The following is a 46,116-nucleotide window of genomic DNA, read 5'->3' as shown; positions in this document are numbered from 1 at the left end:
GCTCTAGGGCACCGCCGGCTTGCAGTCTGCCATCCACCGCTCTCACCCCTTCAGTCTAAGAGCCTTTCAAGACACAAGCCGGCTTGCCGGCGATGCGATCGCACAGGTAAAAACAAAGCGACAAACAAAAAGCCCCCGAACCTTTCGATTCGGGGGCTTCTCGTAGAATGTGGCGGTGAAGAAGGGATTTGAACCCTTGATACGATTTCTCGTATACACACTTTCCAGGCGTGCTCCTTCGACCACTCGGACACTTCACCGTTTTCTCTTCAAGCTATTCAGCCTGTCGAGGCGCGCTAATTTAGTAGAAGAGCTTTTACTTGGCAAGCATTTTTTTCAGAATTTTCATGCGCTTAAGGCAATCGGCCGAAAACTCTGGCCAATCAGGGCAATGCTGCCATTGTACCCAGCGCTTTTCCCCACCCGCTCAGCGCTGCCCAGATGGCGCAAGGCACGGCGGCGCGGCGCTGACCGACCAGTCAGCCTTGGTGCTTTACCTGGCCGGCGCCGCTGGGTAACGTCGTCGCCACGCCATCCAAAGGACTCTGCCATGAGCGAGCTGATTACCTACCACGCCGAAGACGGCATCGCCACCCTGACCCTGAACAACGGCAAGGTCAATGCCATCTCCCCGGATGTGATCAAAGCCTTCAACGCCGCGCTCGATCGCGCCGTCGAGGAACGCGCGGTGGTGATCATCACCGGCCAGCCGGGCATTCTCTCCGGCGGCTACGACCTCAAGGTGATGACCGCCGGCCCCAAGGAGGCCGTGGGCCTGGTCACCGCCGGCTCCACCCTGGCCCGGCGCCTGCTGTCGCACCCTTTCCCGGTGATCGTCGCCTGCCCCGGCAATGCCGTGGCCAAGGGCGCCTTCCTGCTGCTGTCGGGCGACTACCGCATCGGTGTCGAAGGCCCCTACAAGATCTGCCTGAACGAAGTGCAGATCGGCATGACCATGCACCACGCCGGTATCGAGCTTGCCCGTGACCGCCTCGGCCGTGCGGCATTCCAGCGCTCGGTGAACAATGCCGAAGTGTTCGACCCGCAGGGTGCCCGGGAAGCCGGCTTCCTCGACAAGGTGGTGCCAGCTGAAAAGCTGCACGAAACCGCCCTGGCCGCCGCCCGCGAAATGAAGAAGCTGAACATGCTGGCGCACAAGAACACCAAGCTGAAGGTGCGCAAGGGCCTGCTGGAGGCGCTGGACGAGGCGATCCTGGCGGACCAGAACCACCTGGGCTGAGTCCATCCAGGGATTTTCCTCACAGGACTTTGCGGGAGCGGGCTTGCCCGGCGATGCGATCACCCAAGGTGACGCCATCGCGGGGCAAGCCCGCTCCCACTTGACCTCCCACGCTACAGCAACGTTTGCCCCCACCAGTGCACACCCGTACACTGCGCCGCGACTGTCCGGTGTGAGTCGTACCATGCTTTATATGCTCCGCATGCTCCTGTTGGCGCTGCACTTTCTGCTCGTGGGTGTCGTCGGCCTGGTGATTGGCCTGCTGCGCCCGTTCAATCCCGACAACAGCCGCCTGTTCGCCCGCCTGTACAGCGTACCGACCGCCTGGTTGCTGCGCATCAAGGTCAAGGCCGAGGTCGGCCCGCTGTGGGACCAGCCCCCCGGCTGCGTGATCATCGCCAACCACCAGTCCAACTATGACCTGTTCATCCTCGGCCAGGTCGTGCCGCGCCGCACCGTGGCCATCGGCAAGAAGAGCCTGGGCTGGATCCCGCTATTCGGCCAGCTGTTCTGGCTGGGCGGCAATGTGCTGGTCGACCGCAAGAACGCCTATCAGGCTCGCAAGGCCATGCAGACCACCACCCGGACCCTGCGCGACGATACTTCGATCTGGATCTTCCCCGAGGGCACGCGCAACCCCGGCGAACAGTTGCTGGCGTTCAAGAAAGGCGCTTTCCACATGGCGATCGAGGCCGGCGTGCCGATCGTGCCGGTATGCGTCAGCCGCTACACCAGGCGCCTGAGCCTGAACAGCTGGCGCCAGCGCACGGTGGTCATCCGCTCGCTGGCCCCCATCGCCACCGCGGGCCTGACCCAACAGGACCTGCCCGCGCTGATCGAACAGTGCCGCAGCCAGATGCAGCATTGCATCGACCATATGGAAAGCGAGCTCACCGCGCCCTGATCGGCGTGCGGACTTGCCCCGTGCCGCTACACAGCCCAAGCTGTGTAGCGTGTTCAATCGGATAAGCGGACAACCATGGGTCGAGTCGTCGCATCGGCGGTGTACAGCGCCGGCAGGAAGGTCACCAACATCAGCCTCGACGAGGGCGCGCAATGGGCGCGCAAGCCCGGGCACTTCGTCTGGATCGGCCTGGAAGAGCCCAACGCCGAGGAACTGGCCAACCTGCAGCGCCAGTTCGGCCTGCACGAGCTGGCCATCGAGGACGCCCTGGAGAAACACAGCCGGCCAAAGCTGGAGACCTTCGGCGATGCCCTGTTCATCGTCACCTACTCGCCGGTGCGCCACGAGGGAAAGCTCGAGTTTATCGAGACGCATATTTTCGCCGGCAACGGCTACATCATCACCTGCCGCAACGGCCACTCGAAGTCCTACGCCCTGGTGCGCCAGCGCTGCGAGGCGCGCCCCTTGCTGCTTGAGCACGGCGAGGACTTCGTGCTCTACGCCCTGCTGGATTTCGTCACCGAAAACTACCAGCCGGTGAGCGAGGCCATCCACGGCGAGATCGAGGAGCTGGAGCAGAGCGTGCTCAGCAACTCGCTCAAGGAAGAAGACATCCAGCGCCTGCACAGCCTGCGCCGCGACATCCTGCGCCTGCGCCGCTACGTGGCGCCGATGGTGGAGGTCAGCGAAGAGCTGCAGCGCCTGAGCTTCCCGTTCATCGACAAGAACATGCGCCCCTATTTTCGCGACGTGCAGATCCATGTCACGCGGCAGATGGAAGACCTGGCCGGGATCCGCGACATTGCCAGCCAGACCATCGAGATCGGCATGCTGCTGGAGTCCTCACGCCAGAGCATCACTCAGCGCAAGTTCGCCGCCTGGGCGGCGATCCTGGCGTTTCCCACAGCGGTCGCCGGGATCTACGGGATGAACTTCGAGAACATGCCGGAGCTGGCATGGCGCTACGGCTACTTCGGCGTGCTGGGGGTGATCGCCCTGGGCTGTTCGGGGCTGTATTACAGCTTCAAGCGTTCGGGCTGGTTGTAACGCCAATCAGCGTGGGAGCGGCGGTTCGCCGCTGCGACTTGTCCCGCGATCACCGGCGAAGCCGGTGCCATACATCGCATCGCGGGGCAAGCCCGCTCCCACGCGACCTCAGTCAACGAGGATCTCAGATCGCGCGACTACCGGGCTGCTGGACGAAGCGCAGCATCCACTCGCCCACCAGATCCCCCTGGTGCTCGGTGGCAAGGCTGGCCACCGCCTTGGCATAGACTTCGTCGCCCAGCGAGGCCTGACGTGCGTCGAGCAAGGCTCGGGAATAGTCGTGGACGAACTCCGGGTGGCCCTGGAAGCACAACACCTGGTCACGGATATGGTAGGCGGCGTTGGGGCAGAAATCGCTCGAGGCGATCACCGTGGCCCCTTCGGGCAGCTCGGTGACCTGGTCCTGGTGGCTGATCAGCAGGGTCAGCTCGGACACCTGCGGGTCCATCCACGGCGCATGGGCCGCCAGGCTGTAGCGGTGGATGCCCACGCCCCAGCCCTTGTCGGCGCGCTCGGCCTTGCCGCCGAGGGTCAACGCCAACAATTGGTGACCGAAACACACCCCCAGCAACTTCTCGCCCCGCTCATACAGCTTGAGCAGGTAGGCCTTGAGCGTCTGGATCCACGGATCATCGCCGAACGAGTCGGCCTTGCTGCCGGTCACCAGGTAGGCATCGAAAGTCCGCTCAGCCGGCGGATAGTCGCCGTTCATCACGTTGTACACATCAAACTCGGCGGCGATCGGCTGGCGTGAAAACAGCTGCTCGAACATCCTTCCGTAGCCCTGGTACTGCGCGATCAACTCCGGCCGCAGGACATCGGTTTCAAGGATGCAGATGCGTAACGACATAGCGGTAGTCCTGAACGACATGTGGGTGGGATTTGCTGTAGAGACTGACGCGAAAGGGCTACACAAGCAAGTAGGATGTCCAGACGAACGGTAGGCCCTGTAACCCTTGGTAACCCTTGCCGCGCACTCGTCTAGCGTCAGCGTGTCAGCGGGGTGGCCAGTGGCCTTAAAGCCATGAGGAATCGACATGATATTTTTTAGAGCGAAGGGTTCTGAAACAGGGATGACGCGGGCCCTAGTGTTGGTTGTATATCCACAAACACGCGGCAAGCAGTGAAGGCGTTCGATCACGCCACTGCGATCGACCCGAAGCCAGACAAGGAAGCCAAGGGTTATTCAGGAATAACAACAAGAAGGCGGTCCGCCATGTTCAGACAATCCAAAGTACGCCAAGCCGGGCTCATACTCTTCGCCACGACCCTGCTGCTGATCCTGCCCAACCTCACCCGGTTGTTCGGTTGATCGCGGCAGTGGCCTTTTCCGACCGTGCATGGGTAACCTGCCGACCTTGATGGTTGGAGATAACCCATGCGCCTGTGCCTTACCCTGCTCTGCTTGCTGATTCCGCTGCCAGCGGCGGCCGCGCAACTGACCCTCGAACTGGGTAACGGCAGCCGGCACTGGCAGAGCGAGCAACTGCTCACCCATCCCCAGGCGCGGGACGTCACTATTGAACAGGACGTTGCCTACAAGCGCACCATGCATTACCGCGCCGTACCGCTGGCAGCATTGCTCGAGGGCGTGAAACCGAGTGACCACTTGCAGGCGGTGGCCCTCGACGGCTTCGCTGCAGAAATGCCCGCCGGCCCGCTGTTGCAGCCAGGCCCGGCACAAGCCTGGCTGGCCATCGAGGACAACGCCCAGCCTTGGCCGCCACTGGGCCAGGGCAAGCCGGGAGCCGGGCCGTTCTATCTGGTGTGGACCCAACCCGAGCAGAGCGGCATCCGCCCGGAGCAATGGCCGTTTCAGATCGCCAGCATTCGCAGCCTGGCACCGGTCGAGGCGCGCTTCCCCGCCCTGTTGCCCGCCCCAGCGCTACCCGATGCGGATCCGGTGCGCCAGGGTTTTGCCCTGTTCCAGCAGAATTGCCTGGCCTGCCACCGCCTCAATGGCGCTGGCGATGCGCACCTGGGCCCTGACCTGAACCTGCCGCACAACCCTACCGAATACTTTCAGCCGGCATTCCTGCGCCAATATCTTCGTGATCCGCAGAGCCTGCGGCACTGGCCGCAGGCCAAGATGCCCGGATTCTCCACCCAGGTGCTGAGCGATCAGGAACTCGATGCATTGCTGGCATACCTGAAACATATGGCCGGGCGCAAACAACGGTAGGGCGCGCGGGGCCGCATTGCCTAGGCAATCGGCCGTTCCTGCTTGACGCCCCACCCCTCGACCTCGCCGCCATGGGGTGACACGAGCCGTTCGAAGGCCTGCTCGAAAGCGCCGATGCCGCCATGGGTGGCGTACATCACCTTGCTCAGCTCAAGGTGCCAGGCACCATCATCGCGCTCGCTCACCTGGGCGCTGAGCGACTCGCCACGGAACTGCACCGCCGCCCGGCGCGCGGCGGCCTCGTCGGGAAACACGGCATAGAACTCGATGGGATGGATGCGGGTGAAATCGAAACCGCCAGCTTTCATCTGGCGCAGGACATTGCTGCTGACGTCGTCGTATTGGCTGCTCATGAAACGTCCTCCTGCAAAGCAATGGATAGACTTTCAGTGCACAAGGCACCTGCCTGGCAAGCGTGCCATGCCTGGCAATTCGAGCTGATGCAAGACGCGAGTGGAATCGACGCGGACCCGCAGATTTGGCCGGCGCCTGTCTCCAGCGTAGTGCCTGTGCAGGCACTGCGCCAGAGCGAGGCGGCTCAGGGTAGCTGGCGAATGGTGGTGATGGTCACGCCGCTCTGCTCCTTGAGCCAGCGTGCCGTGGGGGAAAAGCTGCGGTCCTGGAAGTCATTGAGGTCAAGCTCATCCATGAGCGGGAACAAACTCGAACGGATGGCGCGTGCGGCGTCTTCCTCGCTGGGGCATTGCTCGGCGTTGAGCAGCAGCGTCTTAAGCTCGCCCTTCTGGTCGGCAAAGCTGACTTCCCATGCTTTCATCGATCAGCCCTCGCTGGCACAACGGTGGATTGAACTGCGTACTAGCTTGACCATGGCACAGCGGCAAATGTTCAGCCGCATGCATGAAACCGCATGAAAAAAGCCCGCCGGTCAACGGCGGGCTTCCTGAGACCACTGGGCGCTGCTACTTCGGCGTGCCGTGAACGACACCGGCGGTATTGTCCAGCAGGCTCTTGGTTGCCGTCTGGATGTAGGCCTCGAGTTTCTTGAGCATTTCCGGCTGGTCGGGGCTGTCGATCAGCTCGGCCTTGAACTCGCGGCCCAGCTGGTAGCGGTACATCCGCGGGGTCATGTCCTTGGACTCGATGAGAATGCGGTCGCCCTGCACCAGGCCGACGATCTGCTCGCTGCCCGACGGCTTGATCATGCCCACGCCCTGGTCGCCCTCAGGCAGGTTGAGCAGGTCGCGCCCCCAGCACTGATGGCGGGCCTGGCCACCGAGACGGCCCATGATGGTCGGCACGATGTCGACCTGGGTGCCCACGGTATGGTTGACCGCGCCGAACTTCTCCTGGATGCCTGGGGCGATCAGCAGCAGCGGCACGTTGAAGCGGCCCAGGTCCAGCTCGGTGACCTGCTGGTGGTTGCCGAAGCCGTGGTCGCCGACGATGACGAACAGGGTGTCCTTGAAGTACGGCTCCTTGCGCGCCTTCTCGAAGAACTGGCCCAGCGCCCAGTCGGAGTAGCGCATGGCGGTCAGGTGCTCGTCCAGGCGGCCCTGCCCGGTGACCTTCTCCACCGGCAGGTCCTTGGGCAAGGCGTACGGGGTGTGGTTGGAGAGGGTCTGCAGCAGCGCGTAGATCGGCTTCTTGCCGTCATGCTTGGCCAGCTCTTCGTTGCCGCGGTCGAACATGTCCTGGTCGGACACGCCCCAGGTCGGGTCGGAGAACACCGGGTCGACGAAGTCGTTGCGGCCGATGAAGGTGGTCATGCCCTGGTTGCCGAAGAATCCGGACTGGTTGTCCCAGGCGAAGTCGCCGTTGTAGACGTAGACGTCGTCATAGTCGCGGGCACTGAGCAGCGCCGGCAGGCCGGACAGCTTGTGGCCGCCTTCCGGGGTCTGCATCAGGTATTCGAAGCCCGGCAGGTTGGGGAAGCAGGCCATGGTGGCGAACATGCCCTGGTGGGTATGGGTGCCGTTGGAGAAGAAGCGGTCGAACAGCAGGCCCTCCTTGGCCAGCTTGTCGAAGTACGGGGTGATGTTGTTCGGGCTGCCCAGGGCACCGACCGAGTGGCCGGCGAAGCTTTCCATGAGGATCACCACGACGTTCTTGACCCCCAGCGTGTTCGCCGCGGGCGGCACGAAGTCACGGCGGATCGCGGCCTCGTCGGCATCGACCAGGGTGTCGTTGGCGGTCAGCAGCTGCTCGCGCACGGTCTGGGTGGCCAGCGGTTGGTCAAGTACGGGCTTCCAGATATTGGAGCGGTCCTCGCCAAAGCGGCTCTTGGCGGCATCGATCAGGGTCAGGGTGCCGTTCAGGCCCAGTTGGTTGACGAAGTTGGAGTCGGTGGTGAAGGCATCACCCCAGCGCATTGGCGGCCCCTGGCGCAGGGTACCGCGGGCGGCGACCACGGCCACCAGCAGGACCACCATGAACACCGCCAGGCGACCGTACCAGGGCGCCAGCTTGCGGCTGCCCGACAGCTGGGCGCTGCTGTTGCCGCGGGTCAACCGGTCGATGCCCTTGAACAGCAGGCTCAGCAGCCAGGTGCCGACCAGCCAGGCCAGCAGGTAGCGGACCACCGGGAAACCGTACCAGAGCATGCTCATGACGGTCTTGGGGTCTTCCTTGATGTACTGGAACACCAGGCCGTTCAGGCGCTGGTGGAACTCGCGGTAGAAGTCCATCTCCATCAGGCCGAGGAACATCACCACGCTCGAGGCGATGGTCAGCCAGAAGCGGAACAGGCCACGCCGGGCCATCAGCCAGGGGCTGAGCAGCGCCAGCAGCAACGGAATGCTGATGTACACCACCACGCGCAGGTCGAAGCGCAAGCCGTTGAAGAAGCCTTCGGCGACGGTGGAGTACGGCGTGTCGCCGATCATGTCGCTGTTGTAGGCCAACAGCGCCAGGCGCACCAGGCTGAGCATCAGCATGATCACCAGGCCACTGAGCAACGTGTAGGCCAGGTGGGATTTCAGGGTCGGCGAGAACGAGCCTCGCACGCCCTGTTGCTTCAAGGCGTCCGTGTTAGCCATGAATGGAGAGGTCCTAGGATTGCGGTTTGCGGGAAGGCGAAAGCGCCAATAGCCTGGTGGTCTGGACCTCGTGGGCAAGGTGAGACCAAGGCCGCATTGTGCGGCGCGGATTTTCAGAAATCGAGTGTGAAAATTTTGTCGAGAGTAGACTGCCCTTACAAAGTTACACAGTTGGGACGTGAGGTTTCAGATCCGCACATTGCCCCGCGGCCCGGCGATCGCCCAGATGATCAGCCCCAGCACTGGCAATAGCAGGATCAGCAGGATCCAGAGCACCTTGATCCCTACCTCGGCGCCGCTCTTGAGCACATTGAGAATGGCCCAGATGTCCAGGGCCAGGATGATCAGGCCGACCAGGCTGTTGAAGGTAGACCCCATGGTGCCGCTCCTGCACGGTGTGTGTGCTGCAGAGCATAGCTGGCTATGGCCCCTATAGAAGGGAATCCTTGGTCGGGAATGCCGGTCAGTGGATAGACTGCTGTTATCCACTGCCCTCGAGGTTCGCATGCCCCCCGCCCACACTCAAAGCGCCGCCCCTGACTCCCTGCTCAGCGCCTGGCGGCAACAGGCCCTGCAGACACCCTGGCTCAGCGCCGGCCTGGTGCTGAGCCTGCTGGCCATCAGCGCATTGCTGCTGGCCAGCATCTGGAACGCGGTCAACGGCGACCATGCCGACCACCTGCACCTGGCAGTGCTCGGCGGCCTGTCCGGTTTCGGCGCCACCGCCCTGGGCGCGGTGCTGGCGGTGATCCTGCGTGACGTCAGCGCGCGCACCCAGGACGTAATGCTCGGCTTCGCCGCCGGCATGATGCTCGCCGCCAGTTCGTTTTCGCTGATCCTCCCCGGCCTGGACGCCGCCCGCGAGATCACCGGTAACGGCCCCGCGGCGGCCTTCACCGTGGTGCTGGGCATGGGCCTTGGGGTGCTGCTGATGCTGGGCCTGGACCGGTTCACTCCGCACGAGCATGAAAGCACCGGCCCCTGTGGCCCGCAGGCCGAGCGGGTGAGCCGGGTGTGGCTGTTCGTGCTGGCGATCACCCTGCACAACCTGCCCGAGGGCATGGCCATCGGCGTGAGTTTCGCCAATGGCGACATGGCCATCGGCCTGCCGCTGACCAGCGCCATCGCCATCCAGGACATCCCCGAAGGCCTGGCCGTGGCCCTGGCCCTGCGCGCCACGGGGCTGTCGAACTTCAAGGCGATGATGGTGGCGATCGGCTCGGGATTGATGGAGCCGCTGGGCGCGGTGATCGGCCTGGGCATTTCCACCGGCTTCGCCCTGGCCTACCCGATCAGCATGGGCCTGGCGGCGGGGGCGATGATCTTCGTGGTGTCCCACGAGGTGATCCCGGAAACCCACCGCAACGGGCATCAGACCGCAGCAACGCTGGGACTGATGGGCGGCTTCGCGGTGATGATGTTCCTCGATACCGCGCTGGGTTGACGGGCCGGTCGCGGAGCCCTTTCCTACGGGCTCCGCGACGGCAGCGGCTCAGATGTGCACTGCCACCTTCAGCGCTTCCAGCGCCGGCTCCACCTTGATACCAACGGCCTCGCCCAGCTCCAGCACACGGGCCAGGTCGTGCTGCCCGACCATGATCATCTGCAGCTCATCGTCGAGCAATTGGCTGAAGTTCAGCAGCACGTAGCCACCGGCTTCCTTGTTCAGCGCGCCCATCTGCACCTGGATGCGGTTGAGCGCAGTCAGCGCCTCGGTGCGCGCCAGCTGCTTCGGTTTGAGGGTGAACGGCACGCTCTTGTCGAACGAGTCGCTGATCTGCTGGAACAGGTCCTGGTAGCTGTCGGCCTGGAACAGCACGGTATCGGGCAGACTGCCGACCACCACCCATTCACCCAGCGGGAACGGGAAGCTGTCGTCGTAGTTGATGTCCGGATTGGCGGCGAGGAAGGCGGCGGGGTCGGCGTAGGCCTCGGCGGCCTCGGCGGCGATGCGCTCGATGTCCTCATCGCGCATGCAACCGGCGCCGATGAGGCTGATGAATTCGAGCAACTGGTCTTTCATGGGGGGGCCTGCGGGTTGGCGTGAAAAGCGCCAAGGATAGCCGCAAAAGCCCCCGGGCAGTTAGCCGGCCAATGCTTCGAGACGTGCCGCGCTATCCACCGCACCCATGGTGCGGGCTGCCATCAGCGCAGTGGCACCGGCGGCATCGCGGTGCGCGGGGTCGGCACCCTGGGCCAATAGATAGTCGATGATCTCCAGGCGGTTGAACATCGCCGCCAGCATCAATGCGCTACGGCCGTCCGCGGCAGCGGCATCCACCGGTACGCCGTGTTCCAGCAACAGGCGGATCATCGTCAGGTCGCCCTTGAAGGCGGCGCCGGCGATGGGCAACTGGCCGTTGTCATTGGCGATCAGCGGGTCGGCACCATGGGCCAGCAGCACCTGCACGGCGTCATGGTGACCGTGGTAGCTGGCCAGCATCAGCAAGGTGTCGCCCTTGTGGTTGCGCAGGTTGGCGGGCAGGCCGTTATCGAGCAGGCGGCCGAGCATTGTCGCGTCGCCGCGGCGGGCGCGCTCGAAGACCTCTTCGGCGAAGGCCGCGGTTTCTTCAGTGGTCATGGTGGCGGGCTGGTGATCGGACATCGGGAACCTCCTGGCATCTGGCAATGGGCCAAGTTTCCATCAGGCAGCAGCGACAGGTCCAAGGTTCAGATTCTATCGGCGGCAGAGAGCCAGGCTATGACCGTGCAAAATGCACTGTGCAAAATGCACGGGCGTGCAGAATGCAATACAGGCACCTGCAAAAACAAATATAACTTATTGATTTAGAAGGATTTTATTTTAATCCCAGGCTGGCACGGTCACTGCAACCATCAACTCAAGTCTGCCAGTACAACAGTCAGGAGTTGATATGGACCTCATCCAGCAAAAATTCGCCTCGCTCTTCGCCGCCTACCAGGTTGCCACCCAGCCGCGCCCCGACGGCGGCGTGCTGCTCACCCTGCGCGCCAGCGACGGCGTGGTGACCCGCCGGGTGCTGTCCTATGCGCAACTGCACAGTGCCGAACAGCTGTCGTGGGCCATCAGCGCCATCCGCCGCGACCTTGCCGAACAAGCCAGCGAACTGCCGGTGATTTCCATGCTGCAGAGCCAGCAACGCTTCGCCCTGCCGACCTACCGCTAAGCGCGTAACCTGTTCGCGGGGCAGCTTCTGCTCACCCTTGGAGGGTGTGAGCAGAAGCTGCCCCGCGAGTTCATTCAGAGTTCATCGAAACCAGCAAATTGCCGCGCCATGGCATCCCCGGTGAAGCGTGGCTGCACACCCTGCTCACTGCCGAACAGACGCAGGGCCAGGCAGAATGGGCTAGGCCCCAGGTCCAGCCAGCGGCGCGTGCCGGCCGGCACCAGCAGCACATCGTCCTTCTCGCACAGCACGGCATACACCGCGCCGCCCAGACGCAGGCTGACCTGTGCACGCCCGCTGATCATTGCGAACACTTCATCGCTGCCATGCACATGTTCATCACGCAGGTCGGCCTGGCTCAGGTCGGCGCCATCGCGGCTGAGCACGCCAAATACCACGCTGCCATGTGTGGTCATCAGTTGGTCGAGCGGCCCACGGCACGCCGCGACCACTTCATCCTGGCTGCTGCCCGGGCGCAGGCGCGCGCCGGACTGCCAGCGGCCGAAGCGCACGCCCTGCTCGGCCAGGGTCGCGGCGATGTCGTCGTGGTGGGTCAGCACCTTGTGCGGCAGGTCCGGACTGGACAGGTCGAATACGCTGAGGATGCTCATCAGGGGTGGTTCCTGCTTTCTTTGAGTCGGAAGGCAATGATAACGGCTGCCGCGAGCGCCGCGACGCTGGCCATACCAAAGGTGAAGTGTGGGCCCAGCAGTTTCCAGCTGTAGCCCGAGTACAGGGCACCCAAGGCACCGCCGGTACCTGACAGCGCCGCATACAATGCCTGGCCCTGACCCTGCTGGCGAGCGCCGAAGCTGGCCTGAACAAAAGCGATGGCCGCTGCATGGAAACAGCCGAAGGTGGCCGCATGCAATACCTGGGCGAACACCAGAACCGCCGGGATTTCGGCCAGGTTGCCCAGCAACAGCCAGCGCAGCGCGGCCAGCAGGAAGCTGGCCAGTAGTACCTTGCGCACCGAACAGCGGGCAAAGATCCGGCTCATGACCAAGAACACCAACACTTCAGCCACCACGCCAAGCGCCCACAACAAGCCGATGGCGCCGCGGCTGTAGCCCAGGTGCTCCAGGTGCAGGGTAAGGAAGGTGTAGTACGGGCCGTGGCTGAGCTGCATGAGGGCCACGCACACATAGAAGGCCAGGACCCCAGGCGCCCGCACTTGCCTGAGAAAGCCCCCTGCCCCGCGCTGCTCGGCCTGCTCGACGGGTTGCGCATTGGGCACCCAGAGGCTGGCAACGACGATACCGGCCATGATCGCCACCAGCGCCAGCGGGTAGATGTCCAGGCTCAGCCATTCGAACAGGCGCCCTAGCCCCACAACCGCGAGGATGAAGCCGATCGAGCCCCATAGCCGTACCTGGCTGTAACGTGAAGTCTGGCCGTGCAGGTGGGCCAGGGTGATCACTTCGAACTGGGGCAGTACCGCGTGCCAGAAGAAGGCGTGCAACGCCATGACCAGCGCCAGCCAGGCGTAGCTCTTGCCGAAGAAGATCAGCGAGAAGGTCGCCAGGGTCGACAGCGCGCCCAGGCGCACGATCAGCAGGCGCTGGCTGCTGCGGTCACCGAGCCAGCCCCACAGGTTGGGGGCCACGCAGCGCATGAGCATGGGGATGGCCACCAGTTCGCCGATGCGCGCCGGGGAGAAGCCCAGGTGGTCGAAGTACAGGGCCAGGAACGGCGCGGTGGAGCCGAGCAGGGCGAAGTAGAAGAGGTAGAAGCTGGAGAGGCGCCAGTAGGGGATCGGAGGCATTGGGAAGTCCGTTCAGAGGCTTCCGGCCCTATCGCGGGGCAAGCCCGCTCCCACGCTGGAATTCGTGGGAGCGGGCTTGCCCCGCGATAGGGCCGGGACTGTCAGAGCTGGCCCAGCACCGGGGTGTTGACCCTTACCTCGGCATTCTGCGCCCGGTGGCGCAGCAGGTGATCCATCAAGGCGATGGCCATCATCGCCTCGGCGATCGGCGTGGCGCGGATGCCGACGCAAGGATCGTGACGGCCCTTGGTGATCACCTCCACTGGGTTGCCATCGACGTCGATGGAACGGCCCGGGGTGGTGATGCTCGAGGTCGGCTTGAGCGCCAGGTGGGCGACGATCGGCTGGCCCGAGGAAATGCCGCCGAGGATGCCGCCGGCGTTGTTGCTGAGGAAGCCCTCGGGCGTCATCTCGTCACGGTGTTCGGTGCCGCGCTGGGCGACACTGGCGAAACCGGCGCCGATCTCCACACCCTTGACCGCGTTGATGCTCATCAAGGCATGGGCCAGCTCGGCATCGAGGCGGTCGAAGATCGGCTCGCCCAGGCCCGGCATCACGCCTTCGGCGACCACGGTGATCTTCGCCCCCACCGAATCCTGGTCGCGGCGCAGCTGGTCCATGTAGGCCTCAAGCTCCGGCACCTTGTCCGGATCGGGGCTGAAGAAGGCGTTCTGCTCCACCGAGTCCCAGGTCTTGAACGGGATCTCGATCGGCCCGAGCTGGCTCATGTAGCCGCGCACGCGGATGCCCTGGGTGGCCAGGTACTTCTTGGCGATGGCGCCGGCCGCCACGCGCATGGCGGTTTCGCGCGCCGAGCTGCGGCCACCGCCACGGTAGTCGCGGATGCCGTACTTGTGGTGGTAGGTGTAGTCGGCGTGGGCCGGGCGGAACAGGTCCTTGATCGACGAGTAGTCCTTGGACTTCTGGTCGGTGTTGCGAATCAGCAGGCCGATCGAGCAGCCGGTGGTACGGCCTTCGAACACGCCGGAGAGGATCTCCACTTCGTCCGGTTCCTGGCGCTGGGTGGTGTGCCGGCTGGTGCCGGGCTTGCGCCGGTCGAGGTCGTGCTGCAGGTCCGCAAGGGAGATTTCCAGGCCTGGCGGGCAGCCGTCGACAATGGCGACCAACGCCGGGCCATGGCTTTCGCCTGCGGTGGTGACAGTGAACAGCTTGCCGTAGGTATTGCCGGACATGGACGCTCCGCGAATCAGCCTGAAGTGAACGAAAGCGGCAGTATACGGAAAACCGCGTGAGTGTGGCTCGCGAACCTTCAGGATCAGCCAAGGTCGAATGATCACCTTCCCACCTAGTACCCCGCCCATGAAGTCGCGCCTCGCCGCCCTGCTCCTGCTGCTTTGTACCAGCCTCGCCCAGGCCGCCCCCACCGTGCTGCAACGCCCCATCGACCTGGACACCGGCCAGGGCGTGCTGCACGGCAGCCTGCTGCTGCCCCAGCAGGCCACGCCACCCCCGGTGGTGCTGATCATCGCCGGCTCCGGCCCTACCGACCGCGATGGCAACAACCCAGCCTCAGGACGCCTCGACAACCTCAAGCGCCTGGCCTTGCTGCTGGCAGGCGAACACATTGCCAGCGTGCGCTTCGACAAGCGCGGCGTGGCCGCCAGCCAGCCGGCCACCCCCGATGAACGTGACCTCAGCGTCGAGCGCTATGTCGCCGACGTGGTGGCCTGGGGCCGCGCACTCAAACAGGACCCACGCTTCGGCCCGCTGATCCTGGTCGGCCACAGCGAAGGCGCACTGATCGCCAGCCTCGCCGCGGAGCAGGCCGGCGCCAGCGCGGTGATCACCCTGGCCGGCAGCGGTAGGCCGGTGGCCGACGTGCTGCGCGAGCAACTGGCCCAGCGCCTGCCGCCGGCGCAATTGCCCGCTGGCGTGGCGCTGATCGACCGGTTGCAGGCCGGACAGACCAGCCTCGACGTTCCCGCGCCGCTGCGCCAGGTGTTCCGCCCCAGCGTGCAGCCGTACCTGATCACCTTGCTGCACCAAGACCCGGCGGCGGCCTTCGCCCGGCTCAAGGTGCCGGCGCTGATCGTCCAGGGGCGCAACGACATCCAGGTAGAGGTGGCCGATGCCGAGCGCCTCAAGGCAGCCAAACCCGACGCGCAACTGGCGTTGATCGACGGCATGAACCACGTGCTGCGCATCAGCCCCCGGGACATGAGCCAGCAGCGTGACAGCTACCGCAACCCCGAGCTGCCGCTGGCGCGTGAGCTGGGCGAGCGCATCGTCCTGTTCATCCAAGGGTTGCCGCAGGCCTGAGACCTGCCCTCAGGTATTGCCCAGGCCTGCCGATAACGCGGCTGAGAAGGCAGTGATCCGCGGCCCACGCGCCCGGCCGCCGTGCACCTGAGGAAAACCCCTGATGACCGATGCCCCCGCCGCCGAGGCGACCGAAGAACAAGCGCCGGAAAGCGCCCCGCAGCCCTGGGCGGACCTTGCCGCCGAGCACTTCCAGCTGCTGCGCCTGGCGCCGATGCCGACCGACCGCAACAGCGGCGCCCGCCCGCTGCGCTTCGTCCAGTTCGGCTACGCCGAGCGCCACGACAAGGCCCACAGCCTGCTGCGCATGGAAATCCGTCTGCCTGGGCAGAAGGTGCGCAAAGAACAGAACCAGCTGGACATCCGTGTCGACCACGAAACGCGCACGGTGCGCATCGGCGACCCGGCCGGCCTGCAGCTCGAGCCCCTCAACCGTGGTGTTGGCCGCTACCTGCTGGCGCAGGCGGTGCAATGGCTGCAGCACCGCTGCTCGCACTACCAGATCGAAGGCATGAGCCTGCCGAACAAGGACGCCCTGAACGAAGACACCCGTCTGCGCCGCGACCATGTGCTGCGCAGCGTCGGCCTGGAGGTGGAATACACCGATGGGCAGTTGCTCAAGGGGCGCCTGGTGGAAACGCCGGTGGGCCAGCTCAAGGGCGGCTGGAACACCGAGAAGGTGCAGCGCGTGGACAACCTCGAGGCGGCCGGCATGCTGCAACAGGCCGAGCAGAACCTGATGGAGAAGGAAGCGCAACTGCGCGAGCGTGACGAACGCGTGGCCAAGTACCGCCGCGAAGACAGCGGGCTGCGCTTTACCATCACCTGCCTGGTGGCGTTCGCTGTGTTCCAGGCCGGTTTGCTGATCTGGATCGCCACCCGCTGATAAGGCCATCGCGGGGCAAGTCCGCTCCCACAGAGATTGCATTCATCCTGTGGGAACGGGCGCGCAGTCAGACCCGCGCCTTGAACAGCTCCTGATGCTGCCGGCACTGCTCGGCCGTCAGCATGAACACCCCGTGCCCACCGCGCTCGAACTCCAGCCAGGCGAAGTCCACCTCGGGATAGAGCGACTCGACGTGCACCTGGCTGTTGCCCACCTCGACAATCATCAGGCCCTTGTCGGTCAGGTGGTCGGCAGCCTCGGCCAGCATCCGCCGCACCAGGTCCAGGCCATCGTTGCCGCAGGCCAGGCCCAGTTCGGGCTCGTGGTGATACTCGGCCGGCATGTCGCCGAAGTCCTCGGCATCGACATACGGCGGGTTGGACAGGATCAGGTCGAAGCGCTGCCCCGGCAGCCCGGCGAAGCCATCGCCCTGCACGGTGTACACACGCTCCTCCAGGCCATGGCGTTCGATGTTCTGGTTGGCCACCGCCAGCGCGTCGAACGACAGGTCGGCCAGTACCACCTCGGCGCCCTGGAACACATCGGCGGCCACGATGCCGATGCAGCCGGAGCCGGTGCACAGGTCGAGGATGCGCGCAGGCTCGGCGGCCAGCCAAGGCTCGAAGCGCTTCTCGATCAGCTCGCCGATGGGCGAGCGCGGTACCAGCACGCGTTCGTCGACGATGAACGACATGCCGCAGAACCAAGCCTCACCCAGCAGGTAGGCGGTCGGCACGCGTTCTTCGATGCGACGCTTGAGCAAGTGCTGCAGGCGTACCCGCTCATCATCCTCGAGTGCGCAGTCCAGATAGCTGTCGGCCACCTCCCAGGGCAGGTGCACCGCGCCGAGCACCAGCAGGCGGGCCTCGTCCCAGGCATTGTCGGCGCCGTGGCCAAAGAACAGTTCATGCTCATGGAAGCGGCTGACCGCCCAGCGGATATGGTCGCGCAGGGTGCGCAGGCGGGATGTGATCACGGGGTACTCCTTTTCAGACAGGACAAAAGTCTAACAGCCCACACCGCACAAATGTTCCCTCCGATGGCCGAATGGATAGCCACAAGCCAGTAACCATGCCGCCTGCACTGTCAACCATTCACATTGGCGCCAAGGCAAGGGAGAATAGGTACACAAAAGCCCTACCCAAGGAGCCCTTGATGTCCGTTCCAACCACGATGTTCCGCCTCACTGGCCGCGACTACCCGCCGGCCAAGCTGAGCCAAGCCAGCCTGATCGTCATCGATGCGCAGAAGGAGTACCTGAGCGGTCCGCTGGCGCTGTCGGGCATGGACGAGGCCGTGGCGAACATTGCCAGGTTGCTCGACGCCGCCCGCAAGGCTGGCCGCCCGATCATCCATGTCCGCCACCTCGGCACCGTTGGCGGTCGCTTCGACCCGCAGGGCCCGGCCGGCGAGTTCATTCCCGGGCTGGAGCCGCGCGAAGGCGAGGTGGTGATCGAGAAGCGCATGCCCAACGCCTTCAAGAACACCAAGCTGCACGAGACCCTGCAGGCCTTCGGCCCGCTGGACCTGATCGTCTGCGGTTTCATGAGCCATTCCAGCGTCAGCACCACCGTGCGCCGTGCCAAGGACTATGGTTATCGCTGCACCCTGGTCGAAGATGCGTCGGCGACCCGTGACCTGGCCCTGAAGGACACCGTGATCCCCGCCGCGCAGATCCACCAGTGCGAGATGGCCGTGATGGCCGACAACTTCGCCTGTGTCGCCCCCACCACCAGCCTGGTCTGAACCACGACCGCCCGGCGGACGGGCGGAACCCCAAGGTGACCCGCAGGTCGAAATCCGGATCAGCACCACCCGATCCTGAGGAATTCGAATGAAGCTCAAAGGCAGTTTCGATGCGAAGCGCCTGCGCCAGCGCGAGCCGAGCAACTGGGGCGCGCGTATCGCCGCGGCACTCTCGGTGCTGCTGGCCACCCTGGGCATCCTGCTGGCCATGGCCGGCTTCGCCGGCTTGCTGGGCAACTACGCCGCCCTGGCCGAACTCAATGCCAACCGGCCATTGTCGGCGGTCCTGACCATTGTCGGCCTGACCCTGCTGTACTTCGGCGTGCGCCTGTGGCGGCGCAGCCGTATCCGCCTGCGCCGCGGGCGCGAACTGAACCTGTCGCCGCACCTGATGAAGAAGCACGACTGACGCGCCGAGCACGGGGCCAGGCTTGCCCCGCGATGACAGTCGCGTAAACTACGCCGCCCACGTGGAGGCACCATGCAAGACGACGACTTTTCCCTCTTCCGCAGCCAAGTGCAGGGCGTCAAGCCAATCAAGCACGATCGCGCCGAAGTCGGCAAACCCAAGGCCGACCGCAAGCAGCTGGCAGGCCTGCGCCAGGCGGCGACCATCCGCAGCGACCAGACGCTGGTGATCGACGGCCTGTCCGACCAGTTCGTCATCGATGTCGGCGCCGAGGATGAGCTGATGTGGCGGCGTGACGGCGTGCAGGAAACCCAGCTGCGCAAGCTCAAGCTCGGCCAGATCGCCTTCGAGGGCAGCCTTGACCTGCACGGCATGAGCGTCGAGAAGGCCCGCGAGACGCTGTGGGCCTTCATCGCCGAAGCGACCAAGCTGGAAGTGCGCTGCGTGCGGGTCACCCACGGCAAGGCCGCGCGCCTGGACGGCAAGCGCCCGATGATCAAGAGCCACGTCAACACCTGGCTGCGCCAGCACCCGCAGGTGCTCGGTTTCACCTCGTGCCAGGCCCGCCACGGCGGCACCGGCGCGGTCTACGTGATGCTCAAGCGAACCATGCTCGAAGGCCGCGACGAGTGACATCGCGCTTGCAGCGCCGCCGTCGCCGCCGTACCCTTCGTCTTTGCGAAATTTTCCACAGGTAGATCCATGTCCCTGGAACAGAACTACACCGCGATCCTCAGCCAGATCGGCGAGGATGTCTCCCGCGAAGGCCTGCTCGACACGCCCAAGCGGGCAGCGAAGGCCATGAAGTACCTTTGCCGCGGTTATGAGCAAACCCTGGAAGAAGTGACCAACGGCGCGTTGTTCACCTCCGACAACAGCGAAATGGTGCTGGTCCGGGATATCGAGCTGTATTCGATGTGCGAACACCACATGCTGCCGTTCATCGGCAAGGCCCACGTGGCCTACCTGCCCAAGGGCAAGGTGCTGGGCCTGTCGAAGGTGGCGCGGATCGTCGACATGTACGCCCGCCGCCTGCAGATCCAGGAAAACCTCAGCCGCCAGATCGCCGAGGCCGTGCAGCAGGTGACCGGCGCCGCAGGCGTGGCGGTGGTGATCGAGGCCAAGCACATGTGCATGATGATGCGCGGTGTCGAAAAGCAGAACTCGACCATGCTCACCTCGGTGATGCTCGGCGAGTTCCGCGAGAACGCCGCCACACGCAGCGAGTTCCTCAGCCTGATCAAGTGATCGGCCAGTGTTCCGAGCCGACCCTCTGGGGTCGGCTTTTTCATTTCAGGAGTTGCCCATGATCGTCAAAGCCCTGCGGGTCGGCCTCGGCCAGCTTATCGTGTTCGGCGACTGGATCAGCCGTCCGGCGAAAAAGAAGCGCGATGCCGCGGCCCAGGCCCAGGTCGAACAGCAGGCCAAGGGCCTTGCGCTGTACCAGTTCCATGCCTGCCCCTTCTGCGTGAAGACCCGCCGCGCCCTGCACCGCCTCAATGTGCCGGTGGCGCTGCGCGATGCGAAGAATGATACGCAGCACCGCCAGGCGCTGCTTGAAGGCGGTGGCCGGGTGAAAGTGCCGTGCCTGCGGATCGAGGAACAAGGCGAGGTGACCTGGATGTACGAGTCCAAGGACATCATTGCCTACCTGGACAAGCGTTTCGCGGCGGTCTGACAGATCGCCATCGCGGGGCAAGCCCGCTCCCACGCAAGCCAGAACCCATGGGGCGGGTCTGCGTGGGAGCGGGCTTGCCCCGCGATAAGGCCGGTCAATCCACCATCGGCACATGCCGAGGATGACTGGCCACCCGCGCCAACCAGGCCTGCACCGCCGGATAAGCCGCTAGGTCGAAGCCGCCCTGGTGCGCCACATGGGTATAGGCGTACAACGCCACGTCGGCGATCGAGTACTGCTCCCCGACCAGGTAAGGCGTCATTTCCAGCTGCTTGTTCATCACCTTGAGCGCCTTGTAGCCGCCCTTGTGCAGCCCCCTGTACTCCTCCAGTCGCTCTTGCGGCAGCCCCAGGTAGAACTGGATGAACCGCGCCACGGCAATGTACGGCTCATGGCTGTACTGTTCGAAGAACTGCCATTGCAGCACCTGGGTGCGCAACCGTGGCTCGCTGGGCAGGAACTCGCTGCCATCGGCCAGGTAGTTGAGAATCGCGTTGGACTCCCACAGGCAGGTGCCGTCCTCGAGCTTGAGCACCGGCACCTTGCCGTTGGGGTTCATGGCCAGGAACTCGGGGGTTTGCGTCTCACCCTTGAGAATGTCCACCGGGTGCCACTCATACGGGCGGTCGAGCAGGCTCAGCATCAGCTTGACCTTGTAGCAGTTGCCCGACTGGTAATCCCCATACACCTTGTACATCGCCCCTCCCCTCTCACGCAGTTGCGTAGTAATGCCTCATAGTTGGCGACTGTACGGCTAAATGCAATGCCTGCTGTATGGCAAGGATCACGCCATGGCACGGTAGCCTGAAAAAACTGCTTACACCTGCACAAGGAATTCCCTATGACCGATGCCACCTCAGCGCGCCTGCGGCCGCTGGCGGACAGCTCGCCGTCGGCGATCGTCGCCGGCTTTATCGCCATGCTCACCGGCTACACCAGCTCGCTGGTGCTGATGTTCCAGGCCGGCCAGGCGGCCGGTCTTACCAGCGCACAGATTTCCTCATGGATCTGGGCCCTGTCGATCGGCATGGCAGTGTGCAGCATCGGCCTGTCGCTGCGCTACCGCACGCCGATCACCGTGGCCTGGTCGACGCCCGGCGCGGCGCTGCTGATCACCAGCCTCGGCGGGGTGAGCTACGGCGAAGCGATCGGCGCCTACATCACCTGCGCCGTGCTGGTGCTGATCTGCGGCCTGACCGGCAGCTTCGAACGCCTGGTACGGCGCATTCCCGCCTCCCTGGCATCGGCCCTGCTGGCCGGTATCCTGTTCAAGATCGGCAGCGAGATCTTCGTTGCCGCCCAGCACCGCACGGTGCTGGTGCTGGGCATGTTCTTCAGCTACCTGCTGGTCAAGCGCCTGTCGCCGCGTTATTGCGTGCTGGCCGCGCTGCTGATCGGCACCGCGCTGTCCGGCGCCCTGGGGCTGCTGGACTTCAGCGGCTTCCAGCTGGAAGTCGCAACCCCGGTGTGGACCACGCCGAGCTTCTCGCTGGCGGCGACCATCAGCATCGGCATCCCGCTGTTCGTGGTGGCCATGACCTCGCAGAACATGCCAGGCGTCGCTGTGCTGCGCGCCGACGGTTACCCGGTGCCGGCTTCGCCGCTGATCTCGGCCACCGGCTTCGCTTCGCTGCTGCTGGCGCCGTTCGGCTCCCACGGGATCAACCTGGCGGCGATCAGCGCGGCGATCTGCACCGGGCCACATGCCCATGAAGACCCGGCCAAGCGCTACACGGCGGCGGTCTGGTGCGGGATCTTCTACGGTATCGCCGGCACCTTCGGCGCCACACTGGCGGCGCTGTTCGGCGCCCTGCCCAAGGAGCTGGTGCTGTCGATCGCGGCGTTGGCGCTGTTCGGTTCGATCATGAACGGCTTGAGCGTGGCCATGGGCGAGGTGCGCGAGCGCGAAGCGGCCCTGATCACCTTCATGGTCACAGCCTCGGGCTTCACCCTGTTCTCGATCGGCTCGGCGTTCTGGGGGATCGTGGCGGGGGTGCTGACCTTGCTCATACTCAGCCCGCGCAAAGACTGAGACAAGCACAGGCATTCACAAGCGGAAATGCCCCACCATTCCCTTCAGGTCATTGCCCAGTTGCGCCAGCTCTACGCTTGAACGGGCATTGTCCTCCATCGCCAGTGCCGCCTGGTCGGCGCTGCCGCGAATCTGCGTGACGCTGCGGCTGATCTCCTCGGCCACCGAGCTCTGCTGCTCGGCCGCCGCGGCGATCTGCTGGTTCATCTGCTGGATCAGCGACACCGCCGCCGCGATGCTGCCCAGGGCGCTCTCGGTCTGCAGCGTGTCGGCCACCGCCAGGCGCACCAGCTCGGTGCTGCCGCGGATCTGCATCACCGACTGCTGGGCATTGCCGCGCAAGCTGGCAACGAGGCGCTCGATCTCCTCGGTGGATTGCCGGGTACGCCGGGCCAGGGCACGTACCTCGTCAGCCACCACCGCGAACCCGCGCCCCTGCTCCCCGGCACGCGCCGCCTCGATCGCGGCATTGAGCGCCAGCAGATTGGTCTGCTCGGCCACGCTCTTGATCACCTCAAGCACGTCACCGATGGTATGGATCTCGGCGCTGAGGCTGTCGATGCCACTGCTGGCGGTTTCAGCGGCCAGCGCCAGTTGCTCGATGCGCTGCATGCTCTGACGCACCACCTGCTGCCCTGACCCGACCTTGTCGTCGGCAGCCTGGGCCGCCTGGGCTGCCTGCTCGGCGTTGCGCGCCACATCGTGCACGGTCGCGGTCATCTGCTGCATGGCGGTGGCCACCTGCTCGGTCTCGTCCTTCTGGCTACCGACTTCGCGGTTGGTCTGCTCGGTAACCGCCGACAAGGCCTGGGCGCTACCGGCCAACTGGTCGATACCCTGCTGCAAGCCACTGACGATGCCGGACAAGCCTTCGGCCATCTGCTGCATGGCCTGCAACAGCTGGCCGACCTCGTCGGCACGCGGCGGCTCGGCCTCGATGCCCAGTTCGCCTGCGGCAATGCGCCGGGCCCGGCTGATCACCCGCTTGAGCGGCGCGACCACGGCGCGGGTGATCAGCCAGGCCGCCAGCACGCCTACCAGCAGTGCCAGCGCCGTGGCCGCAGTAATGGCGACGGCGTTGCGTGCCAGTTCGGCCTGCATGGCCTGCTCCTGATCGGCATACACCTGGTCGACGCGCGCGGTGACCTGCTCGGCACGCGCCTGCAACTGATCCTTGATACCCCGCTCCTGGCCCAGCAGGTCGGTGTACTCGTTGAGCTTTTCGGAGAAACTGCCGATATGCCCGGCCACTTCGCCCAGCACGCTCTGGTAGCCAGCGTCGGCGACCGAAACCTTGAGCTGGTCGACCAGGGTCGCCGCTTCGACGGTCTGGGCGATGCGGCCCTCGGCGCTGGCTTCACCGCCCTTGCGGCTCTGGTCCAGGCGCACCCGGGCCTCGTCCATGGCCTGCAGCATCAGCCGCGACACCTGCGCCACCTGCCCGGCCTGTTCCAGGAACTCACCACCCTGCTGCCCCTGGGACTGCTTGAGGGTATAGGTGCCATCATCGGCCAGGCCGGCCTGCAGCACATCGAGGTTGTTGGCCACACTCGATACCGACCAGCTGGCCATGTCCAGGGCCAGCTCCTTGGCCTGCACCGCCTGGACGAACTGGTCGAAAGCTTGCCCATAGGCATTCAGATCGGCCTCGGTCGAGGCCAGTGCTGGCACGGCCCGGGCCCGCTCCACCAGCCCCTGCAGCCCCGTGCGCAGGGCATCGGCCTCCTTGATGTCCGAGCGCAGGGCGAAGGCCTGTTCGTGCTGGCGCAGCTTCAACAGGTCGGTATTGAACTGAGCCATCTGCCGCAGCCCATCGAAGCGCTGGCCGACATTGGCCAGGGCGTACACACCGATGGCAGCCACCACCAGAGTGAGCAGCAACACCAGGGCGAAGCCCAGGCCGAGCTTGCGTGCCATGCCCAGATTGGCCAGTACACCGTGCTTGGTCGCAGCCATCACCAATCCCCTCGCCTTGTCGGACTTTACCGACAGCAAGAGTGACAATGGCGCCGACTCCGTCACAAGAGCCAGACGCGCCAACGGTGTCATTTAGCTATGAGCCTGTCGCTTTCAGACCGCCGGAGGTCGCCCCGCATGCCGAAAGAACGCCTCGGCCCGAGAATCCTGCCCATAGGCGACATTGATGCGCAGCCAGTCACTGGCCCGGCCGTGCGGATCGAAGGCGCTGCCCGGGGTGAGCAACACGGCATGCTCCAGCGCCCGCCGCTCGAGCTCGGCAAAGTCGCGCCCGGGCACCCGGGCCCAGACGAACATGCCGCCGACCGGCTCGCAGAACACCTCCCAGCCGCAGGCCTCCAGCTGCCGCAACGTCCTGGCCCGGTGCTGGCCCAGGCGCAACCGCAGACGCTGCACGCTCTTGCGATAGCCGCCATTGGCGAGCATCTGCCCGACCACCTGCTCGGCGAAGCGCGAGGTGCCGATGCCCGCGACCATCTTCAGCTCGGCCAGACGCGCCACCAAGGGCGGATCGGCCACCACATAGCCGACCCGCAGCGAACTGCTGAGGGTCTTGGAGAAGCTGCCCAGGTAGATCACCCGTTGCTCACTGTCGAGGGTAGCCAGCCGCGTCGCCGGTCCGTCCTGGAAGTCGGCATAGAGATCATCCTCGACAATCCGCAAGTCATGCCCACGGGCCAGCTCCAGCAGGCGATAGGCGACCTTGGGCGTCAGGCTGGTGCCAGTCGGGTTCTGGTACAGGCTGTTGATGAACAGACAGCGCGGTCGGTGTTCGGCGAGCAACTGCTCGAGCACGGCCAGGTCTGGACCACTGGCAGTGCGCGGCACCTCGAGCATGCGCACGCCGTGCAGGCGCAGCAGGTTGTAAAGGTTGTAGTAACCGGGCCGTTCCACCAGCACCGTGTCGCCCGGCGCCAGCAAGGTCCGCACCAGCAGGTCGAGGGCATGGCTGGCACCCTGGGTGGTGACGATCCGCTCAGGTTCCGCGGCGATATCCAGCCGCGCCAGCCCTTTGTGCAGTTGCAAGCGCAGGCTCGCCAGCCCCTGGGGCGGGCAGTAGTCAAACAGCGCCTCGGGCGCGCCACGGCTGACCTGGCGGATGGCCTGGGCCAGTTCAGCCTCGGCTCGCCAGGCCACAGGCAGCCAGCCGCAGCCGAGCTTGAGCAGTTGCTCATGCCCTTCGCGAAACTGCCGCCAACTGCCGTCGATCGCCTCGCCCCACGGCTCGCCGGGGTCGGGGCGCAGGCCTGGCTTGCGCTCGGCGACGAAAAAGCCTGCGCCATGCCGCGCCTCCAGCCAGCCATTTGCCGCCAGGCGGTCGTAGGCCTCGATCACGCACGACGCGCTGACCGCCTGGGCCTTGGCCAGCGCGCGGATCGACGGCAGGCGAGCTCCGGGACGCAGGCGCTGCTGTTCGATCCAGGCCTGCAGGTGGTCGGTCAGTTGCTGGACCAACGGGGTGGGGAGTTTGCGGTCAAGATTGAAGTGCATGGCAAGTGTTCGGAGATTTCAGACAAACAGTTAAGCACAAAAAGCGGCAGAGTGTGCCTTGGCGAACAGCCGCCCTAGATTGGATGCTGGGCGCTATCAATCTTGCGGATATCCCCCATGCCCACTCGCCACGCCCCGGCCCTGCTGGCCTTCGCCCTGTGCCTGATCACCCTTGCCGTCAATCTCCAGGCCCCGCTGTACATCACCTACGCCGATCTCTCCGGGCAAGGCGCCGCAGCGACCGCCGTGGCTTTCTCCGGGTACGTGCTCGGCGTATTGCCAGTGCTGCTGGCCCTCGGCGGCCTGGCCGATCGGGTCGGGCGACGCCCGTTGATCCTGGTCGCACTCGCCCTGTCGATGATCGCCACCTTGATCATGCTGCTGTCCCCCAGCCTGGCCTCCCTGGGCGTGGCGCGCTTGTTCCTGGGCCTGGGCACCGGCTTGGCGTCGGCCACGGCCACCGCGTACATGAGCGAGCTGATGCGGCCCGGCGAAAGTGACCGCGCCGCGACCTGGGTTACCGCCAGCACCTCCCTGGGCTTTGGCCTTGGCGCGGCGCTGACCAGCCTGTTTTTGCTGCGCGGGCCGACACTCACCCCTGGCAGCTTCCATCTGCAACTGGCGCTCGCCACCTTTGCCCTCGCGCTGGTCTGGCGCCTGCCAGACCCACGCCCGACGCAACGCAGCGCCATGCTGCGCCTGCCGTACTATCCCAGCGGCAGCCTGGCCTATGGCCTGGCGATCCTGCTGGCCTGGGCCTGTGTCGGGCTGGTCATCGCCCTGCTGCCGGGGATCCTGCGCCAGCACGGCCTGAGCACCTGGTCGGGGTTCTCGACCTTCTGCGTGATCAGTTGCGGCCTGCTGTTCCAGCCGCTGGCCCGGCGCATGGCCAGTGCCCGGGCGACCTTGCTCGGACTGCTGATCCTGCCGTGCAGCTACGCGCTGCTGGCCTGGGGCGCTGACAGTGGCAACCTGCCGGGCGTTTTGATGGGCGCCGTGGCCGCCAGCAGCGCCTGCTATGGCTTTATCTACCTGGGCGGGTTGGCGGCGGTGAATCAGTTGGCCGGCCAGGAAAAAACCCGGGCCAGTGCCGGGTTCTTCCTGCTGGCCTACCTGGGGTTCAGCCTGCCGGTGATCTTCACCGGGCTGCTCAGTGACCGGCTGGGGTCGCGGCTGGCCTTGATCGTGTTTGGGGGTGTGTTGCTGCTGGGCTGCGCGGCGGTGGCACTGGCGCTGTGGCTGGCCTCGGTCAGATCGCCAGCGCGCCACCGTCGACCGTCAGGCTGTGCCCCGTCGTGAACGCCGCGCCATCGCTGCACAGGTACAACACCGCGCTGGCGATCTCCTCCACCTTGCCGATGCGCCCGACCGGGTGCATCGCCGCGGCGAACTCGGCCTTGCGCGGGTCGGCCTCGTAGGCGCGACGGAACATGTCGGTATCGATCACCGCCGGGCACACCGCATTTACCCTGATACCTTTCTTCGCGTACTCGATGGCCGCCGACTTGGTCAAGCCGATCACCGCATGCTTGGACGCCGCATAGATGCTCATCTTCGGCGCCGCCGACAGGCCGGCCACCGAGGCAGTGTTGACGATGGCGCCGCCGCCCTGTGCCAGCAGCAGGGGCAGCTGGTACTTCATGCACAGCCAGACGCCCTTGACGTTGACACCCATGATCGCGTCGAACTCCGCCTCGCTGCCCTCGGCCAATCGCCCCTTCTCGATTTCGATGCCGGCATTGTTGAAGGCGTAGTCGAGCCGGCCATAGGCCTGGATGACCTGCTCATGCAGCTGGCGTACGTTGCGCTCCTGAGTCACGTCGCAGGCCACGAACACCGCCTCGCCGCCTGCCTGGCGGATCAGCGCCACCGTGGCCTCGCCGCCGACCGCGTCGCGGTCGGCGACCACTACCTTGAGGCCTTCGGCGGCGAAGGCCTGGGACGTCGCCCGGCCTATACCCGCCGCGCCACCGGTGACCAGAGCAACCTGGCCGGAGAAAATCATGCTCATCACTGGCTCCTGAAAAGGCTGGAAAGACGCGGCTGAGTCTAGTCAGCACAGCGTCCGGGTGGGCAGCATCATCAGGGGAGCGGTTGGACGGTCATCGTTGCCGGTGATTATGTCGAGCGCCCCGGCACAGGTTTCAGGACAAGGCCACGGCTTTTGTGGCGCGCACCTTCATTCGCTCAGTGATGGCATCACGCAAGCTCATGAAAGGTCGCTCGATCAACATGTAGGGCACGTAAGCCAAAACCAGCATGGCAATCATCGTCAGCAGATACAGCATGATGCCCTTGCCTTGGGACAGCTCTCGGAGCACCGCGCCAAGGAACAGCAAGTGCCAGATATAAACGCTGTAGCTGACCGTGCTGACATAACCGACTAGGGCTTCGATGTTCTTCGGCAGGCGGATTTCAGCCATGTAGAACGCCGCTACGATGAACGCGGCGGAAACACCTGTGACCGTGAACGAAACCGTCAGGTACCAGGTAGGTAGCGGCAGCGGAGCCGCCAGGCCGAACGCCTTCCAGTTGACCCGGATGAGCTCGAATGCCAAGAACACACCTGCCAGCAGATAGACCTTGTTCTTGCTGTCGAACAAGCGCTTGCGCCATACCTCGCTCGCCATCAGGTAGGCCAGCAGCACGCCGATTGCAATCGAGTCGAAGCGGAAGGTGTTGCCGCGGTAGTCCCCACCCCGGTACAGCCCCGTATATTGCCCAATGCGATAGGCCAACGGCACGGCGATGAAGAGCAAGGTCACCTGAAGCAATACCGGCCTCTTGCGGATGAACGTCAGCGCCATCAAGGCCACCGGGAAGCACAGGTAGAACCATTCCTCGACGGCCAGTGACCAGGCTACAGGAAGTACTTGCGAAGAGTTGGTCAACGGCACCTGCAGGAAGACTAGGTAACTGATATGGAACCAGTCGTATTTGATCCAGACATACAACAAGGCGGCGAAGTAGACCGGGAGCGTTCGCATCCAGCGGCGAAACCAGAACCGCCCCAACGAACCGAGGGTCAGTCCTTTGTCATATTCGCGAATGAGGATGGTGCCGATCAGAAAGCCAGACAATACAAAGAACAGTTCAACGCCGTACCAACCACCAAAGGTCAATGACATCCAGTCATCCGGCACCTTGAGCGTCTGTCGCAAATGGCTGATCAACACCATCATGATCGCCGCCGCGCGGACCACATCGAGCCCGATCATGCGTTTACTTGAGAAATCCGACATTCACATCGCCTTGTAAAGTTACTTGAAGCTGAACGCTGCGGATGCCTGGACGCCAGTGGGTCCACGGCAGGCTCGGCCCTGCCTGGGATATGGCGCACGGGCACTGGCCAAGGTTCAGCATCGGTTACATCGGAAAACAGGAGAGGCGGCCCAACGTCATCCATTTGGACCATGCGGCCTACTTATCAGGCCAAAAATGCGCCGGCGCATTCTACAGAGCGCAAAGCACCAGGAACAATGGCCAATTACAATCTCCGCCGCCCGAATGACTGCTCGCCAACCGTAACAGCAGGGCTATTCTTGGCAATCTTCATATGGGTTATCAACCAGGCGCATCCTTTGTCATTCAGCAGAGTTTCGTGGCTTGCAGTCTGGTAGACGCCCCCGTATCAACAACGCTTCCCAGAATTGCAGCGAGAGCTACCATGAACCAGCCCAACCGCCGTTTCCTGCTTACCAAACGCCCGATCGGCGCCGTGCGCCGCGACGACTTCACCTATGAGCAAACTACTGCCGAGGAGCCCGGTGAGGGCCAGGTTCTGGTGAAAAACCTCTACCTATCGCTAGACCCGGCCATGCGCGGCTGGATGAACGAGGGCAAGTCGTATATCCCGCCCGTCGGCCTGGGTCAGGTGATGCGTGCACTTGGTGTTGGCGAAGTGATCAGTTCCAGGCACCACGACTACAAACCCGGTGATTATGTCAGTGGCGCCCTCGGCGTGCAGGACTTCTTCACCGGCGAACCTCAGGGCCTGCACAAGATAGACCCGCGCCTGGCCCCCCTGCCGCGCTACCTGTCGGCACTTGGCATGACCGGCATGACCGCCTACTTCGCCCTGCTCGATGTCGGCCAGCCCAAAGCCGGCGAAACCGTGGTGATCTCCGGCGCCGCCGGCGCGGTCGGCAGCATTGCCGGGCAGATCGCCAAGCTCAAGGGTTGCCGCGTGGTCGGCATTGCCGGTGGCGCGCAGAAGTGCCAGTACCTGCTGGATGAACTGGGCTTCGACGGGGTCATCGACTACAAGGCCGAAGACGTGCTCGCCGGGCTCAAGCGCGAATGCCCCAAAGGCGTGGATGTGTACTTCGACAACGTCGGTGGCGACATCCTCGACGCGGTGCTGTCGCGCCTGAACTTCAAGGCCCGAGTGGTGATCTGCGGCGCCATCAGCCAGTACAACAACAAAGAGGCAGTCAAGGGGCCGGCCAACTACCTGGCGCTGCTGGTCAACCGCGCGCGGATGGAAGGCTTCGTGGTGATGGACTACGTCAAGGAGTACGGCAAGGCCGCGCAGGAGATGGCCGGCTGGCTGGCCAGCGGCAAGGTGAAGAGCAAGGAGGATGTGGTGGAGGGGCTGGAAACCTTCCCCGAGACGCTGCTCAAGCTGTTCAGCGGGGAGAATTTCGGCAAGTTGGTGCTGAAGGTCTGATCATTGCGGGCTGCGCTCAGGCGCAGACAGGTTTGTGGGCTTGCCCCGCAATGGCGATTGCCTGGGCTGACACCATCGCGGGGCAAGCCCGCTCCCACAGTCCCTCGACTCAACCGCGGATTTCGGCCACCACAGCAGCCAACGCCTTGGCTGGATCCGCCGCCTGGCTAATCGGGCGGCCAATCACCAAGTAGTCGGAACCGGCGTCCAGTGCCTGACGCGGAGTCAGAATCCGACGCTGGTCATCCTGGGCACTGCCCGCCGGGCGAATACCCGGGGTCACCAGTTGCAGCGACGGGTGCGCTGCCTTCAGTGCCGGCGCTTCCAGCGCCGAGCACACCAAGCCATCCATACCGGCCTTCTGCGCCAACGCTGCCAGGCGCAGCACCTGCTCCTGCGGGTCGACATCCAGGCCGATTCCTGCCAGGTCCTCGCGCTCCATGCTGGTCAGCACGGTCACGCCTATCAGCAGCGGCTGCGGACCGCTACGCTTGGCCAGCTCTTCGCGGCACGCCGACATCATGCGCAGGCCACCGGAGCAGTGCACGTTGACCATCCACACGCCCATCTCGGCCGCAGCCTTGACCGCCATGGCAGTGGTGTTGGGGATGTCGTGGAACTTGAGGTCGAGGAACACTTCGAAACCCTTGCTGCACAGGGTTTCGACGATACCCGAGGCGCTGCTGGTGAACAGTTCCTTGCCCACCTTGACCCGGCACAGGGCGGGGTCGAGCTGGTCGGCCAGCTTCAGGGCGGCGTCACGGGTGGGGAAATCCAGGGCGACGATCAGGGGCGTCTGGCAGGCGGACATGGGCAGGGTCTCTTGGCAAGTCGTAAACGGCGCGCATTGTAAACGAAGTGGGGCGCACTTGGCTGCCGCGGGTCGCGAGATTTGGCCCACCCGCAGGCCGCTCCTATACTGGAACCAACCGCAGGCGCAGGTGCTCGAACGTCATGAGCGCCACGCTTCCCTGATCTGCAAGGAGAACCCCCATGCCTTGGTATGCCTGGTTGATATTGATCATAGCCCTCGGCTCGATCATCGGCGGGTTGATGATGCTGCGCGACACAGCGAAAAAGCTGCCCTTGACCGAGGAACAGCTGAAGAAAGTCCATGAGCGCAATGCAGAAATGGATGCCAAGGAAGCGCAGGACCGCTGAAGCGAAGGAACGCCCGATACTCCAGCATCATCCAGCGGCAAGAGGCGTTGCTACGCCTCTTGCTCGCGGCCTTATCTGCTCAGTTGCCGACGGTCAAGCGATCTCGATTGCGGTCCAGCAAGGCTTGACCTATGCCCTTGACCTCCAGCAACTCGTCTACCGAGGCGAAAGCACCATGTTCTTCGCGGTAGTCGATAATCGCCTGGGCTTTGGACTTGCCGATCCCTATCAGTGCGCTTTGCAGGCTGCCGGCGTCTGCAGTGTTCAAATCAAGTATGCTGGGAATTTCACTGACAATCGCGGCAGGCGTGGGCACCGCCGACGCCGGAGCGGCGCTCAGGGAAGATGAAGCCGCCGCAAGCAGCGGAAGCATGAAATAGGACAGTACAGTGTTACGCATGAAGGGTGCTCCTTGGTTAAGTAATCATCGACAGCTTTTCCATCGCTGCGATGAAAACCTAGACGCCCAGGAAACCTGACGCCAAGAAACACCTATGCATTTGTTTTACAAAAGAAAACCAGTGCCGATATCGTACAACTCCATCGGCACTGACCTACTCCGATTGACTATTTGCCTGGTACTAAATGGCTACTGCCCAGCGCCAGCTCATCGATGCGAATGACCTCGCAGTCGCCAGGCTTGATCAGGTCGAAACGAACCTGGGTAAGCGCCGCCGGCGAAGCCCACTCCCTGAAGCGGCTCACGTCGATGAAGTTCTTGCCTTGGCGCGCCGCGAATACGATGTTCCTCGCCGCAGAGAATCCTTCATCCTGCGTTCTCCAGAACAACTGCGCGAGCACCTGATCGGCAGGTTGAGGCGACTGGCAGTAGAAGTCGAAGGTCAAACGGCTGATGTCTGCCGCCTCGACGGGGCTGGACAGTTTGAACACGACATAAGGGTCGACGCCATTGACGCGGTATTCGTGGTCCTGGGTTGGAGCCAGATGATTGACCTGAACCGGCTCGCCGCTGACGGTAGCCACATACCCTGCCGATGCATCGAGCGAGGCAGGGCAATCAGCCTTGTCGACACGTTGTGCGGGCACCACCATTTTCCAGTTCGGTAGCGGATAAACCTGGACTTGGACATTGTCAGTCCCTGGTATCGGAGTGCTCAGGCACAGCTGCTCGGCGAAGGTAAATTCTTTCCTGATGGGCAGCTTGCTCGCGGACCATTCGAAAATGCTGCCGGGGGAACACGCATACACAAGGGTCAGCGCGGTCAGCAGCCCCATGCCCAAACGCCGCATCCATCCTTGCTGGGCCAAGTATTGTCCGGCCGACACCACGAATAGAACCAGCATCAGCAGGTTGATCCCCATGAAGTATCGGTCAGGGAATGTGATGCGGTAATTCGAGAGAAACGACGTCAGCCCCGGGCGCATGGCAATGGTCGCCACGGTGTAGGTAACCAAGGCAAACGAGAGCAAGAGGATCAACGTCCTGGCAGCTGGCGTGCGAGCCCTGACGTAGGCAGTGATCACGAACACCAGCAACAGCAGGAACAACCCGACTGCCAGAAGATTGGACAATCCGCTGTACCAGGGGAATATCAGTGGATACAGCAAAGAACGGCCAATCAAGGCTTCGATCAGGTTGGCAGCAACGAATTCAGCCGTGACGCCGCCCTTGCCTCCCATGCGTGGTAGCAGGAAGCACGTGAAAATCAACAAGGGAATCAGCAGCGAAAAGTTACGCTGCATCGCTGGCAACAGACGCCGATCACGCAAGAAATCCAGCGCCATGTAGCCAAAGCACAACGCCAGAACCACGGGGTTGGTCGCCACGCACAACACCAGCAGAACATCCAGCGCCAACAGAACCGCCAGCCCAGGGCGCTGACTGCGCCAGTAAAGCAACTGGATGGCCAGCAAGGGCATGTAGAAGCCCAACTGCAACGAACGGCCAAGAATCTCGTTTTGCGTGCCGCCCATAGGGAGCAGCAATACCCCCAGAAACGCCATGGTGCCCAGCAGCGCGCTACTGACATTACGAACTGTCAAAAAGGTTAGCGTCGCCAGAACCGACAGGAACGAGAAGGCGAAAAACGCAATTGCCTGGGGCAACCAGGCAAGCGAATTACCCGTCACCAGTTCGCTCAGCCCCGATCCCAACAACAGCACCAGTGTATTGAAGAAAACAAAGTAGTCCGTTCGGGAATGCACAAATGCACTCCACCAACCCTCGCGCAGGGCCAGAGCCGTCCATGTCCCATCTTCGGCATATATGACAGGGTTGATCAGCGTGTCTGGGTTACGCAGATACAGCAATACCACCCCAAGGGCGAACAACAGCAGCAATTGCCAGAGGCGTGTCGGTGCTCCAGCAGCGATGGTGGAAACCATGGCTTTCGATTTCATTGGTTGATCTTCATTCGAGATTATCGCGGGTGGCCCTTATCTTTGGGCCCCAGCACACAGGACTGCTCGCCGACAAGACAGCCCCAGGTTCAGGCGTTATAGCCACCAAAGCAGGCCTTGAACAAGACGCCCAGCACCGAGAGATTACCCTTGACGCTGCTGATCTTGGTCGGCACCTCCCCCTTCGGATAACGCCGAACGGTCGGTAGCTCCACACACTGGAAGCCCAACTTCGGCGCTCGATAGGACAGATAAGCCAACAGCTCGTACGTGGAGAACACATCACGGAACGGCGCCACGCGAGGGTCGAGCAGCATCTTGCGGCTATAGGCCCGGAACCCTTGCGTGGTATCGGTCCACTTGAAGCCGGAAAACAGGCTCAACATCGGTGCATGGATCAAGCGAATCGCCAGGTCACGCGACGCCGGCGTGTTTTCCGCCACACCACCGGCCAGGTAACGCGAGGCCTGGACGAAATCGACACCTTCGGACAGCGCCTTCAGAAATTGCGGAATGGCATCCGGGTCATCCTTGTCATTGCCATCGATGGTGACGATACCGTGATAGCCCTGCTCCAGTGCGAACGCATAGGCGCAACGCAATTGCGCGCTCAATTTGCCTGGGGCGGTCTTGAGCAACAGACCCGCGACACCGTTGGCCTGAAGCAAAGACGGTTCGAGCGAGCCATCGGTACTGCCACCATCGACGATGATGATATCGGCCTGATCGTCGATCCCCACTGCTTTCATGCGAGCCAGCAGATTCTGGATGCGTGCGCCTTCGTTGATAACGGGAATCACCACGCAGTAGCCATGCTTGCGACCGCTCCAGAACACAGGCTGGTAAGCAGGTACTTGCCAAGACGCCTTTACAGCAGGCGCAACTTCCATTGAACTCATCTCGTTTTCCATCTCTAGAACGCTGCGCAATCCTATCCACATGCGTTCTTGTGAACATTTAAAGGTCTATCGCTCTCACCACCGCGACAGTTATCGGTATCGTATGGTATGCATTTTGACATCAGCCTCGCTTCGTGAGCTCCAGCCGATTGCCAAGGGCGTCCACCACCCAGACCTCCACATCTTGGAGGTCGATGTCGGACGGCACCACGGTGCTCAACATATATCCTGTGTTTACAGGCCCCTCTGGGTAGATCCTGGCGACATCGGCACGATGACCGTCCGGCACCAAGCGCTTGACCATCACCCCCTTGACCTTGACCTCAATCTCGGCCGGTGCAACCGACGAAAACGCCCAGCCCCCAACGACGATACGTGTCGATGCGAGACCTAACCCCCTTGGGATCTCTATTCCTGTCATGCCTCTAGGCATCGCCTGGACCTCCAGTTTGTCCAGACGACCTTTCACAAACTCAACACCCGGGTTGCCCGCCAAGAACTGCAATTGTCGCGCCTGCGCTTCAACATGCGCCCACTGTTGCCCGATCAAGAGCGCGCTTGGCACGATCGCCAACAAAGCAAATAGCACGTAGCGCACATCCGGCCCAACCCACGAACAACCAAATGCCTGCTTGATGAACATCAGCAACCAGAGGGAGGACAAGGGAACGATACCGACAAAAAACACCAAGCCATTCAAATGGTAGTGAATGGTCATGTGTTTCCATGCCAATACCTGCCAAGACAATGCGGCAAGCAGAGCCAGAAAGGCTGCCAAAGCCCAAGGGTAATCAACGGGAATAGCCTGGCCTGCCCCACGTTTTATCAGTACATACACACAGCGAAGAGCCGCCAAGCCACTCAATATCGAAAAAACGCCAAAGCTCAGTTTAACGGAGAACAGACTCAACGCATCGATTGAGAAGTACTGGACAAAACTCAGCCAGAAGAACAGTAACTGATGCCCTTGCAAATCGGTCGACAGCTTGTCGATAGCAGCCTGCATTCCGCCTTCGAGCTGCAGGCGACCGAGCAAAATATCCGCTCTACCCGCCGCACCATCCCCGCCCGAGTGCATGAGTATTCGACCGAAGATATGATGTACACCGTCCCAGCCGTGGATGGCATAGAGTTGGACCAGATGCAGCAGGAAAGCGACCGAGAACCCTGCCAGGCAGGCAGCAAAAATCCAAATCATGGAACGCAAGCAGATTCCCTGCTTGCTCTGCACGGTTGAAACCACATAGCCGGCGCAGGCAAGAATCGTGAGCGTAGTGATGTATTCGTAGCCACATATCGACTTGAGAAACACGATGAATGCCAGACCGAGCAGAAACAGATGCCGGGGCCGTCGGCCGGCGCCCATCATGCCACCACACGCAATGGAGTACGTCAGTGGCAATATCAAGGTGAACAGCACCCAGTACAGCGAGTAGGCAAACGAATACATCCATCGCGAAGACGCAAAGAGCACGAACACCAGCAACACACCGAAAAAACCAACATTCCGGTATATGAAGGGCACCGCAACCGAGACACTCAATGCCGTCAGCAGCGCAAAGACATTGGATGAAAGCAACGCAAAGTAGGCGACATCTAAAGCATTCAGAAGCTTAAACAAGCCTGCCAACAGGACACCTTGCCCACCGACTTGAGAAAGGTAACTTTGGTAATACCAAGCCCAATGCGAAGTATGGTTTATTCGATCGACAATGATAAATGAGTCCGACCCCGCCCCTCCGACGACACCACCTGCCGCGGTGCCAAACTGAATGCTCCAGACGGCATAGAGGGCGCAAGCAAAAAATAGCGAAAACGCCACTTCGAATGCCTTCACATTCAGCCACAACTTTTCCATCCTCAAGCCCTGACTCCAAAACAAGGAAGACATCCGATTACCCATTCCCCATACGGCAACTCATCAAGCTTACGCCACCCGAGCCGTAATCAGCCCGACGCCCGCTATCACCAACAAGATCCCCACACCGGTCGTCCAGTGGAAAGCCTCGCGAAAAAACACCACTGAAAACAACGCCACCGTCGCCACCGCCCCCGCCGTCAGCACCGGATGGGCCACATTCAGGGGCAACCGCGCCAGCGCCGCCGCGTACAACAGGAACGCCGCGCCGTATAGCCCCAATCCCAGCCAGAACGGCCAGTTGCTCAACGCCGCCATGGGGTCGGCCAGGGACGGGAACTTGCGCGGCGGCAGCATGGCCAGCTTGACCAGCACGCTCGCCGAAGCATTGGACAGGATGCCGAGGATCAGGATCAGCCACTTCGCGCTCATGCCTGCGCCCCCCGGTAGTGCCGTGTCGCGACGTCCAGCGCGCGAGCGACGGTTTGCACATGTGCCTGATCAGCAGTGGCGACCATTTCGATTGCCACGATCTGCTCCGGCAGGTACCGAACCAGTGCGGCGGCCATGCGTGCATGGTCGGTTGCGCCATCGCCCAACGTCACCAGCTGCGGCTCGCTGGCGTGCACATGGCCGATCAGTTCGGCGCAGTCGGCCAGCACCGCGAATGGGTCTTCGTCATTGATCGCCAGCGCACCGGAATCGAACTGCATCCGTACCGCAGGGTGATCGACCAGGCGCACCACCTTCGCGGTCTCGACGGCATTGGTCATGAAGTTGGCGCCGTAGCAGGTTGGGTTGGGCTCCAGGCAGATGATCACGCCGTGGGTCTGGGCGATATCGCCCAGACGACGGAAAAACACTTCGGCCATGGCATGCGCCTGCTGTTCGTCCAGGCCGCTGCGGTCGCGGTTCTTCGGCGAACCGAAGACCAGTCGAGGCGCCTCCATCCAGCCGGCGATACGACAGACCGCCTCCAGGTGGTCGAGCAACGCCGCCTGGCTGACCGCGTCGCCGAACACATTCAGGCCGCTGGTGCCGAACAGCAATGCCTGCATCCCGGTTATCTCGATGCCCCGTGCCCGCCATGCGTCGCGCACGGCCAAGGTTTGCTGCTCGGTAGCCTGGGCCGGTTGCGGGAAGTACTTGCCCGGTGCGATATCGATGGCATCCACGCCAGCGCTGGCCAGCAGCGCGGCGATCTGCTCGTCCTCGGCAACGTCCCAGGCGATGTTGGAAATCGACAGTCTCATGCGCTGGCCTCGGTGGCCTGCTTGCGCGGTTCGGACTGTGCATAGGCACGCACCGCCAGCAGCGTTTCACGCACGCTGTACTGGTAGTCGCCGGTCGTCCCGAACAGCGCGGCATGCCGGGTACGCATGTCGTAGCGGGCGGGCGGATTGGCCAGGGTATTGGCGAACGGCATGGCAAACCCTTGGCTGGCAATATCGCCGACGCTGATCGGCGCCCCGGTCAGGTGCACACACTTGAGACCGGCCGCCAGGGCCACCTGGATATCGCTCCACAGGTTGACCATGGGGTAGAACTGGAACACCCCACGGCTGTCGATGGCTGCAAGATTGTTGTCGTTGAGGAAGTCATAGATGACGTTCTTGCGCAGGCCTGGGCCGACCAGGCCCGGCAGGCGCACGATCAGGTGCTCGGGGAACCACTGCTCGACGAAACGCTCCAGCCGCCGCCGGTTCAGGCCATAGGGGTGCAACCCCTGTTCCTGCACCGGGCTGTCCTCATCCACGCCCTGGGCATTGGCAAAGACATCCACAGTGCTGATCAGGATGAAGGTCTTGCAACGGATGGTTTTCAGGTGGGCGATCAGCCCGTCGATCGTCTGCCGATCGGCCTCCGGTTCACGGTTGGCGATCCATTTCTGCGCTGGCGCTCCCGCGCACACCACGGTATCGAAGGTCTTACCTTCGATCTCGGCAATATTGGTCGAACGGTAGCGCGAGGCGAACGCCTGCTGGCGCAGCAGTGTGCTGCCGACGAACCCGGAGAATCCTATCAGTGCATGGGTATTCATTCAGTACTCGATCCCCTGGCGTTCCTGCCTCGAGGCCGGCGTGAACGCCTCGCCATCGAGCTGTTCAAGAACGTCGTAGATGTTGTCGATCTTGCTGCCCAGCACGGAATAGCAGCCAGGCAGCCCTTGGTGTTTTTCGAAGAGGATCGGTCGCCCGTCGTCCCCTTCGTTCTTCAGCAGCACCGTCTTGACCTCGAACAGCGAGTCGACATGGACGGCGCCCTGGATAGCCGGGATGTAGCGTTCGACGTCGCGAATCATGCGGTCGACACGCGACGCGCGTGCATACTCGTCCAGCCGTGCATAGGGATCAAGCCCGGCCTGGTCGTTCCAGTGCAGGTGCGGGGTGTAGCGCACATGCGACAGCGTGTGCAGGCCGCGCGCGGGGAACGGCATCATCGAGAAGAACGGCCCGTCCATGACCGTGACGCCGATATCCTCCAGCGTGGCGGGCATGCGCATCAGCGCCATCTCGGTAATTTCCTGCTTGAGCCCGCTGCGCACGCCCGGAAAATCCCCCGCGAACTGATTCAGGCCACTGTAGGTACAGTTGAAGACATACCGGCAGGTAATCGCCTCGGATGCCAGGCCCTGCCCCTGCACGACGACCTGCTGCTGTTGCGAAGGCAGGCCGTTGATGGCCACAACACGACTATTGCAGCGCAACTCGACCCCACCTTCACCGAGCTCGTGCTGGGCCCAGGCGGCCAACCGGGTCGTGTCGAAGGCGTATTCCTGCACCAGGAACACCTCTTCGATCAGGCGCGGCTCGAACAATCGCTTGTGCTCGAGCGCGGCTGGCACGACGCTGGCGCCGATATCCCGGCAAAAGCGCTGGAACTGCGCGGCAGTGACTTTCGAGTTGCGCCGCGCGATGGCATACAACTTGGTGAAATCCTGGCGGATGGCCTCGGGCCAGTCCTGGATGAAACGCGGCAGGTTGATGCGGCTGCGGTAAGCGGTGGTGAAGCTGCGCGGATAGTGGTAGCCATTATGGACCCGCGCCTGGTTGTGATATGAGGCGCGCTGGAGCAGCGATGCTTCGCGCTCCACCAGCAGGACACGCTTGAACCCACGTTGCCTGGCCAGGTAGATCGCGATTGAGCAACCATAGAAGCCCCCACCAATGACCACCGCATCGAAATCGGCGGTACGCGCGCCCTCCATCAGCCGTGCTCCTGCGCCGCAGACTGGTTGGCCGCGCCTGCCGAGACATCCTCGACGTTGAGTTTCTCACGGCGGGTGATGCGGGCGCTGTTGAGTTCCTGGCCCACGTGGTACAGCGGCCCCTCGTTGGACAGGCTGGCCATGTTGAGGATGTACTCGCCCAATACCAGCAGTACCAGCGAAATCAGGAAGAACATCCCCGACTGCTGCAGCGAAACACTGATCCAGCCCGCCGCAACGTTGTCCTTGAACAGCGCGATGGCAATGACGTAGATGCAGTAGACCAGGTTGGCGATGGCGCCGAACAGTGACAGCGAGGTCACCAGGCGCATCGGCGCGCGGGTGGTCGAGACCAGCAGGCGCATGCCCCGGTCGATGCTCTCGCCCAGGCGCTTGGTGGCCGGCGCTGCCGGGGTGGCGCTGTAGGTGAGGTAGGCACGGGCAAAGCCACCGGTGGCCGGCAGGTGACGATAGGTCATGGCTGGCTGGGGATGCTGCAGGATGAAGTTGATTACCCGCTTGTTGAGGATGCGAAACTGCGGTGCTTCCTTGGCCAGGTGCACACCGTTGAAGGCGCTGTAGAGGCGATGGAACACCGTGTAGGCCGTGCGATAGGCCCAGCTCTGCGCCGGTTTCTGCTGGTTGCTGGCAAACACCACATCCGCACCCTCGGTCGCCTGCTCGAGCATCTGCGGCACGAACCCGATGTCATCGAACAGTGGATCGATGACCGCGACATAGTCACCAAGCGCGTTTTCCAGGCCCACCCAGGAGGCCGTGTCGCCATCGACTTCCTTGGTCAACGCATAGACCTGCAGGTTGGCCAGACCTTGTTCACCCGTCAGGCGCTTGAGCGTGGCGATGCTGTCGTCGTCCGATGCGTTGTCGACGATGATCAACTCATAGTCGCTGACCAGCGACGACACCACAGCGGCGGCGTCGGTGAGCATGCGTTCCAGCGCTGAAGCCTGGTTCTTCACCACGAAGACGACGGACAGGAAGCAGGGGTAAAAAGCCATTTTTCATCTCTTTCATGGATCGAGCGATTCGGTGTGAAATCGCTCGGCAAACAGCCCGGTCACAGCAGCCCGGGCTGTCGATTCATGCGTTGAGCGCCACGACGGTCGCAACCACCGCCAACTGGTGCGCCTGGCAATAGGCTTGCCAGCCCTGGAACTCCGACCAGCCGGCAATGAACACGAAGTCCAGGCCGTGGGCCGAAGAAGCCACATGGTCATAACGGCTATCGCCGAGGAACAACGCCGGCTGGACGATGTTCTGGCACGCCATCTCGCGCGCCAGGATGTCCTCCTTGCTATCCGGGCTGCCATAGATACCGCCGTCGAACAACTCGGCCAGGCCGCGCGCCTCGAACACATCGCGCAACTCCGCTTGCGCACCACCAGACACGATGAGCCAGCGCGCCTTCGGCGTGCGGGCCCGCAGTTCATGCAATCCCGGGGTGATCGCGCAACTCATCAAGCCGTCACGCACCTCACGGGCATAGCTGGCCAACAGTGTTTCCAAGTCGGGGCCCGGTGTACCGGGGGCCACCAGGTTATCGAGCAGATACTGAAATTTCTTGAAGCGCGAGATCCCGCCATTCTGGGTATGGTGGCTCACCAACTGCCTGGCGGCATTGTCGCCATAGGGGAGCGCCGCTTTATAGAAGGCTTCGGTCTTGACCTTGTTGGAGTCGAGAATGACGCCATCGCAATCGAAGACCAGCGTGGCATAGCCGCGTGGATCGACAGTCATACTGCCACCCCGCTCTTGACCATCATTTCGCCCAGGGCAAAGTCTTCCGGCCAGTCGATATCGAACCCGGATTCCGCCGGCGAAACGAACAGCAAAGGCGTCTTGCCGATTCGATCGTTGTAATGCCGGTAATTGGCCCGACTGCTGATGAAGACTGCACTGTCGACCTCATAAAGCGGCTTGAGGGTCTGCGTGCGCGGCCACTTCTCCTGCGCGCGGTCGTAGTTTACCGGTCCGTCCTCGTTCCACAGGAAGCCCTGAATCTTCTTTACCGACATCAGCGAGTCAAAACCTTGCGCGGTGCAGGCCAGGTAGCGCTCTATCGCGGCGCTGTAGCAGGCCGAGGTGAAGAACGGCGAGGTCACGTGGGTCCAGACAATATGCTCGCCCGAGGTGATGGCATGGGCCAATGCAACCAGCTCATCCGTGCTCGTACTGCTGCTGGCCAAGCCATCCTCGCGCCGATGGATCTTCAGCTTGGAGGATTCGAGCGATTGCGCATAGGCAATGATGTCATCGTCATTGGTGCTCAGGACCACCTCGTCCAGCGACTCGCAGGCCAGCAACTGGGCAAGCTTGATCTGGATCAGGCCAAACTCGTAGCCACCGAAGGGCTTGATGTTCTTGCGCACCACGCGCTCGCTGCCCTTACGGCAGGGAAGAAAACACGACACGCTCATACCGACTCCTTGAGGTCGCCATAAATGCTCACGCAGGGCACGTCATACCGGGTCGGCGTCACGGCCAGTACAGCGCGGGCACCGGAACTGGCGGAGTAGAGCTTGAACAACTGCACCATCTCGGCATTGCGTGGGTCGTCCGCGCCATAGCCATCAAAGCCTGCAAGCAGGATTCGCGAAGCCTTGCCACTGGTGGAAATGGCCAGGGCATAGGCGATAACCATGGAGACCGGCAGGACGCAGTGTTGCTCGAGATACTCGAACGTGTCGGACTTGACCTCGATGCCGAAGTCCAGCAGCGTCTTGCCCTGCAAGGCCTTCTTGACGTCCTCGGGCAACATCGAGGCCGGCGTAATCAACGGCTGGGGCAACGAAACGTGCTCAGCGCAGTCGGCCAGCAGCCGGACGGGGTGGCAGGCAACGCGAACATCGATCAGCGCCGAGTCGAGCGTGGTCTGCGTGTTGAGCGCGATCACGAACGGCCTGGCCTTCTCGATGTAGCGCTCCAGCGCCGCCTTGTGCGCGGCCACGCCAGGCCCGGTACCGATCAGCAGCACTTCACGGCCCCCGATCAACTGTGCCGGGCTCCAGGCACCACGCGTCGGCCCCTGGTAGAAGTTACGCGCCGCATCCAGCGTATGCAGGCTGAATTTCTTTCCGCCCTCGATACGCAAATGCTCGATCACGGCGAGGATGTCCTCTTCGCTGTAGCGAGAATCGCCAAGCATCTCCTGGATGTAGGTGGGGTGAATCCCGTATTTACCCGAGAGGTAGTAATAGGTATTGGTACCCCAGCCGCACTTTTGCTGCAGGGGTTTGAAGTACTGCTCCACCAGCACCATCAGCGGGGTAATGTTGCACGCCTGCCGGCGACCCTCGGCCAGCTCGAGCACCAGATATTCGGTCTTGGCGTTACCCGGCCCGCGCCCCATGCCGGTGACCGTCGCATCCAGCCACTGGACACCTTCGGCCTTCGCCCGCAGGGTGTTGGCAAGTGCCAGGCTCATGTTGTCGTGGGTATGGATGCCCATGGGGCCGTGCCAGTAAGCCCTGAACCAGCCAATCACCTCGGCGACATCATCGGGGTTCATGCTGCCCATGCTGTCGGCGAAGTACAGGACATCCAGCGGCCATTCGCTCGCCTGGCGCGCCAGCGCCTTGATCTCCTCAGCCCCGCGATCGGCGACCTGCATCAGGTTGAACCCCACCTGAAAGCCACGTGCTTTCAGCCAGGTGACCGCTGGCAGCGCGGCGGCAAATTCGTGCACGTGGCAGGCAATCCTGACCAGGCTGACTGGCGAGTGCTCGCGTGACTGGGGGAACAACTTAGCCAGGACCTGTTCAAGGGTCAGGCCTGGCGTGAACAACTCGGAAGCATTGAGCATGACGCCCACATCGAGTGAGGGCGGCACATTCAGGCCACGAATGTAATCATCCGTGGTGAACGCACTGGCCCCCTTGAACGAGGTGTTCTTGAGGTTGCGCAGCCCCAGTTCCACAACATCAACACCAGCGGCCGCCATGGCCTGCAGGTATTTATTGACCACTTCCTGTGGGAAGTCCCAATTGTTGTAGTAGCCACCATCCCTCAACGTGCAGTCGATAATATACATAACATCCTCAGGAGAAGTGTTCGCGTTCATAAACAGCGAACAGCTCACGGAAGTACTGGCTATGGGCAAGGTTGAAGCCAAGTCCGGAATCCGCTTCGGCGGCGGAACGACGCATGAGTTCGAAGAACACGCGGCGTATCAGGGGCGCGCAGGCCAGGATTTCAATATTCCTGGTGAAGAACACATCCATCGCATCGTCTTCGGCGAGTTGATTGGTCTTCATCCCCCCCCAATAGGGCAACTGTGGCCTGAAGACTTTGCGCTCGTCGGGCTTCTCGACCTCATCGAAAATACAGTGCTTGCTCTGGAAGAAGCGCTCGGCATACATGTAGTTGGACACCGCCAAGGCGCCCAGGCGCTCCTCTGCCGTACCGTAGTCCGCAAAGGTATCCACCAGCGACCACAGGTAACGCGCATCCAGAAACTCGAGCCAGAAGGGCAACAACGACTCACTGAGAAAGCGAAAGTGAGTGAAGTCGGACGCCGCATGCGGGTAATTCATGCCGACGAACTTGCCGCGCCCGGAAACCCCTCGCTTGCCCCGGCGCAAGCGAATCATCAGGTTCTTGTAGGCAATCAGGTCGCAGCTTTGCGCAAGGACACTTTCGGTGTCACCGGCCAGATAGGCATATTCATGCCGAGGCAGCAGTTCATGCACCACGAAGCGCGAATGCCAGTCCGCCTGGACGCCATACAGTCGCCATTGTTCAATGCGCGCTGACGCATTGGCGATCACGACCTTGTAGATGTTGCCTGGCTGCAGTGCATATCGGCCACCGGGGAAGGAAAAGCCGCACGCACCATCGGCGTGGTACCCGGCAGCAACGACATCCGGTCGCGGCTGATCGCAGGCAACCGTGCCAAGGCACAGGCTGCGGTGATAGAGCGACACCGTGGTCTGGCCGTCCGCACCGGCATACCAACCACAAATGGCCTGGTTGTTCAGGTCGACATCAATGGAAAACTTGCCGCTATCGATCATCTCGGCAAGCCCTTCACCCATCGGACCTGCGCCTTCCCCCTGGTTCATGTCAGATCAACCCCCGCTCGAATGCCGCACGCTTCCAACCAAACAAGGTGTTGCGTCCGAACGGCCTGGCATACATCAGGCGACGGAAACGCGACGCTTGCTCTTCGCTCAGGTCGTCGGCGATGGTTTCCACGTCACGGACAGAGAATGCGCCGCGGTACAAGCCATCGAGCTTGATGAACGGCAAGCCAATGCGGTGCAGGAAGATACCGTTCTGGTGGACCTGCGAACCCTTGATGAAGAAGTCGAGGAAGGCGTACAGCGCCTCGCTGCGCAGCGACCCCTTCAGCGCTTCGCCTACATGTTCTCCACCCATCACGCTGGCGCCAATGAAGCGGCTGTAGTCCTCGATGCTTTCCGTGTAGTGCACGGGCAGGTTCTCGAGCTTTTCCAACTCGGTGCCTTCGAGGTTGACCCCGACCAGACTGGCCGAGTTGTGCAGGTATTTGGCAACCACTTTCTCGGAGACATGGCCGAACGAGAAGCTGGGGAACTCCGGGTTGACATCCTCCCGCACTAGCGCGTGAATGCCATTGAGAACGTCGGGGTTGGCCCTGAGGTACGCGGAGGCTGCGGCGACATCGTAGTGGGCACGGAAGTTTTCTGGCGAGCTGACACACGAGCGCAGGGCCTTGGACAATGCCATTTCACCGCGCTTGATCACCAGCGGGCGAACATCCGAGCACTTGTAGCTGGCCCAGTACTTGCGCAACTTGGGATGACGCAACACGTTCCCGGCGAAGGCAATGCAGAACGAGCCAAGGTGATGCTCGATCTCGAAGTTTTCCGTGCCGCCGAGAGCCTCGATCGGAGACTCGAGCATGTCCTTGAGAAACGCGCAGTTTTTCGACTCGCTGTAGAAGACACTGTCGTTGAGCATCAGCAAGCGTGGGCACTGCTCCGCCAACCCCTGCTTGTACAGGTAGTTGAACCCGGTCTGGTAACTGCCGAAGTCGCGACCGAAATTGTATTTTTCGATGTAGCAGTCAACCACATCGTCATACTGGCTCGGGTTGCCGATCTTCAAGGTATTGACGCACAGCACATAGATGCCCTGGCGCTTGGCACTGGCCAGCAGGTGCAGGATGTCCTGGCGGATC

At 62.9% G+C, this 46,116-nt stretch carries 48 protein-coding genes, 1 tRNA gene and 1 pseudogene (1 of these 50 only partly in view); 17 read left to right on the top strand and 33 right to left on the bottom strand.

The annotated features are described in order from the left end of the window. Nucleotides 1–170: 170 nt before the first annotated feature. Nucleotides 171–260 (bottom strand) — tRNA-Ser (locus DFS21_RS03925). A gap of 290 nt (nt 261–550) precedes the next feature. On the opposite strand from DFS21_RS03925, the gene DFS21_RS03920 reads away from it, so the two are divergent. The 3 genes from DFS21_RS03920 (at nt 551) to DFS21_RS03910 (ending at nt 3,191) form a co-directional block, all read left to right on the top strand. Next, entirely contained in the window at nt 551–1,240 is a 690-nt protein-coding gene (locus DFS21_RS03920; protein WP_110698132.1) for a crotonase/enoyl-CoA hydratase family protein, read from the top strand. A gap of 184 nt (nt 1,241–1,424) precedes the next feature. Further along, nucleotides 1,425–2,144, top strand: a complete 720-nt coding sequence (locus DFS21_RS03915) for a 1-acyl-sn-glycerol-3-phosphate acyltransferase (protein ID WP_111531878.1) — start codon at nt 1,425–1,427, stop codon at nt 2,142–2,144. Between the two features lie 75 nt (nt 2,145–2,219). Beyond that, nucleotides 2,220–3,191: a magnesium and cobalt transport protein CorA gene (locus DFS21_RS03910; protein ID WP_110698128.1), complete on the top strand. Its 972-nt coding sequence runs from the start codon at nt 2,220–2,222 to the stop codon at nt 3,189–3,191. Between the two features lie 124 nt (nt 3,192–3,315). Here DFS21_RS03910 and DFS21_RS03905 read toward each other — a convergent pair whose 3' ends face one another. Beyond that, nucleotides 3,316–4,041 (bottom strand): amidotransferase, encoded by a 726-nt coding sequence (locus DFS21_RS03905; protein WP_110698126.1) that lies wholly within the window; start codon nt 4,039–4,041, stop codon nt 3,316–3,318. A gap of 528 nt (nt 4,042–4,569) precedes the next feature. Between DFS21_RS03905 and DFS21_RS03900 the strand changes: the two genes are divergently transcribed. After that, the gene (locus DFS21_RS03900) at nt 4,570–5,373 is read left to right on the top strand and encodes a cytochrome c (RefSeq protein ID WP_110698124.1); all 804 of its coding nucleotides are present in this window, start codon (nt 4,570–4,572) and stop codon (nt 5,371–5,373) included. 20 nt (nt 5,374–5,393) lie between these two features. On the opposite strand, the gene DFS21_RS03895 is transcribed toward DFS21_RS03900, so the two are convergent. The 4 genes from DFS21_RS03895 to DFS21_RS03880 form a co-directional block, all read right to left on the bottom strand. Next, the gene (locus DFS21_RS03895; RefSeq protein ID WP_102684201.1) at nt 5,394–5,726 is read right to left on the bottom strand and encodes a ribonuclease E inhibitor RraB; all 333 of its coding nucleotides are present in this window, start codon (nt 5,724–5,726) and stop codon (nt 5,394–5,396) included. A gap of 185 nt (nt 5,727–5,911) precedes the next feature. Continuing rightward, complete coding sequence (locus DFS21_RS03890) at nt 5,912–6,148, bottom strand: hypothetical protein (protein WP_102684200.1); 237 nt, start codon at nt 6,146–6,148, stop codon at nt 5,912–5,914. A 145-nt stretch (nt 6,149–6,293) separates the two neighbouring features. Then, nucleotides 6,294–8,369 carry an LTA synthase family protein gene (locus tag DFS21_RS03885; protein ID WP_110698122.1) on the bottom strand — a complete coding sequence of 692 codons (2,076 nt, stop codon included), beginning with the start codon at nt 8,367–8,369 and terminating at the stop codon, nt 6,294–6,296. 186 nt (nt 8,370–8,555) lie between these two features. Continuing rightward, nucleotides 8,556–8,747, bottom strand: coding sequence for a PLDc N-terminal domain-containing protein (locus DFS21_RS03880; RefSeq protein WP_023629733.1), 192 nt, complete (start codon nt 8,745–8,747; stop codon nt 8,556–8,558). Nucleotides 8,748–8,874: 127 nt separating this feature from the next. On the opposite strand from DFS21_RS03880, the gene DFS21_RS03875 reads away from it, so the two are divergent. Then, entirely contained in the window at nt 8,875–9,813 is a 939-nt protein-coding gene (locus tag DFS21_RS03875) for a ZIP family metal transporter (protein ID WP_178081993.1), read from the top strand. A 48-nt stretch (nt 9,814–9,861) separates the two neighbouring features. Here the strand turns inward: DFS21_RS03875 and DFS21_RS03870 are convergent, their stop codons facing one another. Then, nucleotides 9,862–10,392, bottom strand: coding sequence for a hypothetical protein (locus DFS21_RS03870; protein ID WP_102684198.1), 531 nt, complete (start codon nt 10,390–10,392; stop codon nt 9,862–9,864). A 60-nt stretch (nt 10,393–10,452) separates the two neighbouring features. Then, entirely contained in the window at nt 10,453–10,974 is a 522-nt protein-coding gene (locus tag DFS21_RS03865) for an ankyrin repeat domain-containing protein (RefSeq protein WP_111531877.1), read from the bottom strand. A 268-nt stretch (nt 10,975–11,242) separates the two neighbouring features. On the opposite strand from DFS21_RS03865, the gene DFS21_RS03860 reads away from it, so the two are divergent. Then, nucleotides 11,243–11,515: a DUF3509 domain-containing protein gene (locus DFS21_RS03860; RefSeq protein WP_046856587.1), complete on the top strand. Its 273-nt coding sequence runs from the start codon at nt 11,243–11,245 to the stop codon at nt 11,513–11,515. Between the two features lie 74 nt (nt 11,516–11,589). On the opposite strand, the gene DFS21_RS03855 is transcribed toward DFS21_RS03860, so the two are convergent. The 3 genes from DFS21_RS03855 to aroC all read right to left on the bottom strand — a co-directional run bounded on the left by DFS21_RS03855 (nt 11,590) and on the right by aroC (nt 14,473). After that, complete coding sequence (locus DFS21_RS03855; protein WP_111531876.1) at nt 11,590–12,126, bottom strand: oxidase; 537 nt, start codon at nt 12,124–12,126, stop codon at nt 11,590–11,592. Further along, nucleotides 12,126–13,280, bottom strand: coding sequence for an MFS transporter (locus DFS21_RS03850; protein ID WP_111531875.1), 1,155 nt, complete (start codon nt 13,278–13,280; stop codon nt 12,126–12,128). The genes DFS21_RS03855 and DFS21_RS03850 overlap by 1 nt, the downstream gene beginning before the upstream one ends. A 101-nt stretch (nt 13,281–13,381) precedes the next feature. Continuing rightward, nucleotides 13,382–14,473 carry a chorismate synthase gene (aroC, locus tag DFS21_RS03845; protein ID WP_110698114.1) on the bottom strand — a complete coding sequence of 364 codons (1,092 nt, stop codon included), beginning with the start codon at nt 14,471–14,473 and terminating at the stop codon, nt 13,382–13,384. A gap of 127 nt (nt 14,474–14,600) precedes the next feature. On the opposite strand from aroC, the gene DFS21_RS03840 reads away from it, so the two are divergent. Together DFS21_RS03840 and DFS21_RS03835 are read left to right on the top strand one after the other, a co-directional pair. Then, the gene (locus DFS21_RS03840; RefSeq protein WP_110698112.1) at nt 14,601–15,560 is read left to right on the top strand and encodes an alpha/beta hydrolase; all 960 of its coding nucleotides are present in this window, start codon (nt 14,601–14,603) and stop codon (nt 15,558–15,560) included. 103 nt (nt 15,561–15,663) lie between these two features. Continuing rightward, on the top strand, nt 15,664–16,446 hold the full coding sequence (locus DFS21_RS03835) for a hypothetical protein (RefSeq protein ID WP_110698109.1): 783 nt from the start codon (nt 15,664–15,666) through the stop codon (nt 16,444–16,446). Between the two features lie 67 nt (nt 16,447–16,513). Here the strand turns inward: DFS21_RS03835 and prmB are convergent, their stop codons facing one another. Further along, nucleotides 16,514–17,422, bottom strand: coding sequence for a 50S ribosomal protein L3 N(5)-glutamine methyltransferase (gene prmB / locus DFS21_RS03830; RefSeq protein WP_110698108.1), 909 nt, complete (start codon nt 17,420–17,422; stop codon nt 16,514–16,516). 179 nt (nt 17,423–17,601) lie between these two features. Between prmB and DFS21_RS03825 the strand changes: the two genes are divergently transcribed. The 5 genes from DFS21_RS03825 (at nt 17,602) to DFS21_RS03805 (ending at nt 20,279) form a co-directional block, all read left to right on the top strand. Continuing rightward, nucleotides 17,602–18,192 (top strand): cysteine hydrolase family protein, encoded by a 591-nt coding sequence (locus DFS21_RS03825; RefSeq protein ID WP_031315653.1) that lies wholly within the window; start codon nt 17,602–17,604, stop codon nt 18,190–18,192. An 88-nt stretch (nt 18,193–18,280) separates the two neighbouring features. Continuing rightward, a complete protein-coding gene (locus DFS21_RS03820; protein ID WP_110698106.1) occupies nt 18,281–18,601 on the top strand; it encodes a hypothetical protein in 321 nt (106 codons plus the stop codon). Nucleotides 18,602–18,673: 72 nt separating this feature from the next. Further along, the gene (locus tag DFS21_RS03815; protein WP_023631547.1) at nt 18,674–19,234 is read left to right on the top strand and encodes a Smr/MutS family protein; all 561 of its coding nucleotides are present in this window, start codon (nt 18,674–18,676) and stop codon (nt 19,232–19,234) included. A 69-nt stretch (nt 19,235–19,303) separates the two neighbouring features. Next, nucleotides 19,304–19,849: a GTP cyclohydrolase I FolE gene (gene folE, locus DFS21_RS03810; RefSeq protein ID WP_023631546.1), complete on the top strand. Its 546-nt coding sequence runs from the start codon at nt 19,304–19,306 to the stop codon at nt 19,847–19,849. A gap of 58 nt (nt 19,850–19,907) precedes the next feature. Next, entirely contained in the window at nt 19,908–20,279 is a 372-nt protein-coding gene (locus DFS21_RS03805) for a glutathione S-transferase N-terminal domain-containing protein (RefSeq protein WP_110698103.1), read from the top strand. A 94-nt stretch (nt 20,280–20,373) separates the two neighbouring features. Here the strand turns inward: DFS21_RS03805 and DFS21_RS03800 are convergent, their stop codons facing one another. Next, nucleotides 20,374–20,976, bottom strand: a complete 603-nt coding sequence (locus DFS21_RS03800; RefSeq protein WP_111531874.1) for a glutathione S-transferase family protein — start codon at nt 20,974–20,976, stop codon at nt 20,374–20,376. A 144-nt stretch (nt 20,977–21,120) separates the two neighbouring features. On the opposite strand from DFS21_RS03800, the gene DFS21_RS03795 reads away from it, so the two are divergent. Continuing rightward, nucleotides 21,121–22,311, top strand: coding sequence for a benzoate/H(+) symporter BenE family transporter (locus DFS21_RS03795; protein ID WP_111531873.1), 1,191 nt, complete (start codon nt 21,121–21,123; stop codon nt 22,309–22,311). 15 nt (nt 22,312–22,326) lie between these two features. Here DFS21_RS03795 and DFS21_RS27200 read toward each other — a convergent pair whose 3' ends face one another. The 3 genes and pseudogenes from DFS21_RS27200 to DFS21_RS03785 form a co-directional block, all read right to left on the bottom strand. Continuing rightward, a complete protein-coding gene (locus DFS21_RS27200; RefSeq protein ID WP_371926762.1) occupies nt 22,327–23,190 on the bottom strand; it encodes a methyl-accepting chemotaxis protein in 864 nt (287 codons plus the stop codon). Beyond that, nucleotides 23,185–23,412 (bottom strand): annotated as a pseudogene (locus tag DFS21_RS27195) (HAMP domain-containing protein); the annotation flags it as partial. The pseudogene DFS21_RS27195 and the gene DFS21_RS27200, both read right to left, overlap by 6 nt. Nucleotides 23,413–24,381: 969 nt before the next feature. After that, a complete protein-coding gene (locus DFS21_RS03785) occupies nt 24,382–25,779 on the bottom strand; it encodes a PLP-dependent aminotransferase family protein (protein ID WP_111531872.1) in 1,398 nt (465 codons plus the stop codon). A gap of 117 nt (nt 25,780–25,896) precedes the next feature. Between DFS21_RS03785 and DFS21_RS03780 the strand changes: the two genes are divergently transcribed. Further along, on the top strand, nt 25,897–27,078 hold the full coding sequence (locus tag DFS21_RS03780; protein WP_111531871.1) for an MFS transporter: 1,182 nt from the start codon (nt 25,897–25,899) through the stop codon (nt 27,076–27,078). Here DFS21_RS03780 and DFS21_RS03775 read toward each other — a convergent pair. Both DFS21_RS03775 and DFS21_RS03770 read right to left on the bottom strand, forming a co-directional pair. Continuing rightward, entirely contained in the window at nt 27,029–27,790 is a 762-nt protein-coding gene (locus DFS21_RS03775; protein ID WP_111531870.1) for an SDR family oxidoreductase, read from the bottom strand. The two genes, DFS21_RS03780 and DFS21_RS03775, sit on opposite strands and share 50 nt — an antisense overlap. Before the next feature lie 133 nt (nt 27,791–27,923). Beyond that, nucleotides 27,924–29,021 (bottom strand): acyltransferase, encoded by a 1,098-nt coding sequence (locus DFS21_RS03770; RefSeq protein WP_111531869.1) that lies wholly within the window; start codon nt 29,019–29,021, stop codon nt 27,924–27,926. A gap of 425 nt (nt 29,022–29,446) precedes the next feature. On the opposite strand from DFS21_RS03770, the gene DFS21_RS03765 reads away from it, so the two are divergent. Beyond that, a complete protein-coding gene (locus DFS21_RS03765) occupies nt 29,447–30,448 on the top strand; it encodes an NADP-dependent oxidoreductase (RefSeq protein ID WP_111531868.1) in 1,002 nt (333 codons plus the stop codon). 109 nt (nt 30,449–30,557) lie between these two features. Here DFS21_RS03765 and pyrF read toward each other — a convergent pair whose 3' ends face one another. Then, a complete protein-coding gene (pyrF, locus tag DFS21_RS03760) occupies nt 30,558–31,259 on the bottom strand; it encodes an orotidine-5'-phosphate decarboxylase (RefSeq protein WP_069017485.1) in 702 nt (233 codons plus the stop codon). Between the two features lie 182 nt (nt 31,260–31,441). Between pyrF and DFS21_RS03755 the strand changes: the two genes are divergently transcribed. After that, nucleotides 31,442–31,609: a DUF2897 family protein gene (locus DFS21_RS03755; protein ID WP_111531867.1), complete on the top strand. Its 168-nt coding sequence runs from the start codon at nt 31,442–31,444 to the stop codon at nt 31,607–31,609. A gap of 79 nt (nt 31,610–31,688) precedes the next feature. Here DFS21_RS03755 and DFS21_RS03750 read toward each other — a convergent pair whose 3' ends face one another. The 14 genes from DFS21_RS03750 to DFS21_RS03685 all read right to left on the bottom strand — a co-directional run. Then, nucleotides 31,689–32,009, bottom strand: coding sequence for a ComEA family DNA-binding protein (locus DFS21_RS03750; RefSeq protein WP_111531866.1), 321 nt, complete (start codon nt 32,007–32,009; stop codon nt 31,689–31,691). Between the two features lie 167 nt (nt 32,010–32,176). Continuing rightward, a complete protein-coding gene (locus DFS21_RS03745; RefSeq protein WP_111531865.1) occupies nt 32,177–33,970 on the bottom strand; it encodes a hypothetical protein in 1,794 nt (597 codons plus the stop codon). An 89-nt stretch (nt 33,971–34,059) separates the two neighbouring features. Continuing rightward, a complete protein-coding gene (locus DFS21_RS03740; protein WP_111531864.1) occupies nt 34,060–34,869 on the bottom strand; it encodes a glycosyltransferase family 2 protein in 810 nt (269 codons plus the stop codon). A 121-nt stretch (nt 34,870–34,990) separates the two neighbouring features. Beyond that, nucleotides 34,991–36,727 carry a hypothetical protein gene (locus DFS21_RS03735; RefSeq protein WP_146603131.1) on the bottom strand — a complete coding sequence of 579 codons (1,737 nt, stop codon included), beginning with the start codon at nt 36,725–36,727 and terminating at the stop codon, nt 34,991–34,993. Nucleotides 36,728–36,796: 69 nt separating this feature from the next. After that, nucleotides 36,797–37,159, bottom strand: a complete 363-nt coding sequence (locus DFS21_RS03730; protein WP_111531862.1) for an EamA family transporter — start codon at nt 37,157–37,159, stop codon at nt 36,797–36,799. After that, the gene (locus tag DFS21_RS03725; protein ID WP_111531861.1) at nt 37,156–37,980 is read right to left on the bottom strand and encodes a sugar phosphate isomerase/epimerase; all 825 of its coding nucleotides are present in this window, start codon (nt 37,978–37,980) and stop codon (nt 37,156–37,158) included. Before DFS21_RS03725 ends, DFS21_RS03730 begins: the two co-directional genes overlap by 4 nt. Continuing rightward, complete coding sequence (locus tag DFS21_RS03720; protein ID WP_111531860.1) at nt 37,977–38,768, bottom strand: NAD(P)-dependent oxidoreductase; 792 nt, start codon at nt 38,766–38,768, stop codon at nt 37,977–37,979. Before DFS21_RS03720 ends, DFS21_RS03725 begins: the two co-directional genes overlap by 4 nt. After that, nucleotides 38,769–39,935, bottom strand: a complete 1,167-nt coding sequence (locus tag DFS21_RS03715) for an FAD-dependent oxidoreductase (protein WP_178081992.1) — start codon at nt 39,933–39,935, stop codon at nt 38,769–38,771. After that, entirely contained in the window at nt 39,935–40,954 is a 1,020-nt protein-coding gene (locus DFS21_RS03710; RefSeq protein WP_111531858.1) for a glycosyltransferase, read from the bottom strand. Before DFS21_RS03710 ends, DFS21_RS03715 begins: the two co-directional genes overlap by 1 nt. An 82-nt stretch (nt 40,955–41,036) precedes the next feature. Further along, complete coding sequence (locus DFS21_RS03705) at nt 41,037–41,693, bottom strand: HAD family hydrolase (protein WP_111531857.1); 657 nt, start codon at nt 41,691–41,693, stop codon at nt 41,037–41,039. Beyond that, nucleotides 41,690–42,373 (bottom strand): cytidylyltransferase domain-containing protein, encoded by a 684-nt coding sequence (locus tag DFS21_RS03700; RefSeq protein ID WP_111531856.1) that lies wholly within the window; start codon nt 42,371–42,373, stop codon nt 41,690–41,692. Before DFS21_RS03700 ends, DFS21_RS03705 begins: the two co-directional genes overlap by 4 nt. Beyond that, on the bottom strand, nt 42,370–44,034 hold the full coding sequence (locus tag DFS21_RS03695) for an aldolase catalytic domain-containing protein (protein WP_371926756.1): 1,665 nt from the start codon (nt 44,032–44,034) through the stop codon (nt 42,370–42,372). The genes DFS21_RS03700 and DFS21_RS03695 overlap by 4 nt, the downstream gene beginning before the upstream one ends. Continuing rightward, a complete protein-coding gene (locus tag DFS21_RS03690) occupies nt 43,994–45,016 on the bottom strand; it encodes a hypothetical protein (RefSeq protein ID WP_146603130.1) in 1,023 nt (340 codons plus the stop codon). The genes DFS21_RS03695 and DFS21_RS03690 overlap by 41 nt, the downstream gene beginning before the upstream one ends. 1 nt (nt 45,017) lies before the next feature. Next, nucleotides 45,018–46,116: the 3' portion of a hypothetical protein gene (locus tag DFS21_RS03685; protein ID WP_111531853.1), read on the bottom strand. It continues 176 nt past the right edge of the window; 1,099 of the gene's 1,275 nt are visible here — the last part of the coding sequence; its start codon lies off the right edge, out of view; its stop codon occupies nt 45,018–45,020.

Origin of the sequence: Pseudomonas sp. 2848 (assembly GCF_003253945.1) — a bacterium.
In the GTDB taxonomy this organism is placed as follows: Bacteria; Pseudomonadota; Gammaproteobacteria; order Pseudomonadales; family Pseudomonadaceae; genus Aquipseudomonas.
The sequence above is the reverse complement of the archived record's forward strand: the minus strand, read 5'-3'. Positions and strand labels throughout refer to the sequence as shown.

What these genes read in the sequence shown, in the direction of transcription:
- DFS21_RS03920 (WP_110698132.1), top strand. Translation starts at nt 551, where the DNA reads ATGAGCGAGCTGATTACCTACCACGCCGAAGACGGCATCGCCACCCTG.
- DFS21_RS03915 (WP_111531878.1), top strand. Translation starts at nt 1,425, where the DNA reads ATGCTTTATATGCTCCGCATGCTCCTGTTGGCGCTGCACTTTCTGCTC.
- DFS21_RS03910 (WP_110698128.1), top strand. Translation starts at nt 2,220, where the DNA reads ATGGGTCGAGTCGTCGCATCGGCGGTGTACAGCGCCGGCAGGAAGGTC.
- DFS21_RS03905 (WP_110698126.1), bottom strand. Translation starts at nt 4,041, where the DNA reads ATGTCGTTACGCATCTGCATCCTTGAAACCGATGTCCTGCGGCCGGAG.
- DFS21_RS03900 (WP_110698124.1), top strand. Translation starts at nt 4,570, where the DNA reads ATGCGCCTGTGCCTTACCCTGCTCTGCTTGCTGATTCCGCTGCCAGCG.
- DFS21_RS03895 (WP_102684201.1), bottom strand. Translation starts at nt 5,726, where the DNA reads ATGAGCAGCCAATACGACGACGTCAGCAGCAATGTCCTGCGCCAGATG.
- DFS21_RS03890 (WP_102684200.1), bottom strand. Translation starts at nt 6,148, where the DNA reads ATGAAAGCATGGGAAGTCAGCTTTGCCGACCAGAAGGGCGAGCTTAAG.
- DFS21_RS03885 (WP_110698122.1), bottom strand. Translation starts at nt 8,369, where the DNA reads ATGGCTAACACGGACGCCTTGAAGCAACAGGGCGTGCGAGGCTCGTTC.
- DFS21_RS03880 (WP_023629733.1), bottom strand. Translation starts at nt 8,747, where the DNA reads ATGGGGTCTACCTTCAACAGCCTGGTCGGCCTGATCATCCTGGCCCTG.
- DFS21_RS03875 (WP_178081993.1), top strand. Translation starts at nt 8,875, where the DNA reads ATGCCCCCCGCCCACACTCAAAGCGCCGCCCCTGACTCCCTGCTCAGC.
- DFS21_RS03870 (WP_102684198.1), bottom strand. Translation starts at nt 10,392, where the DNA reads ATGAAAGACCAGTTGCTCGAATTCATCAGCCTCATCGGCGCCGGTTGC.
- DFS21_RS03865 (WP_111531877.1), bottom strand. Translation starts at nt 10,974, where the DNA reads ATGTCCGATCACCAGCCCGCCACCATGACCACTGAAGAAACCGCGGCC.
- DFS21_RS03860 (WP_046856587.1), top strand. Translation starts at nt 11,243, where the DNA reads ATGGACCTCATCCAGCAAAAATTCGCCTCGCTCTTCGCCGCCTACCAG.
- DFS21_RS03855 (WP_111531876.1), bottom strand. Translation starts at nt 12,126, where the DNA reads ATGAGCATCCTCAGCGTATTCGACCTGTCCAGTCCGGACCTGCCGCAC.
- DFS21_RS03850 (WP_111531875.1), bottom strand. Translation starts at nt 13,280, where the DNA reads ATGCCTCCGATCCCCTACTGGCGCCTCTCCAGCTTCTACCTCTTCTAC.
- aroC (WP_110698114.1), bottom strand. Translation starts at nt 14,473, where the DNA reads ATGTCCGGCAATACCTACGGCAAGCTGTTCACTGTCACCACCGCAGGC.
- DFS21_RS03840 (WP_110698112.1), top strand. Translation starts at nt 14,601, where the DNA reads ATGAAGTCGCGCCTCGCCGCCCTGCTCCTGCTGCTTTGTACCAGCCTC.
- DFS21_RS03835 (WP_110698109.1), top strand. Translation starts at nt 15,664, where the DNA reads ATGACCGATGCCCCCGCCGCCGAGGCGACCGAAGAACAAGCGCCGGAA.
- DFS21_RS03825 (WP_031315653.1), top strand. Translation starts at nt 17,602, where the DNA reads ATGTCCGTTCCAACCACGATGTTCCGCCTCACTGGCCGCGACTACCCG.
- DFS21_RS03820 (WP_110698106.1), top strand. Translation starts at nt 18,281, where the DNA reads ATGAAGCTCAAAGGCAGTTTCGATGCGAAGCGCCTGCGCCAGCGCGAG.
- DFS21_RS03815 (WP_023631547.1), top strand. Translation starts at nt 18,674, where the DNA reads ATGCAAGACGACGACTTTTCCCTCTTCCGCAGCCAAGTGCAGGGCGTC.
- folE (WP_023631546.1), top strand. Translation starts at nt 19,304, where the DNA reads ATGTCCCTGGAACAGAACTACACCGCGATCCTCAGCCAGATCGGCGAG.
- DFS21_RS03805 (WP_110698103.1), top strand. Translation starts at nt 19,908, where the DNA reads ATGATCGTCAAAGCCCTGCGGGTCGGCCTCGGCCAGCTTATCGTGTTC.
- DFS21_RS03800 (WP_111531874.1), bottom strand. Translation starts at nt 20,976, where the DNA reads ATGTACAAGGTGTATGGGGATTACCAGTCGGGCAACTGCTACAAGGTC.
- DFS21_RS03795 (WP_111531873.1), top strand. Translation starts at nt 21,121, where the DNA reads ATGACCGATGCCACCTCAGCGCGCCTGCGGCCGCTGGCGGACAGCTCG.
- DFS21_RS27200 (WP_371926762.1), bottom strand. Translation starts at nt 23,190, where the DNA reads ATGGCCGAAGGCTTGTCCGGCATCGTCAGTGGCTTGCAGCAGGGTATC.
- DFS21_RS03785 (WP_111531872.1), bottom strand. Translation starts at nt 25,779, where the DNA reads ATGCACTTCAATCTTGACCGCAAACTCCCCACCCCGTTGGTCCAGCAA.
- DFS21_RS03780 (WP_111531871.1), top strand. Translation starts at nt 25,897, where the DNA reads ATGCCCACTCGCCACGCCCCGGCCCTGCTGGCCTTCGCCCTGTGCCTG.
- DFS21_RS03775 (WP_111531870.1), bottom strand. Translation starts at nt 27,790, where the DNA reads ATGAGCATGATTTTCTCCGGCCAGGTTGCTCTGGTCACCGGTGGCGCG.
- DFS21_RS03770 (WP_111531869.1), bottom strand. Translation starts at nt 29,021, where the DNA reads ATGTCGGATTTCTCAAGTAAACGCATGATCGGGCTCGATGTGGTCCGC.
- DFS21_RS03765 (WP_111531868.1), top strand. Translation starts at nt 29,447, where the DNA reads ATGAACCAGCCCAACCGCCGTTTCCTGCTTACCAAACGCCCGATCGGC.
- pyrF (WP_069017485.1), bottom strand. Translation starts at nt 31,259, where the DNA reads ATGTCCGCCTGCCAGACGCCCCTGATCGTCGCCCTGGATTTCCCCACC.
- DFS21_RS03755 (WP_111531867.1), top strand. Translation starts at nt 31,442, where the DNA reads ATGCCTTGGTATGCCTGGTTGATATTGATCATAGCCCTCGGCTCGATC.
- DFS21_RS03750 (WP_111531866.1), bottom strand. Translation starts at nt 32,009, where the DNA reads ATGCGTAACACTGTACTGTCCTATTTCATGCTTCCGCTGCTTGCGGCG.
- DFS21_RS03745 (WP_111531865.1), bottom strand. Translation starts at nt 33,970, where the DNA reads ATGAAATCGAAAGCCATGGTTTCCACCATCGCTGCTGGAGCACCGACA.
- DFS21_RS03740 (WP_111531864.1), bottom strand. Translation starts at nt 34,869, where the DNA reads ATGAGTTCAATGGAAGTTGCGCCTGCTGTAAAGGCGTCTTGGCAAGTA.
- DFS21_RS03735 (WP_146603131.1), bottom strand. Translation starts at nt 36,727, where the DNA reads ATGGAAAAGTTGTGGCTGAATGTGAAGGCATTCGAAGTGGCGTTTTCG.
- DFS21_RS03730 (WP_111531862.1), bottom strand. Translation starts at nt 37,159, where the DNA reads ATGAGCGCGAAGTGGCTGATCCTGATCCTCGGCATCCTGTCCAATGCT.
- DFS21_RS03725 (WP_111531861.1), bottom strand. Translation starts at nt 37,980, where the DNA reads ATGAGACTGTCGATTTCCAACATCGCCTGGGACGTTGCCGAGGACGAG.
- DFS21_RS03720 (WP_111531860.1), bottom strand. Translation starts at nt 38,768, where the DNA reads ATGAATACCCATGCACTGATAGGATTCTCCGGGTTCGTCGGCAGCACA.
- DFS21_RS03715 (WP_178081992.1), bottom strand. Translation starts at nt 39,935, where the DNA reads ATGGAGGGCGCGCGTACCGCCGATTTCGATGCGGTGGTCATTGGTGGG.
- DFS21_RS03710 (WP_111531858.1), bottom strand. Translation starts at nt 40,954, where the DNA reads ATGGCTTTTTACCCCTGCTTCCTGTCCGTCGTCTTCGTGGTGAAGAAC.
- DFS21_RS03705 (WP_111531857.1), bottom strand. Translation starts at nt 41,693, where the DNA reads ATGACTGTCGATCCACGCGGCTATGCCACGCTGGTCTTCGATTGCGAT.
- DFS21_RS03700 (WP_111531856.1), bottom strand. Translation starts at nt 42,373, where the DNA reads ATGAGCGTGTCGTGTTTTCTTCCCTGCCGTAAGGGCAGCGAGCGCGTG.
- DFS21_RS03690 (WP_146603130.1), bottom strand. Translation starts at nt 45,016, where the DNA reads ATGAACCAGGGGGAAGGCGCAGGTCCGATGGGTGAAGGGCTTGCCGAG.